Source organism: Achromobacter insuavis, assembly GCF_902859645.1.
In the GTDB taxonomy this organism is placed as follows: domain Bacteria; phylum Pseudomonadota; class Gammaproteobacteria; order Burkholderiales; family Burkholderiaceae_B; genus Achromobacter; species Achromobacter insuavis.
The window spans coordinates 1-48521 of the sequence record NZ_CADIJR010000049.1; the positions used below are offsets into that span (position 1 = coordinate 1).

Below are 48521 nucleotides of genomic sequence, written 5' to 3' on the forward strand. Positions count from 1 at the left end.
GCCCCGCGCCAGCGCCGCATCCAGCACCGTCACGCGCCAGCCTCGCAGCGCCAGGGACTGCGCGATGCCCGCCCCCGCCAGGCCCGCCCCCACCACCAGCGCATGACGGCCCTCCTCGGCCGCCGCGGCCGGCGCGGCGTCGGCGCCGGGCGTGGCGGTGCCCACCGTCATGTGCCATTTGCCGCCATAGCCCGGCGCCCGCCGGACATCGAACCCCGCATCACGCAGGGCCTGGCGCAATTCGCCGGTGCAGGCCCAGGTGGCCACCGTAGCCTGCGGCGCGGCCAGCCGCGCCAGGTCCTTGAGCAAGGCGGCCTGCCACATGCGCGGATTGCGCTCCGGCGCGAAACCATCCAGGAAATACGCGTCGACCCGCGCCGCAAGCCGCGGCGCCAGCGCCTGCGCATCGCCGAAACCGAGCGTCAGCGTCACCGCGCCGCCCTCGAATTCCAGCCGGTGCAGGCCGGGCAGCAAGGCCGGCCACTGCGCCGCCAGTTGCGCCGCCAGCGCGGCCAGGGGCTCGGGCGCATGGCGCGCCAGCAAGGCCTGCAAGTCCGCCCGGCCGAACGGGTGCGCCTCCAGCGACACCACGTGCAGGGTGCGCGAGCGCTGCGGATCATCGCGCCACGCGCGCCACAACGCCAGGAAATTGAGCCCCAGGCCGAAACCGGTCTCGCAGACCGTGAAGGCGCCGCGTCCGCGCCAGCGTTCAGGCAGGCCGTTGCCGCGCAGGAAAACGTGTTCGGCCTGGCCCAGCGCGCCCGACGGCGAGTGGTACACGTCGCCATAGGCCGGGCTATAGAGCCGGCCCTGCGCATCGAATTCAGCGACCGCGGGGGTCAGGGGCACGTAGGACGAAGACATGGAAACGGCGGCGATCGGAAAAGATGGATTATCGGCTGGCGCGGCCGGCTGCGTTGGATGCGCGCCACGGGCGTCCGGGCTTTTGCCGCGCCGCCACGGATTTGACGCATGGCTGGGCTTACACTGGTTTCATGGAAACCTATGACCCGCCCCGCTCGCTCGCCTCGCCCGTAGACCTGTGCGCCGCGCTCGACGCCGCGGTCACGGCAGCCCACGCCGGCGCGGCCATCCTGCAATCCTACGCGCATCATCGCGCCGATCTCGTGATCGATCGCAAGGCGCGCAACGATCTCGTGTCCCAGGCCGACCGCGAGGCCGAGGCCGCGATCATCGAGGAATTGCAGGCGCGCACGCCCCAGTTCGGCATCGTCGCCGAAGAGACCGGCGGTCAGGCGCAAGGCGCCGCCACCTGGTACATCGACCCGCTCGACGGCACCACCAATTTCCTGCACGACATTCCGCATTACGCCGTGTCGATCGCGCTCATCGCGCACGCCGGCACCGCGGTGTCCCCCACCGAACGCCTGGCCCGCGAAACGCCCGTGGCCGGCGTGGTCTACGACCCTTGCCGCGAAGAGCTGTTCACCGCCGTATATGGCCTGGGCGCCTGGCTCAACGGCCGCCGCATCAATTGCTCGCGCACCCGCACGCTGGACGACGCCGTGCTGGCAACCGGCTTTCCCTTCCGCGACTTTTCCTTCGCCAGCCAGTACATGCCGATGCTGCATGACGCCATCAACCGCGCCCGCGGCGTGCGGCGCATGGGCGCGGCCGCGCTGGACCTGGCCTGGACCGCCTGCGGCCGTTACGACGGCTATTGGGAAATGGGACTGGCGCCCTGGGACGTGGCCGCGGGCACGCTGATCGTGCGCGAAGCCGGCGGCGCCTGCAACGACATGCACCAGCAGGACTCCTGGCCCATCGGCGGGCGCGTCGTGGCCGGCAATCCCGACATCGAACGCGCCCTGCACGAGATGATCGCCCCGCACCTGGACCAGCCGGGCTGAGGCCCGGCCGCCCGCGCGACCCGCGCGATCAGGCCGCCTGGCCCTGCGGCGCGGCGGCCTCGGCGTCCGGACGCAATTCGCGCCGCAGGATCTTGCCGACGTTGCTCTTGGGCAGCTCGTCGCGGAATTCGACGAAGCGCGGCCGCTTGTAGCCGGTCAGCTTGTCCTTGCACCACTGCTGCACCTGGGCCTCGGTCAGCGACGCATCCTTCTTCACCACGAACACCTTGACGGCCTCGCCCGAATGCTCGTCCGGCACGCCGATGGCGGCGCATTCGAGCACGCCCGGCATCTGCGCCACGGCCGCCTCGACCTCGTTCGGATAGACCTTGAAGCCGGACACCGTGATCATGTCCTTCTTGCGGTCGACGATGCGGGTGTAGCCCTTGTCGTCCATGATGCCGATATCGCCGGTGCGGAAGAAGCCGTCGGCGGTCATGGCGTGGCGGGTCTCTTCCGGCTTCTGCCAGTAGCCGGCCATGACCTGCGGCCCGCGGATGGCCACTTCGCCGCGCTCGCCCAGCGCCACCTCGTTGCCCGCGTCATCCAGGATCGCGACATCGGTGGACGGCAGCGGCAGGCCGATGGCGCCGGAGTAGGCGTCGGTGTCGGTCGGATTGACCGTGGCCACCGGCGAGGTTTCGGACAGGCCATAGCCCTCGACCAGCGGCCGGCCCGTGACCTTGAGCCAGCGCTCGGCCACCGCCTGCTGCACCGCCATGCCGCCGCCCAGCGTCAGCCGCAAGCCGGAGAAATCCAGCTTGGCGAAATCCTCGTTGTGGACCAGCGCGTTGAACAGCGTATTGACGCCCGGGAACACATTGATGGGCGTCTTGCGCCACGCGCCGATCAGCGATGGCTGGTCGCGCGGATTGATGATCAGCACGTTGCGCATGCCGGCGTGCAGCCCGTACAGGCCGCAGACCGTCATGGCGAACACGTGGTATAGCGGCAGCGCGCTCAGGATCGTGATCTGCTGCCCCGCCAGGTCATGCAGCGCGGGCGAGGCCACCGCTTCCATCTGCATCACGTTGGACGTCAGGTTGCGATGCGTCAGCATGGCGCCCTTGGGCACGCCAGTGGTGCCGCCGGTGTATTGCAGCACCGCCAGGTCGTCCATCGAGATGACCGGCGCCGTGAACGGCAGGCCCGCTCCCCTGGCCAGCACCTTCGGCAGCATCTGCGCGCCGTCGATATGCCACGCCGGCACCAGCTTCTTGATATAGCGCGCCGCCAGGTTCACCAGCGGCGCCTTCAGGCCGCCCAGCAGGTCGCCCGGGCCGGTCACCACGACGTGCTTGAGCTGACCGCGGTCGGTCACGCTCTGCAGCGTGTGGGCGAAATTCTCCAGAATGACGATGACCGCCGCGCCGCTGTCCTGCAACTGTCGCTGCAGTTCATCGGGGGTATAGAGCGGGTTGACGTTGACCACCGCGTGGCCGGCCCGCAGCGTGCCCAGCAGCGCCACCAGGTAGGCCGGCACGTTGGGCATCATCAGCGCGACCCGCGACCCCTTGGGCAGCCCCAGGCTCTGCAGCCAGGCGGCGAACCCGCGGCCATGCGCGTCAAGCTGCGCATAGGTGATGTCGCTGCCCATGGCGGTGCAGGCGATGCGGGTCGCGTACTGCTTGCAGGCCCGGTCCAGCAGGTCGGTGAGCGACGCATAGCCGTCGATGGAGATATCGGCGGGCACCCCTTTCGGGTAATGGGCAAGCCACGGACGGGTCATGGTGTTTGTCTCCATTAAATTGGTTTTTGATTGATGATAACCTTGTTGCGTTCCCAAATTCCGCCTGATTCTTCCCATGAAACTCCTCGATCCCATCGTCGCCTGGCGCGACGATATCTCCCAGATCCGACGCGACATCCACGCGCATCCCGAATTGGCGTTCGAGGAATTCCGCACCGCCGACGTGGTCGCGGCCAAGCTCGAAGAATGGGGCATTGAAATCCATCGCGGCCTCGGCGGCACCGGCGTGGTCGGCATCATCCGCGGCGACCGTCCCGGCGAACGCGCCGTCGGCCTGCGCGCCGACATGGACGCCCTGCCGATGCAGGAAGCCAATACCTTCGCCCACGCCAGCAAGCATGCCGGCAAGATGCACGCCTGTGGCCACGACGGCCACACCGCCATGCTGCTGGCCGCCGCGCGCTACCTGGCGCAGCACCGCGACTTCGCCGGCACGGTCTATGTGATCTTCCAGCCCGCCGAGGAAGGCGGCGGCGGCGCCAAGCGCATGATCGACGACGGCCTGTTCACGCGCTTCCCCATGGAAGCCGTGTTCGGCATGCACAACTGGCCCGGCATGGCGCCCGGCCAGTTCGGCGTGACCGCCGGCCCCATCATGGCCTCCAGCAACGAATTCTCCATCGTGGTCAAGGGCAAGGGCACCCATGCCGGCATGCCCAACCTGGGCATCGACCCGGTGATGGCGGCGGTGCAACTGGCGCAATCGCTGCAGACCATCATCACGCGCAACCGCAATCCGCTCGACGCCGCGGTGCTCAGCATCACGCAGATCCACGCCGGCAGCGCCGACAACGTGGTGCCCAACCACGCCGAACTGCGCGGCACGGTGCGCACCTTCACCCTCGAGGTGCTGGACCTGATCGAACGCCGTATGGAAGAGATCTCGCGCCACACCTGCGCCGCCATGGATTGCGAAGTGGAGTTCACCTTCCAGCGCAACTACCCGCCCACCATCAACCATCCCGAGGAAGCCGCGTTCTGCGCCGACGTGATGCGCGACATCGTCGGCGACGACAAGGTCAACGATCACGTGCAGCCCACCATGGGCGCCGAGGACTTCGCCTTCATGCTGCAGGAACTGCCGGGCTGCTACGTCTGGATCGGCAACGGCGTCGGCGACCACCGCGCGGCCGGCCATGGCCTGGGCCCGTGCATGCTGCACAACGGCAGCTACGACTTCAACGACGACCTGCTGGCGCTGGGCGGCACCTATTGGGTGCAGCTGGCGCTCAAGCGCCTGGCCAAGCCCTGACCTCCCGCTAGAAACCGCCCCCCTGCCCCGTCCGCACCGCCAGGCACATCGCCAGGAAGCGCTGGGCGGCGCGGGCGGCGGCATCCGCGTGCGGCACCAGGATGCTCAGCGTGCGCGTCAGCGGCCGCGGCAACAGCCGCAACGCGGCCAGCGCGCCGTCCTCGTGCCGCATCGACATGGCGGACACGAAACCCACGCCCAGTCCGGCGCGCACCGCCTGCTTCACCCCCTCCACCCCGGCCAGCTCCAGCCCGATCGACGGCGCCAGGCCGGCATCGGCAAACGCCCGCTCGACCAGCCGCCGCACGCCTGACCCCGGTTCCCGCATCACCAGCGCCGACAGCGCCAAGTCGCGCAGCGTCACCGCGCCCTTGCCGGCCAGCGCGTGATCGGCGCGCACGATCGCCACCACCTCGTCCTGCCGCCACGCGTGCACCGCGGTATCGGCGGGCAGGCCCGTCGGCACGTCGCCCTCGATGAAGGCCAGGTCCAGCGCGGGCAGGCGCTCGACGATCTCGCGGGTATTGCCATCGGACAGGTGCAGGCTGACGGCCGGGAACGCCTGGCGGAAATCCGCCACCAGGGCGGGCAGCAGGTAGCTGGCGGGCGTGGTGCTGGCCCCCAGCCGCAGCGCGCCGGTTTCCAGGCCGCGCCAGGACTCCCGCACCGCCTGGGCCTGGCGATACACCTGGCGCAGCTGGCGCGCCTGCTCGGCCAGGCGCTCGCCCGCTTCGGTCAGGGCGATGCCGTGGCCGCTGCGGCGGTACAGCGGTTCGCCGAACCATTCCTGCAAGGCGCGCAGCTGGCCCGACACGGCCGGCTGCGACAGGTGCAGCTGCTGCGCCGCGCGGCTGATGTTGCCGGCATCGGCCACCGTGGCAAAGGTGAGCAATTGATCGGGCGTCATGGATCGTTCCAGGCCGGGGCCGCCACGGCGGCTTGATTATCAGAATTTCCGATATTTCATATCAAAAATGAAAATTTTCCAAATAACGGCTATGAAATTAATATTTCGTCCAGTTATTTAGATATGCACAAAGGCCCGCCATGAGCACCGCCAGCACCACCGTCCCCCAACAGGCCGCCGCCCCCGCCGCGCCAGCCTCCCCGGCCGCCACCGCCACGCCCTGGCGCGACAAGCTCAACGGCGTCCTGTTCGTCGGCCTGATGTCGGCCGCGGTCATGCAGCTGGCGGACCTGCCCGCCATCCGCCAGCTGGGCTTTTCGCCGCTGGTGGTCGGCATCGTCTGTGGCATGCTATACGGCAACTTCCTGCGCGGCACCATGCCGGTCGACTGGGGCGTGGGCGTCAACTTCACCGCGCGCCGCCTGCTGCGCATCGCCGTGGCCTTCTACGGCCTGAACATCAGCATCCAGCAGATCGCCGCCGTCGGCCTGCCGGGCCTGGCGGTCTCGGTGGCGGTGGTGGTGGGCACGCTGCTGATTGGCACCTGGGTCGGCCAGCGTCTGCTCGGGCTGGACCGTGACACCGCCATGCTGACCGCCGCCGGCAGCGCCATCTGTGGCGCCGCCGCCGTGCTGGCCTTCGAACCGACCCTGCGGGCGCAGCCGCACAAGAGCGCCGTGGCGGTCGCCACCGTGGTGCTGTTCGGCACGCTGTCGATGTTCCTGTACCCGGTGCTGTACCACGCCGGCTGGCTGCCGTTCGACACCCAGTCGCTGGGCATCTACATCGGCGGCACCATCCACGAAGTGGCGCAGGTGGTCGGCGCGGCCAGCAACATCGACCCCGCCACCACGGAAGTCGCCACCATCGTCAAGATGACCCGCGTCGCGCTGCTGGTGCCGGTGCTGCTGATCCTCGGCCTGTACCTGCGCAGCGCCGCCAGCCATGCCGGCGGCAACGCCAAGGGCGCCAGGCTGCCGATTCCCTGGTTCGCGGTCGGCTTCCTGGTCCTGGCCATCATCAACTCGCTCAACATCATCCCCGCCGACGTGGTCGCCGCCATCCGCCGCCTGGACGTCTTCGCCCTGACCATGGCCATGACCGCGCTGGGCATCGAGACCCGCTTCGCCAACATCCGCAAGGCCGGTCCGCGGGTGATGGCGCTGGGCCTGATCCTGTACGTCTGGCTGCTGGTCGGCGGCTACGGCATCGTCAAGCTGGCGTCCTGATCCACACCCGCTTCGATAAAGCGTCCCGACGGGGCGCCGGCCCGCGCCGGCGCCCCGTTTTTCCTGCATAATCGGCTGGTTGCCTTGCATTGGAGCCGGCCGCATGACCTCCAGCACCAAAACCCCCTTCACGACTTTGCCCGCCAATCGCGACGCGGTATTGCGCGTCATGCCGATGCCCGCGGACGCCAACATCCACGGGGACGTTTTCGGCGGCTGGATCATGTCCCAGGTCGACATCGCCGGGTCGATTCCCGCCGCCCGCCGCGCGGCCGGCCGGGTCGCCACGGTCGCCGTCAACGCGTTCCAGTTCAAGCAGCCCGTGTTCGTGGGCGACCTGCTCAGCTTCTATACTTCCATCATCAAGACCGGCAAGACCTCCATCACCGTCTCGGTCGAGGTCTACGCGGAACGCCAGCGCCTGGATGCCGAAGTCGTCAAGGTCACCGAAGCCACGCTGACCTACGTCGCCACCGACGAAGCGCGGCGCAGCCGCCCTCTCCCCATTCTTTGAGCCGTATCGCATGACGCAGTCCGCCGCCGCGCAGAAACCGCCCGCGACGCCCCGCCGCCTCGACCCGGAAGACGCGCAGCACGCCCTGGCGGAAGTCCAGGAGCGCCTGCGCCGCCAGCAGCTGGTCGCCGACCTGGTGCATCGCCAGGAAGAAGGCGACGCCAAGGCCAACCTGGTCGAAGACCTGGTGCACCGCCAGCACGAGGCGGAGCTCAAGACCCTGCTGGACGGCCTGCACCCCTCGGACATCGCCTTCATCCTCGAATCGCTGCCCAAGGATGAACGCCAGACGATCTGGAAGCTGGTCAGCCCCGAGCACGACGCCGACGTGCTGCTCGAGGTTGAAGACTGGGTGCGCGAATCGCTGATCGAGGCGATGGACCGCCAGGACCTGGTAGCCGCCACCGGCAACATGGACGCCGACGAACTGGCGGACCTGGCGCCCGACCTGCCGCCGGACGTGGTGGCCGAGGTCCAGAAGGGCCTGACCGAGGAAGAGCGCGCGCAGCTGCTGGAAGCCATGGGCTATCCGGAAGACAGCGTCGGCGCCATCATGGACTTCGAGATGGTCCGGGTGCGCGAGGACGTCACGCTCGAAGTGGTGCTGCGCTACCTGCGCCGCCTGCATGAACTGCCCGACCACACCGACCAGATCTTCGTGGTCGACCGCCAGGACAAGCTGCAGGGCATCCTGCCGCTATCGCGGCTGTTGGTCAGCGAACCTGAAACCGAAGTTCGCGCGGTCATGAACGCCGACTTCCTGACGCTCAACCCGCTGGATTCCGATGCCGACGCCGCCGGCGCGTTCGAACGCTACGACCTGGTGTCCGCCCCCGTGATGGACGACCAGGGCCGCCTGATCGGCCGCGTCACCATCGCCGACGTGGTCGACGTGATGCGCGAAGACTCGCAGGAACAGGCCCTGTCGCGCGCCGGCCTGCAGGAGGAAGACATCTTCGCCCCGGTCAGCACCGCGCTGCGCAACCGCGCCCCCTGGCTGCTGTTCAACCTCTGTACCGCGGCCACGGCGTCGTTCGTGGCCTCGCAATTCGAAGGCACGGTCAGCCAGATCGTGATCCTGGCGTTCCTGATGTCCATCGTCGCCGGCATCGGCGGCAACTCGGGCAACCAGACCATGACGCTGATCATCCGCGCCCTGGCGATGGGCCGGATCACCGGCCGCAACCTGTGGCAGCTGGTCAAGCGCGAACTGTTCGTGACCCTGATGGTGGGGCTGTGCGGCAGCCTGGTGGCGGCCCTGTTCGCCTGGGTGATTTCGCACTCGCTGTCGATCGCCCTGGTGATGATGGCCGCCATGGTCTGCAACATGCTGGTGGGCGCCTCGGTCGGGGTGCTGGTGCCGATGGTGCGGGCCCGCTTCGGCAAGGATCCGGCCATGGGATCCTCGGTCCTGCTGACCTTCGCGACGGACTCCCTGGGGTTTTTCATCTTCCTGGGCCTGGCCACGATTTTCCTGCTGTAGCGCGTCTGCAACGGACCCACGCACGAATGTTTCACGGGATGTCCTGAACGCTTATTTGACAGCGGCATGACAGTCAATATGGCGACTGCTCCGTTACAGTAACGAGGTTGTCATCATTTTCTGTCCCTGCAATGACCGCCAGACTCCGGGCAGCGCTTTTTTGCCTGCTGCTCTCCACTTTCAGCGCCGCCGCGCATGCCTGCGACAACCTGCCGTCGTGGGCCCAATCCGCCTGTCAGCGCCTTGACCAGATCTGGTCCGAAGGCGGCAACGACCTCTATTTCAGCGGCTACGCCTGGCACAACCGCGCCATGTACAGCCGCGAAAAAATCAACAGCTTCAATGAACTGGCCTGGGGCGGCGGCTATGGCCGCAGCATCTACGACGAAGACGGCGACTGGCAGGGCCTGTACGCCATGGCCTTCCTGGATTCCCACAGCAAGGTCGAGCCGATCGCCGGCTATGGCTTCCTGAAGATCGGACGGGTCAGCGAGAATTTCCGGCTGGGCGCCGGCTATACGGTCTTCCTGACCGCGCGCCACGACATCATGAGCTACGTGCCCTTCCCCGGCGTGCTGCCGCTGGTCTCGGCCGGCTACAAGGACACCATGCTGTACGCCACCTACATTCCCGGTTCGCGCGGCGCGGGCAACGTGCTGTTCATGTTCGGCCGCTGGGCCTTCTGACGGCCCGGCGCGACGCCGCGGGACTTTCCCAGGCGCCCGCCGCAGCGCGTTCCAATGGCCCGCCGGCGGGCCGCCCGTTCAGCAGGGCTGCAGGCCCAGCCGGCGCACCAGTTCGCCCAGGCGCCAATCATCGATGCCGTGGGCGCGCAGCGCCTTCTCGGTTTCCACCACGTAATCCAGGCACGGGCCCGAATGCCCGACCGCATTGCGCACCGACGCCAGCAGGCGGTCGTCGCTCAGGTCGGCGGCGTATTCCTGGCAGGCGCGATTCAATAGGAACACCAGCCCGCGCACCGGCGCCTGTTCGGTATGGCAGGCCAGCCAGCGCGGCGTGTAGGCGCCGGTGACCATCTCGCGGCGCCACAGCGCCTCGAACACCGCAGGCACGTCACAGGCGGCAATCTGGAACGCCACGCCGCGGCAGCAGCCGCCGCGATCCAGTCCAAACACCAGCCCGGGATTGTCGGGCGAGCCGCGATGGTCGTGCGACCACAGGCACAGCGAGCGGTGATAGCCGCGCACCGTGGCCAGGCGCCGTTCGCGCCAGGCAAAACCGGGATGCCAGATCAGGGAGCCGTAGGCGAACACCCACAGGTCGTCGGTGCCGTTCCATCCCACCAAAAGCTCTTCCACCGACGCGGGTTGCGCCTTCGCCAATCCGGCACAGCCGGCGGGTACTGCCAACGACATAGGGTCCTCTGATATCCCGGGTTCATTCCCATGGCGGGAATGACGGATATGCTACGCCGCCTGCCGCGCAAAAGAATTGCGAGATGGGCCGCGCGCAACACGCCGAAAGAAATTTGTATTCGCCGGAAGGCGGCGCCAGGGAAAAAAATTGCGCTCCGCCCCAAGGACCGCTTTCACCCCGGCCGGACGGCCGCCGGCAGCCCGGCCGGCCGGTCCGCCTAGAGCGCGTCCAGCGGCAGTTCGGTGGTGCTCTTGATGACTTCCATCGAGAAGCTGGCGCTGACGTCCAGCAGGTCGACCGCGGCGATCAGGCGGCGGTAGAAGCGGTCATAGGCCGCCATGTCCTCGACCACCACCTTGAGCAGGTAGTCGATGTCGCCGGCCATGCGATGGAACTCGACCACATTCGGCAGCGCCATGACCGCGTTGATCAGGCTCTGGGTCCATTTCTCGTTGTGCTGGCTGGTCTTGATCGAGACGAACACGGTCAGGTTCAGCCCCAGCGCGCGCGGGTCCAGCAGGATGGCGTTGCGGGCGATGACGCCATCGTCCTTGAGCTTCTGGATGCGGCGCCAGCAGGGGGTGACGGACAGATTGACCTGCTCGGCGATCTCGGCGACCGAGCAGGTGGCGTCCTTCTGCAGCAACGCCAAGATCTTGATGTCCGTCTGGTCCATGGGGATTCCTCAAGCGATATCGCCGCAATCTTGCCCTGACACCCCGCCCGCGTCCAGCCGCGGAACACCCTAAGCAGCCCCACGGACCGCCCGGGGCGCGGATTCAGTACGTGCCGGGGTAGCCGCCGCCATCGAGCAGGATGTTCTGCGCCGTCATGTAGCCCGCGTGCGCCGAGCAGACATAGGCGCACAGCGCCCCCAGCTCCTCGGGCTGGCCGTAGCGGCCGGCCGGGCTGGCGCGGCCGCGCTCGTCCCACAGCTGTTCGAAGGTCTTGCCGCCTTCCTCCAGCATGCCGCGGATGTGACGCGCCTGCGCGTCGGTGGCGAAGGCGCCCGGCAGCAAGTTGTTGATGGTGACGTTGTGGCGCACGGTCTGGCGCGCCAGGCCGCTGACGAAGCCGATCAGCCCGGCGCGCGCGCCGTTGGACAACCCCAGCTCGGCGTGCGGCGCCTTGACGCTGCGCGAGACGATGTTGACGATGCGCCCGAAGCGCCGCTCGATCATGCCGTCGACCACGCGGCGGATCATGTCGATGGGGCCCAGCATCATGGAATCGAGCGCCGCGATCCAGTCGTCATGGCTCCAGTCGCGGAAATCGCCGGGCATGGGGCCGTCGGCGTTGTTGATCAGGATATCGGGGTGCGGGCACGCGGCCAGCGCGGCGTCGCGCCCCTCGGGCAGCGTCAGGTCGGCCGAGACCCAGCCCACGCCGATGCCCGTGGCGCGCGCGATCTCGGTCGCGGCCTGCTCCAGCGTCTGCGGATTGCGCGCCGCGATGGTCACCGCCACGCCCTCGCGCGCCAATTGCAGGGCACAGGCCCGGCCCATGCCGCGGCTGCCGCCGAATACCAATGCCGTCTTGCCGCTGATCCCCAGATCCATGCCTGACTCTCCAGAGTGGTGCCGTGAAGCGGACCAGTATAGGAGCGGCGGGCCGCCGCGGGGGTGGAAATTTTTTCTAATGTTCGGGCCGGGACGGCCGAATTTGGCAAAGGCATTCCAGCGCAAATCCCTAAGATGAAACCTTGTCATCCAGGGGCCTGCCCATGACCTCCGTCCAACTTGCCACCGCAGACCTGCGCTCGCTGTGCGAATCGGTGCAGGCCGCCCAGATGAACGCGGCCCGCGCCCTGCTGCGCGAGCTGGCCAGCAGCGTCGCCAATGCCGGCGATATGCTGCGCGCCCTGCCCGAAGACCTGCGCGCCGGCCGCGCCGACACCTACACCCGCCACATCGCCTACGCCGATCCGCATGGCGCCTTCACCGTCGCCTACCTGATCTGGCGCCCGGGGCAATTCAGCCCGGTGCATGGTCACAAGACCTGGTGCACCTACCAGGTCCTGCAGGGCGAATTGGCCGAAACCCACTACCGCTGGGACCCGGTCGCCGCCGCGGCCATTGCCTGCGGCGAGGTCAGCCGGCGGCCGGGCGACGTCGTCACCGCCGCCCCGGGCCTGCGCCAGATCCACCGGCTCGGCAATGCCGGCCCCGGCGTCGCGGTGTCCCTGCACATCTATGGCGTGGACCAGGCCGACCTCTGCACCGGCGTCAATCACCTGGTGCCGACGCCCGCCACGCATTGACCGCGGGATGCCAGTCTTCGCAACGGGATCCCCATAAAAAAAGCGGGGCCAATGGCCCCGCCCTGTCTTGCCTGCGCCTCAGCCCATCCACTGGCTGACCGGCGCCGCCGCATCCTGCAGCGGCTGCGCCACCACGTCGATCAGCGCCGGGCCGTCGTGCTCCATGGCCGCCTTGATGGCCGCGTCCAGCTTGGCCGGATCCTCGACCCGCCAGGCCTTCACGCCATAGGCTTCGGCGATGCGGGCGTGGTCGGTGCGATCGAAGTCCACGCTGTAGTAGCGCTTGTCGTAGCCGGCCTTCTGGCTGGCCTTGATCCAGCCATAGACCGAGTTCGAAAACACGATCATCAGCAGCGGCGCCTTGTGGCGCACGATGGTCTCGAGCTCGCCGACGGTGAAGCCGAAGCTGCCGTCGCCCATCACCGAGACGCACTTGGCGTTCGGCCGGCCGACCCAGGCGCCCAGCGCCGCCGACATCGAGAAACCCAATGCGCCATGGGCGCGGTTGGTGATGAAGTGGCGGCCGGGCCGCGACACGTCGTAATAGGCCGAGAAATACGGGCACGGCGTGCCGGGGTCGGCGCACACCACAGCGTCGTCGGGCAACAGGCGATTGAGCGACTGCACCACGCGCTCGGGGCGGATCGGCGCATCCAGGCTGTTCGCCAGCGGCTCCAGCTGCGCGCGTCGCGCGGCCTTGGCGCGGCCGGCCAGCACCGCGCCGTCGGCGGCGTCGGACGGCCGGTGCGCCAGGCGCGCCTGCACCTCGGCGCCAAGCGCCTGCAGGGCCAGCTTGGCATCGCCCACCATGCCGACTTCGGTCAGGTAGTTGGCGCCGATCACCATCGGATCGATGTCGATGTGCAGGATCGGCACGTCGCGGTTCGGGAAGCGCCAGTGCTCGGTCGAGGTCGACCCCGCGCGGCAGCCGACGAACAGCACCACGTCGGCCGCGGCCACCACGTCGCGCGTCGCCATCACGCCGCCGTTCGAGCCCACCACGCCCGCGTTCAGCGGATGCGTGTCGGCCAGGCTGCCCTGGCCGCTGACGGTCACGCAGACCGCCGCCTTCAGGCTCTCGGCCAGTTCCTGCAGCGCGCCGCTGGCGCCGGCGATCACCACGCCGCCGCCGCAGATGATGACCGGCGCGCGCGCGCCGACCAGGCGCTGCGCCGCGCGCGCCACGTCGGCCGGATCCGGCGCGTAGCGCAGCGAGGGGAATTGCGCGTGTTCCGGCTGGGCCCAGACATCGGCGCCATCGACCTGCTGCTTCATCACGTCATACGGGAAGCACAGGTGCGCCGAACCGGGCTTGCCGGTGGTCATGGCGCGGAACGCCGCGCGCACCATGCCGGGAATCTGGTCGGCGCGGTCGATGGTGCGGTTCCATTTGGTCAGCGGCCGGTACAGGGCCTCCTGGTCCAGTTCGGTCAGCGGGTACTTGCCGCGCGAGCCCACCGCCACGTCGGACGTGATGCCCAGCACCGGGATGGACGACTCGTTGGCCTCCACCAGCCCGGGCAGCAGATAGGTCGCGCCGCCGCCGCTCGGCCCTTCGCACACGCCGACCTTGCCGGTCACGCGGGCGTAGGCGTCGGCCATGTAGCCGGCGCTGCGCTCGTCCCGGGTCAGGATGTGCTGCATGCCATGATCGAGCCGGTAGAGCGCGTCGTAGAACGGCAGGCTGGTATCGCCGCACAGGCCGAAAATATGTTTGACGCCGTTGTGTTGCAGCATCCGCACCATTGCTTCGGCGCCGGTCAAGGTATCCATGTCTTCTCCACGCGATGCGCGGACCGGGCGGGACGCGATCGCGCCCCGCCGCGGGCCGCTCAGTTATCCAGGTTGATGTTGCTGCTCTTGATGAACTTGCTCCAGCGGTCGTATTCCGCCTTCACGTAGGCATCCAGCGCCGGGCCGTTCGACGCCACGATCTCGAAGCCCGCCTCTTCCAGCTTCTTCTTGACGTCCGGATCGGCCAGCACGGTGTTGAAGGCCTGCGTCAGCTTCTTCACGGTCGCCTCCGGCGTGCCCTTGGGGGCGAACATGCCGCTCCACGAATAGGCGACGAACCCGGGGAAACCGGACTCGGCCACCGTCGGCACGTTGGGCAGGTCGGGCAGGCGCTTCTCGCCGGCCACCGCCAGCGGCTTGATCTTGCCGGCCTGGATCTGGCCGCGCAGCGCGGCGAAGCTCAGCCAGGTCATGTTGGCCTGACCGCCCACCACCGCCTGGATGGCCGGTCCGCCGCCGCCGTACGGCACGTGCAGCAGCTCCACCTTCGACAGGCGCTTGAGTTCCTCCGGCGCCAGGTGATTGAGCGAACCGACGCCGGTGGAGGCGTAGTTGAACTTGTTGGGCGGCTGCTTGGCCGCGGCCGCCAGGAAGTCCTTCAGGTTGTCGCCCGGCACGCCCGGGTTGGCGCCCAGCACCAGCGGAAAGCGCACGGTCTGGGTGATGGCGACGAAGTCCTTGAAGGTGTCGTAGGGCAGCTTGGGTTTGACCGCCGGATTGATGCCGTGGTTGTCGAAGCTGACCAGCAGCGTGCTGCCGTCGGGCTCGGCCCGCGCCACGAAGGCGGTGGCGATCTGGCTGGCGGCGCCCGGGCGGTTTTCCACCACCACGGCGCGCCCGCCCAGCTCCTTGGACAGCCGCGGCTGCAGGATGCGGGCCAGGATATCGGTGCTGCCGCCCGGCGGATACGGCACCACCAGGATCAGCGGCTTGTCTTCCGCCCGGGCGGGCGCGGCGGCCAATCCGCCCCCCAGCGCGGCAAGCGCGCAAACGGCCGCCAAGGCGCGCCGCATCGTTGTGTAGGTCATGTTTTTTCCCCTGCTGTTGTGGTGTTGGCCGGCGCTACCGTGGCGGGTTCGGCCTGGTCCCGCATGTAAATCGTTGAAAAGCCGGTGCGAATGACATCGGTGATCTGGTCCAGCCGCCGGCCGATGTGGCTGCGCATCATGTCCGGCAAGGCGTCGATGTCGCGCCGCTCCAGCGCCTGGACGATGCGCATGTGCTCGCCCTGGGTATGGCTGCGGCGGCCCTGCTGCATGTCGATCCAGCGCACGAAATGGATGCGGGCATTGACGCTTTCCAGCGCCCGCACGAATTCCTCGTTGCGCGAATAGCGCGCCAGCGTCAGGTGGAATGCCTCGTCCAGCTCCAGCAGGCGGGTCGCGTCGCTGTCCTCGGGCACGTCGCGCGAGCGTTCGACAAACGCGCGCAGCGCCGCCAGCTCCTCGTCGGTGGCGCGCTCGCAGGCGGCGCGCACGATGCCGGCCTCGAGCACCGCGCGGTATTCATAGAGGCTGTGGATCTGCTTGGCGTCCAGCAACCGCGCGATGAAGCCGCGGTTCACCGAACGGGTCAGGAAGCCCTCCACCATCAGCTGGTTGAGCACCTCGCGCAGGGGCGTGCGGCTCACGTTCAGGCGACGGGCCAGCTCGACCTCGTTGATGCGTTCGCCCGGCTTGAACTCGAAACTCACCGCCATCGCCTTGACGGCGTTGTACAGCTCGGCCTGGCCGGCCATGGTGCGGGCTGCGGGTCGGGATGGCGTCATGAGGGTGTCGGCCGCCTGGGCGCTCCGGGTGGGGATGAAGTGCATACTAAAGTGCATACACTTTGCGCCACAACCCGGGTTTGCCCGCAAGACGCGCGACAACAATCCGTCCCCCAAAATTTGGAGGCGGGAAGATCAGACAGGGAAAGGACCCGCGCGGCAACCGCGCGCGGAAGTCAGGATCAGACGCCCGTGTCGAGCGTGTAATGAGCGCCGTCGCGGTTTTCCAGCGTCAGCGTGGACAGCACCGGCGTCACCGCCGTGGCGTCCTCGCGCACGTGGATACGCAGATTGGCCAGCGGCACGTCCCAGCCGCCCGTGGCGGCTTCGGCCGTCACGCCGGCCACCAGCGCCAGCCGTTCGGCCACCTGGCGCGCCTGGGCGGCGCGGGCGTCGATCCGCAGCAGGCCGCGGGCGCCGTTGGGATGCGCCATCAGCTCGGGCGACCAGACGCACTCGGGCGTCAGGTGGCGACAGAAATACATGCGGATGCCGGGCAGCGGTTGCTCGGCGAAACGCACGGTATGGAAACGGGCCTCGACTTCCTGGCCATCCAGCATGGCGGGACGGGACAGTTCCTGCATCGGATTGACGGCGAAGCCCGCCTTGAGCAGGCGCTCGCGCGTGGCCTCGGCGTCATAGGTGCGGAACACCAGCGCCTCGAGCCCGAAGGGCGAATCGGCGATTTCCTTGCGCGCCGGCGGCGCGCCGGGCGGCCAGCCCAGCAGTTCGACGTAGGTGCCTTCGAGCACGATCAGGCGGTTGCACGAACCGAGGTTGTGCACCGCCTTATCGCTCAGGTGGAAACCCTGGCGCTCGAAGTGCGGCGCCAGCGCATCCAGCCGGTCCCGCACCATGACCACGGCGTGGTCGAACTCGGTCTGGCCGACGGCATGCAGCATGGCGTTATCCGCTCAGACCAGCTTGCCGTGGCACTGCTTGTACTTCTTGCCGCTGCCGCACGGGCACGGATCGTTGCGGCCCACCTTGGGCAGCACGTTGCGCACCGGCTGGGCGCCCGTGTCCTCGGCCGACTGGGCCAGGGCCTCGTCGTAGTCGGAGTGGTGATACTGCACGTTCTGCACGTGGGACTGGGCGGCTTCGGCCTCGGCCTGCTCGACCTGTTCGGACGACTGCACGCGCACCGTCATCAGCACGCGCACCACGTCGTCGCGGATGCGGTCCAGCATGCCCGAGAACAGTTCGAAGGCTTCGCGCTTGTATTCCTGCTTGGGGTTCTTCTGCGCATAGCCGCGCAGATGGATGCCCTGACGCAGGTAATCCAGCGCCGACAGGTGTTCGCGCCAGTGCGTGTCGATCGCCTGCAGCATGATCGAACGCTCGAACTGCGACCACGACTCGGTGCCGACCTGGTCGACCTTGCCCTGATAGATGTCGCGGGCCGCCGCGATCACGCGTTCGCGCAGATCCTCGTCGGTCAGGTTGGCTTCCTTCTCGAGCATCTCGGTCAACGGCAGGTGGACCTGCCAGTCGGCCTCCAGCGCCTTTTGCAGGGCGGGGATGTCCCACTGCTCTTCCACCGATTCCGGCGGCACGTAGGTGTTGAACAGGTCGACCACCGCGGCGTCGCGCAGGTTCTCGACCGTGGCGCCGACGCTGGCCGCTTCCAGCACGTCATTGCGCTGCGAGTACAGCACCTTGCGCTGGTCGTTGGCGACGTCGTCGTATTCCAGCAGTTGCTTGCGGATGTCGAAGTTGCGGCCTTCCACCTTGCGCTGCGCGGTCTCGATGGAACGCGTCACCATGCCGGCCTCGATCGGCTCGCCCTCGGGCAGCTTGAGGCGCTCCATGATGGCGCGCACGCGGTCGCCCGCGAAGATGCGCATCAGCGAATCTTCCAGCGACAGGTAGAAGCGCGACGAACCCGGGTCACCCTGGCGGCCGGCACGGCCGCGCAGCTGGTTGTCGATACGGCGCGATTCGTGGCGCTCGGTGCCGATGATGCGCAGGCCGCCAGCGGCCTTCACCTGCTCGTTGAGCGGCTTCCAGTCGGCGCGGACCTTCTCGATGCGCGCGGTCTTTTCGGCTTCGGACAGCGATTCGTCGGCGCGGATCAGGTCGATCTGCTTGTCGACGCTGCCGCCCAGCACGATGTCGGTGCCGCGGCCCGCCATGTTGGTGGCGATGGTGATGTGGCCCGGCTTGCCGGCTTCGGCGACGATCTCGGCTTCACGCGCATGCTGCTTGGCGTTCAGCACTTCGTGCGGCAGCTTGGCCTTTTTCAGCAGGCCCGACAGCAGCTCGGAGTTCTCGATGCTGGTGGTGCCCACCAGCACCGGCTGGCCGCGTTCGTGGCAGTCGCGGATGTCTTCGAGGATGGCGTTGTACTTTTCCGCATCCGTCTTGAAGACCTGGTCGTTCTGGTCCTTGCGGATCATGGGCTTGTTGGTCGGGATGATGACCGTCTCGAGCCCGTAGATTTCCTGGAATTCGTACGCTTCCGTATCGGCCGTGCCGGTCATGCCGGACAGCTTCTCGTACATGCGGAAGTAGTTCTGGAAGGTGATCGACGCCAGCGTCTGGTTCTCGTGCTGGATCTTCACGCCTTCCTTGGCCTCGACCGCCTGGTGCAGGCCATCGGACCAGCGGCGGCCCACCATCAGGCGGCCGGTGAATTCGTCGACGATGATGACTTCGCCATCCTGCACCACGTACTGCTGATCGCGGAAGAACAGCGTATTGGCGCGCAGCGACACCATCAGGTGGTGCATCAGCGCGATGTGGCGCGGGTCGTACAGCGACTCGCCCTCGGGCAGGATGCCCAGGCGCGCCAGGATGCCTTCGGCGTTGACGTGGCCGGCTTCCGACAGGTAGACCTGCTGGCTCTTCTCGTCGACCCAGTAGTCGCCCTCGGGTTCCGGTTCCTGCGGCTTGGGCTCGCTGGCCATGCGGGTCAGCAGCGGCGGCACCGCGTTCATGCGGATGTAGAGCTCGGTGTGGTCTTCGGCCTGGCCGGAGATGATCAGCGGCGTGCGCGCCTCGTCGATCAGGATCGAGTCCACTTCGTCGACGATGGCGTAGAACAGGCCGCGCTGGCGCCGGTCGTCAACACGGTATTCCATGTTGTCGCGCAGGTAGTCGAAACCGAATTCGTTGTTGGTGCCGTAGGTGATGTCGGCGGCGTAGGCGGCCTTCTTTTCCTCGTTCGGCTGCTGCGGCACCACCACGCCCGTGGACAGGCCCAGGAAGTGATACAGGCGCCCCATCCACTCGGCGTCGCGGCGGGCCAGGTAGTCGTTCACCGTGACCACGTGCACGCCCTTGGCGGCGATCGCGTTCAGGTAGACCGGCAGCGTGGCCATCAGCGTCTTGCCTTCACCCGTGCGCATTTCGGCGATCTTGCCGCTGTGCAGGGCAATGCCGCCCAGCAGCTGCGCGTCGAAGTGGCGCATGCCGAATACCCGTTTGCCAGCCTCGCGCACGACGGCGAAGGCTTCGGGCAGCAGGTCGTCGAGCGACGTGCCCTGTGCATGGCGGGAACGGAATTCCGCGGTCTTGGCCGCCAGCTCCGCATCGGAGAGCGCGGAGATCTTGGGCTCCAGCCCATTGATCTGGGTTACCAGCTTGCGATACTGCTTAAGCAGCCGGTCGTTGCGGCTACCTATGAGTTTTTTGAGCAGAGAAACCATGCGTATGTCGGCCGCACGAGCCCCGCCGCGCCCGCATGGGGCCAGGGCGGCGTCGCCCGTGACTTGATTTATTTGGTTGAGCGGGGGTCCGCTGGGAAACGAACCAGTTTAACGCACCTGGCGCGTAATAGCCTGGACCTATGGCCAGGGTGGCACTGTAGCCCGGATCGGGCGTCAGCGCGCGGCGCTGCCGCCGCCGGCTTGCGCCACCGTCGGCGGGGCATTCTGCTGCGGCCCGAGGAACAGCCGCGGATCCAGCGGCTGTCCGGCCAGGCGGACCTCGAAATGCAGGTGCGGCCCGGTGGAACGGCCGGACGAACCGACCCGCGCCACCTGCTGGCCCCGCTCGACCAGCTGCCCCTGCTTGACCATCAGGGACGAGGCATGGGCATAGCGTGTAATCAGACCGTCTCCATGGTCGATCTCGACCATGTTGCCGTAGCCGGGTTGAAACTTGGCTTCCAGCACCACGCCGCCCGAGGCCGCCAGGATCGGCGTGCCCGGCGGCGCGGCGAAGTCCAGCCCCTCATGCATGGCCGAGCGCCCGGTCACCGGGTTGCGGCGCCAGCCGTAGGAAGAGCTGAGATAGGGGTAATCGGTGATCGGCATCGCCGTCGGCATGCGGGCCTGGTCGGCCGAACGCCGGGTCAGCGCCGCGTCCAGCAGCTTGAGGTTGTCGGTCTGCAGGGCCAGCCGTTCCTGGATCTCGTCCAGCTGGCGGCCCAGGGCTTCGGCCGAGGCGGCGCTGGGCGGCGTGCCCTCGGTGAACAGATCGTCCATCACCTGGGTGGCCTCGGGGGCATGTTGGGGGTCGGCCGGAACCGACGTCAGCTGCTTGGCCACTTCGGGATCGGTGTAGGCCACGCCCGCCACCTTGGCCACCCGCTGGCCCAGGCCATCGATGCTGGCCAGCTTGGCCTGCAGCGCGCCCACCTTGGCGGCCAGCAGGTTCATGTTGCCGCGCAGGAAGTCCGCATCGCGTCCCGGCTGTTCGGACAGCGGCCAGCCGACCGTGTGTACGGCGGGCAGGATGGGTGTAATGTAGCGCTGAAGGGCGGCGCCAAAGATGGCGGCCGTCATCAGCGCGCCCCCCAGAAACAACGCCAAGCGCGCGCCTCCCAGGGTGAAATGCCCGTCCTGCCCGTCGCGGGCGTGCATAATCACGATTTTCAAGGTTTGCTTCCTAATTCTCAGAGCCGGGATGAATAGACCCACTTCATACCGTCAACGTTCCAGTTCCAGCCGGCGAGGGGAAAATACCGCCCTGGGATGGCTGGGTCATGACATGCGGGGCGCCGGGGTACTGGCGACCGCCCGCAAGCACTTGCAAATCCAATATGCGGTGGCGGCGATCCTGCCCGCCCCGTTGGGCTCCGTCTGCCAGGTCGGCAAGCTGGAAAACCAGCGCCTTCAACTGGTGGTGCCCAGTGCCGCGCACGCGGCGAAGATGCGTCAATTGGCCCCGCGCATCGCGCAGGCCTTGGCGGACCAAGGCTGGAACCTTAACGAAATTGCGGTGAAGGTACAAGCCGGCCTGCCCAAGCCCGGCGCCCGCAAGCCGCTGCCGCCCAAGGAGGCCCAGCCGCTCGGAACAACCGCGCTGGGCGCCTTCGAGACCCTGCACGACAACCTGCGCCCCGGCCCGCTGGCCGACGCGGTCGCCAAGCTATTGAAGCACCACAAGGGTAGCTGAGATAACCGGACTTGTCCGGACGCCCGCCATCGGGATGGCGCCTTCGGACCGATGTCCGGGTGTGGCGCGCCCCGCGGATTGCACCTGGACGGCGCTGGCGGGCACAAGGATGGCGACCGGCGCCATCCAATGAAAATGGCCGGATGTCAGCCGGGGACTGTCCCCGGCGCACCGGCCATCAGCGACGACAGACCAGCCTCAGGCCAGCTGCCATTCGTGCCGGAACGCCTGCGGCGCTTCGGCTTGCGATTCGTAGGTCACCAGTTCCCAGGCGTCGCGCTGCGCCAGCAGCGCGCGCGCCAGCTGGTTGTTCAGGCCGTGGCCCGACTTGCACGCCACGTAGCGCGCCACAAGCGGCTTGCCCAGCAGATACAGGTCGCCGATGGCGTCCAGGATCTTGTGCTTCACGAATTCGTCGTCGTAGCGCAGGCCGTCGCTGTTCAACACCCGGTATTCGTCCATGACGATGGCGTTGTCCAGGCTGCCGCCGCGGGCCAGGCCCATCGAGCGCAGCGCCTCGACTTCGTTGACGAAGCCGAAGGTGCGGGCGCGCGCGATCTCGCGCACGTACGAATGGGTGGCGAAATCGATTTCGGCGAAATTCGCGGTCGAGTCGATGGCGGGATGGCGGAAGTCGATCGAGAAGGCCAGCGCGTACCCTTCATGGGGTTCGAGCCGGGCCCACTTCTCGTTGCGGCCTTCGCCCTCGCGCACTTCCACCGTCTTCAACACGCGGATGAACTGCTTCGGCGCGTTCTGCTCGACGATGCCCGCCGAGCGCAACAGGTACACGAAGGTTGCCGCACTGCCGTCCATGATGGGGACTTCTTCGGCAGTGAGGTCGATATGCAGGTTGTCAATGCCCAGGCCGGCCAGCGCCGACATGAGATGTTCCACCGTGGACACGCGCACGTTGCCCTGCTGCAGCACCGAGGCCATGCGCGTATCGCCCACGCCGGTGGCCTGCGCGGGCAGGTCGACGACTTCGGGCAGATCGACGCGGTGGAACACGATGCCCGTATTGGGCGCCGCCGGGCGCAGGGTGAGCTCGACCCGCCGTCCGGAGTGGACGCCGACGCCTGTCGTGCGGACGAGATTCTGAATGCTGCGCTGTCGGAACATGAGACTAAGGTATTTTGAGCCAGGAAGCCGGCAAGATGACAAGAGATTGCCGGCGTAACTGACGTATTGTAACTCTGTCCGGTTCTCAACGCCATCAAAGCGTCAGGACCGACCGATAAAACCGTCCCCTATTCAAGCCGTGCAAGGGAAACACGGGCCGCTCCGCCTCCGGCTTGCCTGCGGGGACAGGCAAGCCGGAGATGAGGGAGTGCATGTAGAGCCTGAAACCAGGCTCCAGGTTCAATCCGCCTGCTTACGCAGGAACGCCGGGATGTCGAAATGATCCATGCCCGAGCTTTCCAGCGCGCGCACCTGGGCCGATGCCTGGCTGCGCGGGTTGCGCATGACAGACGGCATGTCCAGATTGCGGTAATCACCCTGACCGGCGGCCGGCATCGTGCCCATGGGCATGTTGTCGGTGCCGGTGCGCAGCACTTCAGCGGTGGTCTGCACCAGTTGCGGACGCGCCTGCGCACGGCCCAGGCCGGTCGCAACCACAGTCACGCGCAGGTTTTCACCCATCGATTCGTCGTAGGCGGTGCCGAAGATCACGGTCGCGTCGTCCGAAGCGTAGCTGCGGATCGTTTCCATGATTTCGCGCGTTTCGCGCATCTTCAGCGAGCGGCTGGCGGTGATGTTGACCAGCACGCCGCGCGCGCCGTTCAGGTCCACGCCTTCCAGCAGCGGGCAGGCAATGGCGTGCTCGGCGGCGACGCGGGCGCGGTCAGCGCCCGAAGCCGATGCCGTGCCCATCATGGCCTGGCCCTGCTCGCCCATGATCGTCTTGACGTCTTCGAAGTCGACGTTGACGTTGCCTTCGACGTTGATGATTTCGGCGATACCCGCGCAAGCGTTGTGCAGGATGTCGTCGGCCGAACGGAAGCAGTCTTCCTGCGTCGCGTCCTCGTCCATCAGTTCATACAGGTTCTCGTTGAGCACCACGATGAGCGAATGCACGTGCTTGGCCAGTTCGGCGATGCCGTCCTCGGCCATCTTCAGGCGCTTGTTGCCTTCGAACGTGAAGGGCTTGGTGACCACGCCCACCGTCAGAATGCCCAGCTCCTTGGCGACTTCGGCCACGACCGGACCTGCGCCCGTGCCGGTGCCGCCGCCCATGCCCGCGGTGATGAAGACCATGTGCGCGCCGTTCAGGGCGGCACGGATCTCTTCACGCGCGGTTTCGGCCGACGCGCGGCCTTGTTCGGGCTTGGCGCCCGCGCCCAGGCCGGTGCGGCCCAGGCGGATCTGCACCGGGGCGTTGGTCGCCGCCAGTGCCTGCGCATCGGTGTTGGCGCAGATGAAATCCACGCCGTGCACGCCGCTGCGAATCATGTGCGCGACGGCATTGCCGCCCGCACCGCCCACACCAACGACCTTGATTACGGTCCCTTTGGTGTTGTTCTCAAGCATCTCAAAGTTCATCATGATGACTCCCTCACAAGTCCGATTTGCAAATCACAAAAATTCCCCAACAACCTATATTTTGTGAATCGCCTCAAAGCCGAAGCCGACTGCTTTGGTCCGCAACGGGTTTGAGACGCCTCCCCTTTCTGGCCCGGCCCGCCCTACCGCTGCGGATCGTGCCAAGGAGCAGGCCCCAACCTGCCCCCCTCTTCAATTCATAAACCATTCCTTCATGCGCGCCAGCAGGCTCTTGAAATTGCCGGTCTGCGCGGCCACCTTGCGGCCACGCACACGCTGCATGCGCGCTTCCTGCAGCAGGCCCATCACGGTCGAGAAGCGCGGATTGCGCATCACGTCGGCCAGGCTGCCTTCGTATTCGGGCACCGCCACGCGCACCGGCTTGAGGAACACGTCCTCGGCCAGTTCGATCATGCCGGGCAATTGCGCCGAGCCGCCGGTCAGCACCACGCCGGACGCCAGCAGGTCCTCGTAGCCGGAGTCGCGCACCACCTGCTGCACCAGCGTGAACAGTTCTTCGACGCGCGGCTCGATCACGGCGCCCAGCGCCTGGCGCTTGACCTGGCGCGGGCCGCGGTCGCCCAGGCCCGGCACTTCCACTGACTCATCCGGGCTGGCCAGCACCTGCTTGGCCACGCCGTAGCGCAGCTTGATTTCCTCGGCATCGGGCGTCGGCGTGCGCAGCATGGCCGCGATGTCGTTGGTGATCTGGTCGCCGGCGATCGGCAGCACGGCGGTGTGGCGGATCGCGCCGCCGGTAAAGATCGCCACGTCGGTGGTGCCGCCGCCGATATCCACCAGCACGACGCCCAGTTCCTTTTCGTCCGCGGTCAGCACGGCCAGGCTCGAGGCCAGCGGCTGCAGGATCAGGTCCTGCACTTCCAGTCCGCAGCGGCGCACGCACTTGACGATGTTCTGCGCGGCGCTGACGGCGCCGGTCACGATGTGCACGCGCACTTCCAGGCGCAGGCCGCTCATGCCGATGGGCTCGCGGATGTCTTCCTGGCCGTCGACGATGAACTCCTGCGTCAGCACGTGCAGCACCTGCTGGTCGGTCGGGATGTTCACCGCCTTGGCGGTCTCGATGACGCGGGCGACGTCGGTGGCGGTGACTTCCTTGTCCTTCACGGCGACCATGCCGCTGGAATTGAAGCTGCGGATATGGCTGCCGGCGATGCCGGTGTAGACGTCGCGGATCTTGCAATCCGCCATCAGCTCGGCTTCTTCAAGCGCGCGCTGAATCGAATTCACAGTGGTCTCGATATTGACGACCACGCCCTTGCGCATGCCGCGCGATTCATGCTGGCCGAGGCCGAGCACTTCGAATCGCCCTTCGGGCAGGATTTCAGCCACCACAGCCACCACCTTGCTGGTGCCGATATCGAGGGCGACGATAAGGTCCTTGATGTCACGGGTCATGGCGTTAGCGTTTCTTGGGAGGTTTCGGTGTGGATTTGGGTTTGTTTGCTGACGGAGGCAACGGGGCCAGCGCCAGGGCGAAACCATTGGGATAGCGCAGGTCGGCCTGCGTGATGGTGCGCCCTTCCAGGCGCCCCGCCACGGCGGGCCAGGCCTGCACGAAACGTTGAATGCGCGCCGCGAACGGCAGCGCGCCGGGCAGGCCGTGCGGATCCGGCGCATCGGCGCCCGGATCGCGGCCCAGGTCCAGCAGCATGCCGTTGGACAGCACCACGCGCCAGGCGTAGCGCGGACTCAGCTCCAGCTGCTTGACATGCATATCGAGCGGCGCGAACCAGCGCGCCAGTTCGGCGTAGCGTTGCACCACCAGCGACTCGGTGCCCTCGGGCCCGGAGAACTGCGGCAACACCGTCTCGTCGTCCACCTCGCCCGTGTTGGCCGTGAACGCCTCGCCCCAGGTGTTGATCATCTGGTTCTCGTTCCACAGCGCCAGCGGCTGCTGCTCCTCGATGCGCACGCGCAGCACATTGGGCCAGATCCGCCGCACGGTGGCATGGCGCACCCACGGCACCGACTCGAAGATCTCGCGCGCGTCGTCCAGGTCCACCGTGAAGAAGTTGCCCTTGAAGCGCCCCGCGATCGCCGCGCGCACCGCGCCCGGCGAGACATAGTGCAGCTCGGTGTCCGGCGTGGACTCCAGCTCGATCGCCGACAGCGTGAAGTACGGACGCTGCGCCACCCACACCACGCCCGCCAGGAGCATGGCGCAGACCGCCAGCACGGCAAGCGTGTTGGCGATCAGGTTGGTCGTGCGAGCGTCGTTCCACACAGAATGTCCGGGTCAAGTATTACGTGCGGCGCTGTGCAACTTGCACGAGGCGTCGGCCAAGATCGCCACGCACAGCTCGGCATAGCTCATGCCGGTGGCGCGGGCCGCCATCGGCACCAGCGAATGGCTGGTCATGCCGGGCGAGGTATTCATTTCAAGCAGCCAGGGGCGGTTGTCGGCGTCCAGCATGAAGTCGGCGCGGCCCCAGCCTTCACAACCCAGCGCGCGATAGGCGCGCACCGCGATGTCGGCGACTTCCTCGGCCACGGCCGGCGGCAGCGCCGCCGGGCAGAAGTACTGCGTGTCGTCGGAGAAGTACTTGTGCTCGTAGTCGTAGTTGCCACCCGGCGCGGCGATCTCGATCACCGGCAGCGCGCGCGCGGTCTTGCCGCCGCCCAGCACCGCCACGGTCAGCTCGCGGCCCTGGATGAACTGTTCGGCCAGCACTTCGGCATCGAACTTGGCGGCCAGGGCGTAGGCGTCCTTCATGTCGGAATAGCCCACCACCTTGGTGATGCCCACGGTCGAACCCTCATGCGGCGGCTTGATGATGAGCGGCAGGCTCAGGCGGTCCGGCACCAAGCGCAGTTCGGTGTCGGCGTCCAGCAATTCGAATTCCGGCGTGGGCAGGCCATGCTGCAGCCAGACGCGCTTGGTCATGGTCTTATCCATGGCCAGCGCCGAAGCCAGCGGGCCGCTGCCGGTGTAGGGAATGCCCAGCAATTCCAGCGCGCCCTGGATCGAGCCGTCTTCGCCGAAGCGGCCGTGCAGCGCGATGAAGACGCGCTCGAAGCCTTCGGCGGCCAGCTCGGCCAGGCTGCGTTCGCCCGTGTCGAACAGGTGCGCGTCGACGCCCGCGCTGAGCAGCGCCTGGTGCACGCCGGCCCCGGACATCAGGGACACTTCGCGTTCGGCGGAACGGCCGCCGTACAACACACCCACCTTGCCGAATTTCGCGCTCATGCCAATTCTCCAACTTGGGCCGGGACCTTGCTGATCGAGCCCGCCCCCATGACGATCACCACGTCGCCGTCGCGAACGAAATCGAGCACCGCCTGCGGCAGGTCGGCCACGTCCTCGACGAACACCGGTTCCACCTTGCCGGCCACGCGCAGGGCGCGCGACAGGGCGCGGCCGTCGGCGGCCACCAGCGGCGGCTCGCCGGCCGAATAGACCTCGGTCAACAGCACCGCGTCGGCCGTGCCCAGCACGCGCACGAAGTCCTCGAAACAGTCGCGGGTGCGCGTGTAGCGGTGCGGCTGGAACGCCAGCACGATGCGGCGGTCGGGCCAGGCGCCGCGGGCGGCGGCCAGCGTGGCGGCCATTTCCACCGGGTGGTGGCCATAGTCGTCGATCACCGTGAAGGTGCCGCCGCCATGCGCGGCCGGCACCGGGAATTCGCCCGTCTGCGTGAAGCGGCGGCCCACGCCCTTGAACGAGGCCAACGCGTCGCAGATGGCGTCATCGGCCACGCCCAGCTCGGTCGCCACGGCGATCGCCGCCAGCGCGTTGCGCACGTTGTGCAGGCCCGGCAGGTTCAGTTCCACCTGCAGCGGCGGCAGCAGCGTGTCGCGGTGGCTGCGCTGCACGTTGAAGCGCATGCGCGTGCCGTCGGCCTGCACTTCGTAGCCGCGCACCATCGCGTCTTCGTTCAGGCCGTAGGAGGTGATGGGGCGCGACACGAACGGCATGATCTCGCGCACGTTGGCGTCGTCGGTGCAGAGCACCGCGCTGCCGTAGAACGGCAGGCGCTGGGTGAATTCGATGAACGCGCTCTTGAGGCGGGCCACGTCGTGGCCGTAGGTATCCATGTGATCCGCGTCGATGTTGGTCACGATGGCCATCACCGGCAGCAGGTTCAGGAACGAGGCGTCGGACTCGTCGGCCTCGACCACGATGTAGTCGCCCTGCCCCAGCCGCGCATTGGCGCCGGCCGAATTCAGGCGCCCGCCGATCACGAAGGTCGGGTCCAGGTCGCCCGCGGCCAGGATGCTGGCCACCAGGCTGGTGGTGGTGGTCTTGCCATGCGTGCCGGCCACCGCGATGCCGCGCTTCAGGCGCATCAGCTCGGCCAGCATGATGGCGCGCGGCACCACCGGAATGCGCGCGGCGCGGGCCGCGATGACTTCGGGGTTGTCGCCCGCCACCGCGGTCGACGTGACGATGGCGCCGGCGCCGGTGACGTTGCTGGCGACGTGGCCGATGGCGATGTTCACGCCCAGGCCGGCTAGGCGGCGCGTCACGGCCGACTCGTTCAGGTCGGAGCCGCTGATGGTGTAGCCCAGGTTGAGCAGCACCTCGGCGATGCCGCTCATGCCGGAACCGCCGATGCCTACGAAATGGATATGCTGGATTCTGTGTTTCATGATGAACGCCCCGCTGCTTGTTCACAGACGTCGGCGATATGCGCCGCCGCATCCGGGTGCGCATGCGCGCGGGCCCGTTCTGCGACGGCTTGCAGTTCTTGACGGGTACGCTGGCCCAGCCAGTCCGCCAGCCACTCGGGGCTGAAGACGTTCTGCGGCTGCAGCCATGCGGCCTGCGCGTCGCTCAGGAAGCGCGCGTTGGCGGTTTGGTGGTCATCGATGGCATGCGGCAGCGGCACGAACAGCGCCGCCACGCCGACGGCGGCCACTTCGGACACCGTCATGGCGCCCGCGCGGCAGACCAGCAGGTCGGCATCGCCCATGGCGCCGGCCATGTCATCGATGAAGGCGCGGCAGTCGGCCGCCACGCCCGCCTGGGCGTAGGCCTGCTGCAGCGCCGGCAGATGTTGTTCGCCCGCCTGGTGCACCACCACCGGACGGCTTTCCTGCGGCAGGCGCGCCAGCGCTTGCGGCACGGCGGTATTGAGCGCCTGGGCGCCCAGGCTGCCGCCCACCACCAGCAGCCGCAGCGGACCGCCACGGCCGGCATAGCGCTGCGCCGGATCGGGCAAGGCGCACAGGTCGGCGCGCACCGGGTTGCCCATGGCTTCGCCCTTGGGCAGCACGCCGGGGAAGCCGCTCAACACGCGGCGCGCCATCCTGGCCAGCCACTTGTTGGCGGTGCCGGCCACCGCGTTCTGCTCATGCACCACCAGCGGCGTGCCGCGCAGCGTCGCGATGACGCCGCCGGGGAAGGCGACATAGCCGCCCATGCCCAGCACCACGTCCGGGCGCACCGACGACAGCCGCGCCCAGGCCTGGGCGAAGGCGCGCACCAGCAGGAACGGCAGCTTCAGCAGCGCCGTCACGCCCTTGCCGCGCACGCCGGCGAAACGCAGCGGCACCAGCTCGATGCCGCGCGGCGGCACCAGCTTGCCTTCCATCTTGTCCGGGTTGCCCAGCCACAGCACGCGCCAGCCACGCTGGCGCAGCACATCGGCCACGGCCAGGCCGGGCATGATGTGGCCGCCGGTGCCGCCGGCCATGATCAGGATGGTGCGCGACGCGGCGGTCATACCCGTCCTCCGCGCATCATGATGCGGCTTTCCACATCCACCCGTATCAGCATGGCCAGGGCGCACAGGTTCATCACCACGCCCGAACCGCCATAGCTCATCAGCGGCAGCGTCAGGCCCTTGGTCGGCAGCAGTCCCAGGCACACGCCCATGTTGATGAAGGCCTGCACCCCGAACCACATCGCCACGCCATGCGCCACCAGGCCCGCGAAGGTGCGTTCCATGGCGATGGCCTGGCGGCCGATGTCGAAGCCGCGATAGACGATGATGGCGAACAGCGTGATCACCAGCATCACGCCGGCGAAACCCAGTTCCTCGCCCACCACCGCCATCAGGAAGTCGGTATGCGCTTCGGGCAGGTAGTGCAATTTCTCGACGCTGGCGCCCAGGCCCACGCCCAGCCATTCGCCGCGGCCCAGGGCGATCAGCGAATGCGACAGCTGGTAGGCGCTGCCGTAGGCGTTGTCTTCGTTCCAGGGATCCAGGTAGGCGAACAGGCGCGCGCGGCGCCACGGCGACAGCCAGATCAGCATCAGGAAGGTGCTGACCAGCACCGCCAGCAGGCTGCTGAAGTACTTGCCGTTGATGCCGCCCAGGAACAGGATGCCGATCGCGATCGCCACGATCACCATGAAGGCGCCCAGGTCGGGCTCGAGCAGCAGCAGCATGCCGACGCCGGCCAGCGCGAACGCCATCGGCAGGAAGCCGCGGGCAAAGGCCTGCATGTGTTCCTGCTTGCGCACCGTGTAATCGGCGGCGTAGAGCAGCGCGGCCAGCTTCATCAATTCGGACGGCTGGAAATTCAGCGGACCCAGCGGGATCCAGCGGTGCGCGCCGTTGACCTCGCGGCCGATGCCCGGAATCAGCACCGCCACCAGCAACACCATCGCGACCACGAACATCGGCACCGCCAGGCGCTGCCAGACGCGGATCGGAATCGCCAGCACGACCGCGCCCGCCACCAGGCCGGCGCTGATGAACAGGCCATGGCGGATCACGAAGTAGTAGCGGCCATAGGAGGCATAGCGCGGGCCGTCGGCCAGCGCGATCGACGCCGAATACACCATCAGCAGGCCGAGCAGCAGCAAGGTCGACGCCGCAATCGCGAGCGGCATGTCGAAATTGCGCATGCGGGTACGGCCGGGCCGTACGGCGTTGACGCTGGCGGTGAGATCGGCGATCAGGCTCATGCCACCTCTCCCCGGTCGCGGGCCAGGTCTTCGACCTCTTCCACGAACACTTGCCCGCGATGCGGGTAATTGCGGAACATGTCCATGCTGGCGCAGGCGGGCGACAACAGCACGGCGTCGCCGGGCTGCGCCAGGTCGGCGGCGCGGCGCACCGCGTCGCGCAGCGAGTCCACGGCGATGCAGTCGACGCCGGTCGCGGCCAGCACGCGGCCGATCTCGGGACCGTCCTGGCCGATCAGCAGCACCGCGCGCGCATGGCGCGACACCCCCGGGATCAGCGGCGAGAAGTCCTGCCCCTTGCCCAGCCCCCCGGCGATCAGCACCACCGGCTGGCCCAGGCCTTCGAGCGCGGCCACGGTGGCGCCAACGTTGGTGCCCTTGCTGTCATTGATGTAGTCGACGCCGCCGATGTTGCGCACGAAGGCGGCGCGATGCGGCTCGCCCGCGTACTCGCGCAGGGTGCGCAGCATGGCGCCCCAACCCAGGTCCAGGCAGCGCGCAAGCTGCAAGGCGGCCAGCGCGTTCAAGGCATTGTGGATGCCGCGGATGCGCAGCGCATCGACCGGCATCAGGCGGCTCATGCGGCCCTTGGCGCGCACCGGCTCCGGCGCATCCTTCTTGCGGCGCACGGGCGCCACGGGTTCGTCGAAATCGACCGGCTCGGCCGCCACCAGCCAGGCCACGCCCTGGCCCAGCTCCAGGCCCATGTCGCCGACCAGCGCCGGCACGTCGCGGCCGAAACTGCGCACGGGCATGGCGTCCAGCGACGGCACCATGTCCACGGTATACGGATCGTCGCGGTTGACGATGGCGATGCGCGCCATCTTCAGCAGGCGCGCCTTGGCGCGGGCGTAGGCGTCCATGCCGCCGTGCCAGTCCAGGTGATCCTGCGTCACGTTGAGCACGACGGCGGCATCAGCCATCAGCGTGTACGAGGTCTCGAGCTGGAAACTCGACAGTTCCAGCACCCACGCCTGCGGCAGGTCGTCGGCGTCCAGCGCCCCCATCAGCGCGGTCAGCGCGGCCGGGCTGATGTTGCCCGCGGCCAGCACCGACAGGCCGCTGGCCTCGAGCAGGTCGCGCGTCAGCGCGGTGACAGTGGTCTTGCCGTTGGTGCCGGTCACCGCCAGCACGCGCGGGCGGTATTCACGGGTCTCGGCCAGCTCGGCCAGCGCCCGCGCAAACAATTCGATCTCGCCGATGACTTCGATGCCGCGGGCCTTGGCCTCGCGCAGCAGATCGCCGGCCGGCGCGCCTTCGGGCGCCAGTCCCGGGCTGATGACGACCTGGTCCACGCCGTCCAGCAGCGCGACATCGAAAGACGTGTCGCAGCCGAGGCGGTATTCCACCTCGGCCTGCGCCAGCGCGTCTTGCAGCGCCGCCAGGCCGCCCGGCTCCGCGCGCGTGTCGGCCACCCGCAGGCGGGCGCCCTGGCGGGCGCTCCAGCGTGCGGCGGCGACACCCGACTCGCCCAATCCGAGGATCAGGACGAGCGGCGCATCGGCGCGGGAGGTTTCCATCGTATTCATCGCAACTTCAGGGTTGAGAGGCCAATCAGCACCAGCATCATGCTGATGATCCAGAAACGCACGACCACCTGGGTTTCCTTCCAGCCGCCCACTTCAAAGTGATGATGCAGCGGCGCCATGCGGAATATGCGTCGACCTGTTCCATAACGTCGCTTGGTGTACTTGAACCACGTCACCTGGATCATCACCGACAGGGTCTCGACCACGAACACGCCGCCCATGATGAACAGCACGATCTCCTGGCGCACGATGACCGCGATGGTGCCCAGCGCGCCGCCCAGCGCCAGCGCGCCGACGTCACCCATGAAGACCTGCGCCGGATACGCGTTGAACCACAAAAATGCCAGCCCCGCGCCGCCGATCGCCGCGCACAGCACCATCAGTTCCGATGCGCCGGGGATGTACGGAAACAGCAGGTACTTCGAATAGTCGACGCGGCCGACCACGTAGGCGAAGATGCCGAGCGCGCTGCCGACCATCACGGTGGGCATGATCGCCAGGCCATCGAGGCCGTCGGTCAGGTTGACGGCGTTGCTGGTGCCGACGATCACGGCCCAGGTCAGCGCCACGAAGCCGAGCACGCCCAGCGGATAGCTGACGGTCTTGAAGAACGGCACGATCAGGTCGGCGCGCGTCGGCAGCGACATCGTGAAGCCGCTTCCCACCCAGGCTTTGAAGAGCGGCCACAGTTCGGTGTTGGCGGGCGCCGACACGGCGAACGCCAGATAGACCGCGGCCACCAGGCCGATGGTCGCCTGCCAGAAGAACTTCTGGCGCGCCGGCATGCCTTCCGGATCGCGATAGACCACCTTGCGGTAATCGTCCATCCAGCCGATCCAGCCAAAGCCGAACGTCACCAGCAGCACCACCCACACGAAACGGTTGGTCCAGTCAGCCCACAACAACGTGCTGATGGCGATGGAAATCAGGATCAGCACGCCGCCCATGGTGGGGGTGCCGGTCTTGACCAGGTGGGTTTCCGGACCGTACGAACGCACGGCCTGGCCGATCTTCATCTCGGTCAGCTTGCGGATCACGCGCGGACCGGCCACCAGGCCGATCAGCAACGCCGTGGCGCACGCCAGCACCGCGCGCAGCGTGATGTACTCGAACACGCCCAGCGCGCGCACATCATCGGAAAGCAGACGGGCGATCTCAAGCAGCATGGTTGTCCCCCTGCCCCTTGGACGCTTGTCCGTCATTGGAAATAAAAGCCGTCACTACCCGCTCCATGCGCATAAAGCGCGATCCCTTTATCAATACGCAGGACGCGCGCAGGCCGCGCAATGCGGCAACGACTTCGTCTACCGATGCGCAGGCGTGCGCGCCCGTGCCGTAGGCGGCAGCGGCCGCCCGGCTGGCATCGCCTAGCGTGATGAGCGCATCGAGGCCAAGCTCGCGCGCGTAATTGCCCACCTCTTCATGCATGGCGGGGCCGTTGTCCCCGACCTCGCCCATGTCGCCCAGTACCAGGACACGCGTGCCGGCCATGCGGGCCAGCACATCGATGGCCACGCGAACCGAGTCGGGGTTGGCATTGTAGGTGTCATCAATGAGCAACGTTCCGTCACTCAATTTCTTGTGCTGCATGCGGCCCGCGACCGGGCTGAAACCGGCCAGCGCCCGCACGGCGACATCGAGCGGCGCGCCCGCGGCGATGGCGCTGGCGATCGCCGCCAGCGCATTGCGCAGGTTGTGCACGCCGGGCACCGGCAGCGTCAGGTCGGCGCTGCCCATCGGCGTCACCACGCGGCAGCGCGTCGAATCGACGTCCGCCAGGATCTGCTCGGCATAGACATCCAGACCGGGCTGCAGGCCAAAACGCAGCGCGCGGCGCGGCGCGGCCAGCTTGTCCCAGATCGCCGCGTAGGGCTCGTCGCCGGGATAGACGGCCACGCCGTCCGCCGGCAGCGCCGCGATGGCGGCGCCGTTTTCCAGCGCCACCGCTTCCACGGTGTGCATGAATTCCTGGTGTTCGCGCTGGGCATTGGTCACCAGCGCCACGCTCGGCGCCGCGATGGCGGCCAGCTGGGCGATCTCGCCCGGATGGTTCATGCCGAGCTCGAACACGGCGGCGCGATGTTCCGGACGCAGGCGCAGCAGCGTCAGCGGCACGCCGATGTCGTTGTTCAGGTTGCCGGCGGTCGCCAGGCGGCCCGCCTCGCCGCGCCAACCCGCCAGCATGGCCGAGATCATTTCCTTGGTGGTGGTCTTGCCGTTGCTGCCGGTCACCGCCACCACAGGCAGCGTGAAGCGGGCGCGCCAGGCCGCGCCGATGCGCATCAGCGCCACGCGGGTATCGCCCAGCACCAGTTGCGGCAGGGTCGAATCCGGCACGGCATGCGCCACCACCGCGGCGCAGGCGCCACGCTCGGCGGCCTGGTCCAGGTAGTTGTGGGCGTCGAAGTTGTCGCCCACCAACGCCACGAACAGCTCGCCGGCGCCGATGCGCCGGGTGTCCGTCGACACGCCCTTGACCAACGGCAGCAGCAGCGCCAGCCGCGCCCACTCACGGTCATCGAACGGCAGTTTCTCGCCGCCGATGTCCTGGTAGGTTTCGTGACCCTTGCCCGCCAGCAGCACCACGTCTTCAGGCGCGCTGGCCCAGACGGTCTGCATGATGGCGCGGGCGCGGTCGACCTGGACGTCGGCGCCAGCCTCGGCCGGAATGCCCGCCAGGATCTGCGCCACGATGGCCTCGGGCGATTCGCTGCGGGGGTTGTCGCTCGACACCACCACGTGATCGGCCAGCTCGGCGGCGATGCGGCCCATTTCCGGACGCTTGCCCGGATCGCGCTCGCCGCCGCAGCCGAACACGCACACCAGGCGGCCGGCGCGCGCCTGCGCCACCGGACGCAGCGCGGTCAGCGCGCGCGCCAGCGCGTCGGGCGTATGGGCATAGTCGACCACCACCAGCGCGCCGCGGCCGGCATTGGCCTGGGTGCTGGCGGCAACGGGTTCCACCGTCTGCAGGCGGCCATCGACCGGATCGGTCGCGGCCAGCTCACGCGCGATCTGCGCGAACGGCAGGCCCAGCTTGTACAGCACGCCCGCCACCAGCAGCAGGTTGGAGACGTTGTGCGCCCCCAGCAGGCGCGTCACGATCTGCGCCTCGCCATGCGGCGACACCAGGGTGAAGATCTGTCCTTGCGCGGTGGCCTGCAGGTCACGCGCGCGCATCGCGGCCGGAATCGCCGGATCCGCGCTTAGGCTGTAGCCCATCACCGACAGGTCGGACGGCAGCGAAGCGATCAGGCGGCGGCCGGCTTCGTCGTCGGCGTTCACCACCGCGGCGCTCAGGCCGGGCCAGCGGAACAGGCGCGCCTTGGCGGCCTCGTAGCGTTCCATGGTGCCGTGATAGTCGAGATGATCGCGGGTCAGGTTGGTGTAGGCGGCCAGCGCCACCCGCACGCCGTCCATGCGGCCCTGCTCGATACCGATCGACGACGCCTCCATCGCCACCGCCTTGGCGCCGGCGTCGCGCATGGCGGCCAGCAGGCGGTGCACGGTCAGCACGTCGGGGGTCGTGAGGCTGCCGCCCAGCGTCTGCCCGTCGGGCAGCACGGCGCCCAGGGTGCCGATGGTGCCGCAGGGCTTGTCGTTGCGGCCCAGCGCGTGGGCGATCCATTGCACCGACGAGGTCTTGCCGTTGGTGCCGGTCACGGCCACCACGGCCAGCGCCGACGACGGCCGGCCGTACCAGGTGTCGCCCAGCTCGCCCAGCAGGGCGCGCAGGCCGGTCACCGGCAACATCGGCGTATCGCCAGCGGCCGCCGCGGCCTCGATGGCCTCGGTCGCGGGCGCTTCGAACAACACCGCGCTGGCGCCCAGCGCCAACGCCTTCTCTATATATAGACGGCCATCGCTGGACAGCCCCGGGCAGGCGACGAACACATCGCCCGGCTCGATCTCGCGGGAGTCCAGCTTCAGGTGCGCGGTCAACGACACGCGCGAATGCAACCACGCCACGGCTTGTTCGACCGTGGCGGCGGGGGATGAGAGGAAGCCTTTGGCGCTCATCTGCCTGGCTCCTTGATACCAGCAACAATTGTCGATTCGAAGGGCGCGTCCGGCCGCACCCCCATCAGCCGCAGACTCCCGCCAACGATATGGGAGAACACGGGCGCGGCGATCGCGCCGCCGTAATAGCCGCCGACCGTGGGCTCGTCGATCGAGACGGCCACCACGATCTTGGGATCGGACACCGGGGCAAAGCCCACGTACGAGCTGCGGTAGCGCTGCATGCTGTACTTGCCGTCGACGATCTTGCGCGCGGTGCCGCTCTTGCCGGCCACGCGGTAGCCCTGGACCTGGGCGGCCTTGGTGCCTTCCGGGCCGGCGGCCGCTTCCAGCATGCCGCGCACCAGCGCGGTGGTCTTGGGCGTATAGATCTTGACGCTGGTCGGATCGCTGTCGCGCTTGACCAGGGTCAGCGACACCATGTCGCCGTTGCGCGCGAACACGGTGTAGGCGCGCGCCACCTGCAGCAGCGACACAGACAGGCCGTAGCCGTAGGCCATGGTGGCCTTCTCGATCAGGCGCCAGCGGTCCCAGGGACGCAGGCGGCCGGGGGCCGCGCCGGGGAATCCCACCTGGGGCGCCTGGCCCAGGCCCAGTTCGGTGAAGCGATCCCACATTTCACGGGATTCCAGCTTCTCGGAGATCATCGTCATGCCGATGTTGCTGGACTTGCGCAGCACGCCGGCCACGTCCAGCGTGCCGTTGCGGCTGACGTCGCTGATCGTGCTGCCCTGGTAGGTGAAGCGGCCGTTGCCGGTCTCGAACAGGGTCGAGGTGGTGATGCGGCCCAGGTCCAGCGCCAGCGCGGCGGTGAACGGCTTCATGATCGAGCCGGGCTCGAACGTGTCGGTGATGGCCTGGTTGCGCAGGTTGGCGCCGTGAAAGGTCTCGCGCTTGTTCGGATCGAAGGTCGGCACGTTGGCCAGCGCCAGGATCTCGCCGGTGTGGACGTCCACGACCACGGCGGTGGCGCCCTTGGCCTGGTGCTTGTCCATGGCGTCCTTCAGTTCCTTGAACACCAGGTACTGCAGGCGGGTATCGATCGACAGGCGCAGATCCCGGCCGTCCACCGGCAGCGTCACGGCCTGCACGTCCTCGATGACGCGGCCGAGCCGGTCCTTGATGACGCGGCGGCTGCCCGGGCGGCCCGACAATTGCTGGTTGAAGGTCAGTTCGACGCCTTCTTGCCCCTGGTCCTCGACGCTGTTGAAACCCACCACGTGGGCCATCACGTCGCCGTCCGGGTAGTAGCGGCGGGTCTCGGGCTGCTGGTGCACGCCCGGCAGGCCGAGCTGCTTGATCTTGTCGGCCACGTCCATCGAGACCTGGCGCTTCAGGTAGACGAAGTTCTTGTCTTCCTCGACCCGGCGGCGCAGGTCGGCGATCGGCGTTTCCAGCAGCTTGGCCAGCGAGTCCAGCTGGCTGGGCGTGACCTGCTTCAGGTCTTCGGGGATGGCCCAGATGGCGCGCGCCGGCACGCTCGAGGCCAGCACCGCGCCATTGCGGTCCATGATCTTGCCGCGCGTGGCGGACAGCGTCAGGGTGCGCTCGTAGCGGCGCTCGCCCTGCTGCTGCAGGAATTCGGTGGACAGCCCCTGCAGGAACAGCGCGCGGCCGGCCAGCACGGTGAAACCGCCGAACAGCAGGATCAGCACCAGGCGCGCACGCCAGGTGGGCAGCTGGCCGCGCAGCACCGGATTGTCGAAGAACGGAACGCGCTTCATTGGGCACCTCCGTTGGCCGACACCGGCGCCTGGTTCAGGTACAGCGTGCGGTCAGGCACGATGGGAATCATCTTCAGGCTGTCGCGCGCGATCACGTCGACACGCGCATTGCGCGCCAGCTCGGCGCGTTCCAGCTGCAGGCGCCGCCAGTTGGTTTCCAGGTCGCGCGCCTGCGCCTGATCGCGACCCAGCTCGACGAAGAGCTGGCGCGACTGATACCGGCTGGTGACCAGGGAAATGGCCGACAGCATCAGCAAAGCCGCAACGATCAGGTTGACGCGACCCATCAGCGGCGCCCTCCCTTGCCGCCGCGGCGGGGCGGCGGCGCCAGATCGCTGCCGGGCAGCGAACCGATCTTCACGAACGCCATGCCGCCCTCGGCGGGCAGGGGCGTGGCGGTGCGTTCGGCGACGCGCAGCACCGCCGAACGGGCGCGCGCGTTGGCCGAGACTTCCTCGTCCTCGGCCAGCACGCGTCCCAGGGAACGCAGGACCGGCTGGGGCATTTCGCTTTCGCGCAGGGGCAGGCGCGCATGCGCGGCGGCCGGACGAGCCGCCGCCGCGATGCACTGCTTGACCATGCGGTCTTCAAGCGAATGAAAGCTGATCACCGCCAACCTCCCCCCTGGGGCGAGCAGGTCTAGAGCTGACGCGAGGGTGCGCGCGAGCTCTTCGAGTTCCCGATTGATGTAAATCCGTAGAGCTTGAAAGGTGCGTGTGGCCGGATGCTGCCCCTTTTCGCGCGTGCGGACGGCGCTGGCGACGCACTCGGCAAGTTCGAGCGTGGTGCGCAGCGGCCTTGTTGCGCGGCGAGCAGCAATCGCCTTTGCAACCTGAAAAGCAAACCGTTCTTCGCCATAATCCGCTATGACCTCCCGCATCTCATCCACACTGGCTTGCGCCAGCCAATCCGCCACCGTGGGTCCACGAGTGGTGTCCATCCGCATGTCGAGCGGGCCGTCCCGCATGAACGAGAAACCGCGCTCGGCATCATCGATCTGAGGCGACGACACGCCCAGATCCAGCATCACGCCATCGACCTTCTCGATGCCGAGCTGCCGCAATTCTTCGGCCATGGTGGCAAAGCCGCCATGCACCACCGTCACCCGGGAGTCCGCCGCCGCCAACGCATTGGCTACCGCGATCGCCTCGGGATCCTTGTCGAACACCACCAGGCGCGCCGCCGGGCCCAGGCGGCCAAGCAGTTCGCGGCTGTGACCGCCGCGACCAAAGGTGCCGTCCACGAAGACGCCGCGTTCCGCACGCGTAGCCGCGGCCGGCTCGTCGCCGGGCTGCGACCGTGCCGCGCCCTTGCCGCCGAAATCGGCCAGCAACAGCGCGTCCACCGTCGGCTCCAGCAGGACGGGCCGATGTTCGAATTCCATAACTCTTTCAGAACGAAAACTGATTCAACACATCCGGCATACCCTTGGCCAGATCCTCAGCCTCGCGGCTGGCCAGGGTAGCGGCATCCCACAGCTCGAAGTGGGCGCCCAGACCGAGCAGCATCACATCGCGCGTCATACCGGAAGCGTTGCGCAGTTCAGGCGCGATCAGGACGCGGCCGGAGCCGTCCAGTTCCACGTCCTGAGCGTTGCCCAGCAACAGCCGCTGCAACGCACGCGCCGTCATGGGAAAGGCGGCAATCTGCTCGCGCTTCTTTTCCCACTCGGGCCGCGGGTACACCAGCAGGCAGCCGTCTGGGTGGCGGGTCAGGGTCAGGCGGCCTTCCGCCTGCGCCATCAGCGCGTCACGATGCCGGGTCGGAATCGAGATCCGTCCCTTGGCATCCAGCGTGAGCGCGCTGCTTCCCTGAAACACCACTTTTACCCCACTTAATTGCACAATTTCCTACTATTTCCCACTCTACGGTATGGCAATGGGGCGGTCAAGCGCGCGGTTGCAATTTTTTCAATCACAACAAGGACTTAGAGCAACTTGTAAATGCGCAAAAAGAAAAACCTCCCAATAAATCAGGAGGTTGCGTCACTATCTAAAAGTGCTTCTTAAGAAGTGGCGGCTAACAATGCCTTTGCATTGTTTTACCCAGCCCGCTTGCCAAGGGTTGACGGGCGTTCCGCGCCAGATGGCGGATGGCCGGGCTTGAAAAAAGCCGGCCGGCGGCCCCGCTCCGATGAGAAATCCAATGCAAGACGGGTCTATAGGCCGGATTCTGTACGCCAGGTTTCCCTGGCGGGCGATCATTCCTCTGCGCGGATCATTGCTGAGCCGCTGTAGCCACCTACCCGCATGCTTGGACGGAGCCGCCCTTCGCGGCCCGAAAGCCACACGCATGCCTATTTGATGTTGCTCCGGGTAGAGGTTGCCGCGTTTCACCCTGCGATGCCGCCGGCCGTTGCCGACCGGCGCGATACGGAGATGGCCGTATCGGTGCGCGACTGGCGCGCCCGCCCCGCAGACTCGTCTCTGTGGCCCTATTCCTCGACCGCGCCCGAAGACGCGACCGGACGGCCGTTAGCCGCTACCCTGCCCTGTGGAGTCCGGACCTTCCTCGATGAACTTGCATCCACCGCGACCGCCCGACCCGCCTTGCGGTGCGTATTCTAGTACAGGTCGCCGCTCCGTCCCCGAACCCCGGCGCGGGTTCCTGCGACAATACCGGTCTGATCCGCTCATCCGCCGCAAGAACGACCTCACTACATGGCTCTCGCAACGCTCATCACCCTGACCGACATCCAGCTGGCCTATGGCCACCATCCGCTGCTGGACCACGCCGACTTCGCCATCCAGGCCGGCGAGCGCATCGGCCTCATCGGCCGCAACGGCGCCGGCAAGTCCTCGCTGCTGCGGCTGCTCGACGGCCGCACCGTGCCCGACGATGGCGACATCGCCCGCACCTCGGGCCTGCGCGTGGCCACGGTCGAACAGGAACCGGAACTGGACGAAAACGCCACCGTCTTCGACGTGGTCTGCAATGTCGACGGCGACCATGAAGACTGGCAACGCCCGTCGCGCGTGCGCGCCGTGCTGGAAAAACTCGGCCTGCCGGCGGACGCCCAGATCGCCGGCCTGTCGGGCGGCACCCGCAAGCGCGTCGCGCTGGCCCGCGCGCTGGTCGAGGAACCCGATCTGCTGCTGCTGGACGAGCCCACCAACCACCTCGACTTCGACGGCATCGCCTGGCTCGAAGAGATGCTGCGCACCTGGAAGGGCGCCGCCGTCATCATCACCCACGATCGCCGCTTCCTGGATTCGGTGGCCACCCGCATCGTCGAACTGGACCGCGGCCGGCTGCTCAGCTTCCCCGGCAATTTCTCGCAATGGCAGGAGCGCAAGGCCCAGTGGCTGGAATCCGAGCGCCTCGAACAGGCTCGCTTCGACAAGCTGCTGGCCCAGGAAGAAGTCTGGATCCGCAAGGGCGTGGAAGCCCGCCGCACCCGCAATGAAGGCCGCGTGCGGCGCCTGGAACGCCTGCGCGTCGAACGCGCCGAGCGCCGCGAGCGCGTCGGCGATGTGTCGCTGGCGCTGGCCGAGGGCCAGCGTTCGGGCAAGATGGTGGCCGAACTGGAACACGTCGGCAAACGCTTTGGCGAGAAGATCGTGGTGGACGACTACTCCACCACCATCCTGCGCGGCGACCGTATCGGCATCATCGGCCCCAACGGCGCCGGCAAGACCACGCTGCTCAAGCTGATCCTGGGCGAAATGCAACCCGACAGCGGCAAGACCCGCATGGGCACCAACGTGTCGGTGGCCTACTTCGACCAGATGCGAGCCCAGCTCGACGAAAACGCGACGCTGGTCGACATCATCAGCCCGGGCAGCGAGTGGGTCGAGATCGGCGGCACCCGCAAGCACGTCATGAGCTATCTCGGCGACTTCCTGTTCTCGCCCGCCCGCGCCGGTTCGCCGGTGCGCAGCCTGTCGGGCGGCGAGCGCGCCCGCCTGCTGCTGGCGCGCCTGTTCGCGCGTCCCGCCAACGTGCTGGTTCTGGACGAACCCACCAACGACCTCGATATCGAAACGCTGGAGCTGCTCGAAGAACTGCTGCAGGAATACTCGGGCACGGTGCTGCTGGTCAGCCACGACCGCGCGTTCCTGAACAACGTCGTCACCCAGACCATCGCCTACGAAGGCAACGGCCACTGGCGCGACTACGTCGGCGGCTACGACGAATGGGTGGCCCAGCGCCCCGCCCCGGCGCCTGCCGCGGCGGCGGAGGAAGACGCGGCCAAGGCGGCGCGCGCCGCCGACGAAGCCGCGGCCCGCGCCAAGGCCGCCAAGCCCAAGCCGGCCCGCGCCGCCAAGATGAATTCGTGGGAACTGCGCGAACTCGAAGGCCTGCCCGAAGCCATCGCGGCGCTCGAAGCGCAGCAGGCCGAACTGGCCGGCAAGCTCGCCGACGGCAGCCTCTATCGCGATGCGCCGGCCGAAGTCGAACGCATCAACAGCGAGCTGTCCAAGCTGGAAAGCGAGCTCGAGGAAAAATTCGCGCGTTGGGAATTGCTCGAGGCGCGCCGCGAAAGCGCCCTCTGACGCGATAGCGGGACCGCCGCGACCGCGGCGGGTCCGTCACCGCGCCCTCGACTTCAGCGCCCTCTATATATAGAGGGCGGCCGCCACCCACCATGTCCACATGGCGGCGGCCGGCATGCTCAGACTGCCGCGCGCCAGGCCAGCGTCTCGCCAGCGGCCAGCGGCACCAGTCCGGTGTCGCCGAACGGCACTTCATCCGGAATCTGATAGCTCTCGCGCACCAGCGTCAGCTTGCCGGTATTGCGCGGCAGGCCGTAGAAGTCCGGACCGTGGAAGCTTGCAAAGCCTTCCAGCTTGTCCAGCTTGCCGACCGCGTCGAACGCGGTCGCGTACAGCTCCATCGCATGCAGCGCGGTATAACAGCCGGCGCAGCCGCAGGCGTGCTCCTTCAGGCCGCGCGCATGCGGCGCGCTGTCCGTGCCGAGGAAGAAACGCGGGCTGCCGCTGGTGGCCGCTTCCACCAACGCCAGCCGGTGGGTTTCGCGCTTGAGGATCGGCAGGCAGTACCAATGCGGCCGCACGCCGCCCTGGAAGATCGCATTGCGGTTGTACAGCAGGTGCTGCGGCGTGATCGTTGCCGCGATCGGCCCCTCGGCATCGCGCACGTATTCAGCGCCTTCCTTGGTGGTGATGTGCTCGAACACCACCTTCAGCGCCGGGAACGCGCGGCGCAGCGGCTTCATCACGCGCTCCACGAAAATCGCTTCGCGGTCGAACACGTCGATCGACGGATCCGTCACTTCGCCGTGCACCAGCAGCGGCATGCCGCATTTCTCCAGCGCTTCCAGCGCCTTGGCGCATTTGCCCAGCAGGTCGGTCACGCCGGCGTCGGAGTTGGTGGTCGCGCCCGCGGGATACAGCTTGACCGCGTAGACCTGGCCCGACTCGTGCGCGCGGAAGATCTCTTCGGCCGAGGTGTTGTCGGTCAGGTACAGCGTCATCAGCGGCGTAAAGGCGTCGGCATCGCCGCCCGCCTTGGTCAGCGCGGCCAGGATGCGGCTGCGATAGGCCAGCGCCTGCTCGGTGGTGGTCACCGGCGGCTTCAGGTTGGGCATGATGATGGCGCGGGCGAATTGCCTGGCCGTGTCGGCCACCACCGCTTCCAGCGCCGCGCCATCGCGCAGGTGCAGGTGCCAATCGTCGGGGCGGGTGATGATCAGTTGATTCGTGTTTTGCGTGGACATGGAGAGCTTCTTAATCTGCCAGCGGCATGCCCCGTTCGGCCAGCGCGCAGAACATCGCGCTGCCCAGGGGGATGACGGCATCGTTGAAATCGAAATGCGAGTTGTGCAGCACGCAGCCGGAATCGGCCCCGCCCTGCCCCAGCCGGAAATAGGCGCCAGGCTTGCTTTGCAGCATGAAGGAGAAATCCTCCGACCCCATCGACGGTACCAGATCACGCACCACGTTTTCCTTGCCGATCATCTCGGTGGCGATGTCGGCGACCAGGTTGGCGTGCTGCGGCGTATTCAGGGTCGCGGGATAGATGCGTTCGTAGGTCAGTTCGGCGGTGCCGCCAAAGGCGCTGGCAATCGCCGTGACCAGTTCGCGCATGCGCGTCTCGACCATCTCCTGCACCGACTTGCGGAACGTGCGCACCGTGCCCACCATCCGGGCCTCGCGCGGAATCACGCTCATCGCGCCGGGATGGCCCGCCTGCAGCGAGCCGATGGACACGACGGCGGAATCCAGCGGATTGACGTTGCGCGACACGATGGTCTGCAGCGCCGTGATGATCTGGCCGGCGATCGTCACCGGGTCGATCGTCTGATAAGGATGCGCGCCGTGGCCGCCGCGGCCGGTGATCAGGATCTCGAAGCGGTCGGCCGCCGCCATCATCGGCCCCGGATTGATGCCGATGGTGCCAGGCTTCAGGCCGGGCCAGTTGTGCAGCGCATAGATGGCGTCACAGGGAAAGGTGTCGAATAACCCATCCTCCATCATGGCTTTGGCGCCGCCGCGCCCTTCCTCGGCCGGCTGGAAGATGAGGACGGCCGTGCCATCGAAATTGCGCGTCTGCGCCAGGTACTTGGCGGCCCCGATCAGCACCGCCGTATGGCCGTCGTGGCCGCAGCCGTGCATCAGGCCCGGCTTGGTCGACTTGTGCCCGAACTCGTTGTCCTCCGTCATCGGCAGCGCATCCATGTCGGCGCGCAGGCCGATCATGCGGCCGCTGTCGCAGCGCTTGCCGCGGATGACGCCCACCACGCCGGTCTTGCCGATACCCCGGTGCACCTCGATTCCCAGCGCCTCCAGCGCGCCGGCAACGATCCCGGACGTCCGGACTTCTTCGAAGCCAAGCTCGGGATGGGCATGCAAGTCGCGCCGCAGCGCCGTCAATTCGTCATGAAACAGCCGAATTGATTCCAAAGGAGAACGTGCGTACATAGGAGGTTACAGAATGACGTGAGAGGGGGGACAGTCGGGATATTTTAGTTGCTACAGAGGATAAATGCCTTTGTCTTTACCGGAGAGACACGTTATGCTCCGGCCGCAGGACAATTTTTCCAACAGCCAGAGAAGGAGCGCCGCATTATGGCCACAACCTCCAAACCCGCGACCGCGCGCAAGCCGAACGCTGCATTCATGAAGCCCCTGACTCCCAGCGCCGAACTGGCTGCTGTGATCGGTTCGGAAGCCGTGCCGCGCACCGAGGTCACCAAGAAGATCTGGGAATACATCAAGAAGCACAACCTGCAAGATGCGAGCAACAAGCGCAACATCAACGCCGATGCCAAGCTGCGCCCGATCTTCGGCAAGGATCAGGTCACGATGTTCGAACTGACCAAGCTGGTCAACGCACATCTGAAGTAAGCAGGCAAAGGGCGTACCCGGTACGTCCCTGCCTCGATACTGTCGCGACGCCCTGGCTTGAACGCCGGGCGGACCCGACTTCCGGCGCTTCCCGCCACCGCAGGCTTTCCGCCTTGCGCAGCCAGTCCCACACCCGCGATGGGCACGGCTCTCCTCCCCCTCCATATCCGTTTGCATGCGAACGCTGTCGCGTCCAATCGCTTGGACAACGTCGTCCCGGTCTTGATCGATCGAGAGATACGCGCCCGTTCTGAATGCGTGTTGCACAGCGAAGGCCCGCGATATCTCGCGGTTCGCAATGTCCGACACGCCATGGCCTCCCCTCATCCCCTTGCGCGGAACGCCCTGTACGGCATCGCATCCGCGATGCCGTCGATCACATTAGTCATTGCCCGCAAAGCCTTGCCCAGCCTGGCTCTTCAGCGTTTCGCCAGCGCCGGCGAGAGGCGCGATTTGCGCGCCTCCTCGAGCAACCAGGCGCGAAATGCCTGTGCGTCCGGCCGCTGTGCGGCCGTGCGCGAAGATACCAGCCAATAGCTATAGTCGTTGGGCAGCACCTGATCGAACAGGCGAACCAGCTTGCCGGCGCGCAGATCATCCGCCGCCAACATCAAGCGCCCCAGCGCCACGCCCGCCCCATCGGCCGCCGCTTGCAGCACCAGCGCGGCATCACTGAATTGCACGCCCTGCGTCAGGTCCAGCGACACCCGCGCCAGTTCGCACCACTGGCGCCATGCCGCGCGTGGCTCGTCGTGCAGCAGCATGACGTTCGCCAGGTCGGCGGGCTCGGACAAGGCCGGCGGGCCTTCCGCCAACCGGGGATGGCACACCGGACTCAGATACTCCCGCGCGATCAAGTCCGACTTCAGTCCCGGCCAACGGCCCAGGCCGGAGCGGATGCCAAGATCGAATTCATCATCGCCCGGCCACAAGCGCGCCGAGCTGGCGACACGGAACTCGATCTCGGGATGACGTTGGCGAAACGCCGGCAGACGCGGCAACAGCCAACGCGAGGCAAAGGAAGGCAGCGCCGTGATCCGCAACGGCCCCTCGCGATGCTCACGCGCCTGCTCCGTGGCGGCCGCCATGCGGTCAAATGCGAGCGATAGCTCATCCAGATAAGCCTGCCCCTTGTGCGTCAATGCCAGCGCATGACCACGCCGGACGAACAGCTCCCGGCCCAGCCATTGTTCCAGCGCCCGCACCTGGTGGCTGATGGCCGCCTGCGTTACGCACAGCTCGGCCGCCGCGCGCGTGAAACTCAGGTGACGCGCAGCGGCTTCAAAGGCGCGCAAGGCGCCGAGCGGAGGCAAGCGTCGCATGAACTCGATTAGCCTGAGTTATCGAAGGCATGAGAATAGATCGTTTTGCCAGCCTCGGTAAGCCCCGTTTAATGGCGGCTTCGCCGGTGCTCAGCCCAATACGCGCGCCGGTCCACGGCCAGCCAAGGAGCGGCAATGACGGGATGGGAAGTCTGGATGGCGTTTGTCGGGTATGCGGTGCCCATGATCATCAGCCCCGGGCCGGGCAATACGCTGCTGGCCACCGCGGGTGGCCGCTACGGCTTGCGGGGGTCCGTGCCCTTCTGGGTCGGATTCGAAGCCGCGAACCTGGCGCTGTGCGCGCTTTACGGCCTGGGCCTGGGCGGCGCCCTGCATGAGCATCCGCAGATCCACGTCGTGCTGAAGTGGATGGGCGTCCTCTACCTGCTTTATCTGGCCTGGGGCTTCTTTCGTGCATCGGCCAGACCCGCAAGCCAGGCCGCCGACACCCGGCCGCTCGGCTTCGTCGACGGCTTCATCTGCGTGATCCTGAATCCGAAAATCCACTCGATGATCGCGGTCATGTTCGCCCAGTTCCTCATGCCCGGCGTCAGCCTGTCGCTGCAGGTCGGGCGGCTCAGCGCAGCATTCGTGATCCTGGGCCTGTTCTGCCATTTTCCCTGGATCTACGGTGGCAAGGTCATCCTGGGACGCTTCAATTCGCCGCAGGCGCTGCGCATCCAGGCCAGGGTATTCGGCAGCGCCATGTTGCTGGTCGCGCTGTACGTCGTATTGAACGGATAAAAAAAGGCCGGCATCAGCCGGCCTTTTTTGCTCGAGAACCTGGAATCAGGCGTAGGAGGTCGGCGCAACGCCGTCCAGCAGGGCCAGCCAGCCCTTGATCAGGCGGTACAAGCCCCACACCACCGTCGCGACCACGCCGATCCAGCCAATATAGATGATCAGCGCCAGGCAGCTGATGGCCAGCCACAGCAACGCCCACCAGAAGGTGCGCAGCAGCCAGTCGAAATGGGCGGCATAGACGGTGCCGGCGACGTCCGAACGCTTCAGGTACATCAGCACGACGGCCGCCAGCGTGGCGATGCCCAGGAAACCACTGGTCAGAAAGCCCAGGGCGAACAAACCATAGGCCACATGGGTCAGCGTGCGCAGGTCTAATGCCGTACCGGGCGCGGGGGTCTGGGTATCACTCACGATTACGCTCCAACAATTGACTCGGTCAATCTTACCGCACAAACCCAGCCGGCCCACGAGCGTTGTTATTTGGGCACATTCAATGCTGGCGCGGGTTGCAGGCTTGCTCAAGGTGATTTTGACAGGCCGTTTTCAGCGTTCGGAAGATCACGGCGTCGATGATTACGCCGTCGTGGCGGCGTCTTGAAAACCGCTGCGAAGGCGGCAATGCGGCGTCTTGAAAACGCTGTGAAAGTGGCAATGGACGGTCAGCGGCCGCCTTGCAAAGGCTTCAAATGCGTTGATGGAAGGCCACACGGAAGATCAACCCCACCAGCAAAAACCCCCGTGCGGCGTCAGCCGCACGGGGGTTTCTTTTTGGGGTTTTCCGCGCGCACAAAAGACAAAACCCCACAGGCGAGAGCCTATGGGGTTTTGCGGAATAAAAGCCTGACGATGACCTACTTTCACAGACGTCCGTCCACTATCATCGGCGCAAAGGCGTTTCAC

At 67.3% G+C, this 48521-nt stretch carries 44 protein-coding genes and 1 other RNA gene; 12 read left to right on the plus strand and 33 right to left on the minus strand.

From position 1 onward, the window contains the following. Window positions 1–864, minus strand: an 864-nt coding sequence (gene mnmC2 / locus H0523_RS21540) for a tRNA (5-methylaminomethyl-2-thiouridine)(34)-methyltransferase MnmC2 (protein ID WP_180180141.1), incomplete at its 3' end; no start/stop codon positions are given. A gap of 131 nt (window positions 865–995) precedes the next feature. Here mnmC2 and H0523_RS21545 point away from each other — a divergent pair. Further along, window positions 996–1871 (plus strand): inositol monophosphatase family protein, encoded by an 876-nt coding sequence (locus H0523_RS21545; RefSeq protein WP_054433521.1) that lies wholly within the window; start codon window positions 996–998, stop codon window positions 1869–1871. Between the two features lie 28 nt (window positions 1872–1899). Here H0523_RS21545 and H0523_RS21550 read toward each other — a convergent pair whose 3' ends face one another. Continuing rightward, window positions 1900–3600, minus strand: coding sequence for an AMP-binding protein (locus tag H0523_RS21550; RefSeq protein ID WP_054433520.1), 1701 nt, complete (start codon window positions 3598–3600; stop codon window positions 1900–1902). Between the two features lie 76 nt (window positions 3601–3676). Between H0523_RS21550 and H0523_RS21555 the strand changes: the two genes are divergently transcribed. Further along, window positions 3677–4873: a M20 aminoacylase family protein gene (locus tag H0523_RS21555; RefSeq protein WP_054433519.1), complete on the plus strand. Its 1197-nt coding sequence runs from the start codon at window positions 3677–3679 to the stop codon at window positions 4871–4873. A gap of 7 nt (window positions 4874–4880) precedes the next feature. Here the strand turns inward: H0523_RS21555 and H0523_RS21560 are convergent, their stop codons facing one another. After that, the gene (locus H0523_RS21560; RefSeq protein ID WP_054433518.1) at window positions 4881–5780 is read right to left on the minus strand and encodes a LysR family transcriptional regulator; all 900 of its coding nucleotides are present in this window, start codon (window positions 5778–5780) and stop codon (window positions 4881–4883) included. A 140-nt stretch (window positions 5781–5920) separates the two neighbouring features. On the opposite strand from H0523_RS21560, the gene H0523_RS21565 reads away from it, so the two are divergent. The 4 genes from H0523_RS21565 (at window position 5921) to pagP (ending at window position 9692) form a co-directional block, all read left to right on the plus strand. Next, the gene (locus H0523_RS21565) at window positions 5921–7009 is read left to right on the plus strand and encodes a YeiH family protein (RefSeq protein ID WP_054433517.1); all 1089 of its coding nucleotides are present in this window, start codon (window positions 5921–5923) and stop codon (window positions 7007–7009) included. Window positions 7010–7112: 103 nt separating this feature from the next. Beyond that, window positions 7113–7523: an acyl-CoA thioesterase gene (locus tag H0523_RS21570; RefSeq protein ID WP_006392972.1), complete on the plus strand. Its 411-nt coding sequence runs from the start codon at window positions 7113–7115 to the stop codon at window positions 7521–7523. 10 nt (window positions 7524–7533) lie between these two features. After that, complete coding sequence (mgtE, locus tag H0523_RS21575; protein ID WP_054433516.1) at window positions 7534–9006, plus strand: magnesium transporter; 1473 nt, start codon at window positions 7534–7536, stop codon at window positions 9004–9006. 131 nt (window positions 9007–9137) lie between these two features. After that, a complete protein-coding gene (gene pagP / locus H0523_RS21580) occupies window positions 9138–9692 on the plus strand; it encodes a lipid IV(A) palmitoyltransferase PagP (protein WP_054433515.1) in 555 nt (184 codons plus the stop codon). 78 nt (window positions 9693–9770) lie between these two features. Here pagP and H0523_RS21585 read toward each other — a convergent pair whose 3' ends face one another. From H0523_RS21585 to H0523_RS21595, 3 genes are all read right to left on the minus strand, one after another. Next, on the minus strand, window positions 9771–10382 hold the full coding sequence (locus tag H0523_RS21585) for a gamma-glutamylcyclotransferase (protein ID WP_054433514.1): 612 nt from the start codon (window positions 10380–10382) through the stop codon (window positions 9771–9773). Between the two features lie 218 nt (window positions 10383–10600). Continuing rightward, entirely contained in the window at window positions 10601–11059 is a 459-nt protein-coding gene (locus tag H0523_RS21590; protein ID WP_006388798.1) for an Lrp/AsnC family transcriptional regulator, read from the minus strand. Between the two features lie 103 nt (window positions 11060–11162). Continuing rightward, window positions 11163–11942, minus strand: coding sequence for an SDR family oxidoreductase (locus H0523_RS21595; protein ID WP_054433513.1), 780 nt, complete (start codon window positions 11940–11942; stop codon window positions 11163–11165). Between the two features lie 164 nt (window positions 11943–12106). On the opposite strand from H0523_RS21595, the gene H0523_RS21600 reads away from it, so the two are divergent. Next, window positions 12107–12643, plus strand: a complete 537-nt coding sequence (locus H0523_RS21600) for a cysteine dioxygenase family protein (RefSeq protein WP_054433512.1) — start codon at window positions 12107–12109, stop codon at window positions 12641–12643. Between the two features lie 78 nt (window positions 12644–12721). Here the strand turns inward: H0523_RS21600 and H0523_RS21605 are convergent, their stop codons facing one another. The 6 genes from H0523_RS21605 to H0523_RS21630 all read right to left on the minus strand — a co-directional run bounded on the left by H0523_RS21605 (window position 12722) and on the right by H0523_RS21630 (window position 21013). After that, window positions 12722–14416 (minus strand): thiamine pyrophosphate-binding protein, encoded by a 1695-nt coding sequence (locus tag H0523_RS21605; RefSeq protein WP_054433511.1) that lies wholly within the window; start codon window positions 14414–14416, stop codon window positions 12722–12724. Between the two features lie 59 nt (window positions 14417–14475). Further along, window positions 14476–15465, minus strand: coding sequence for a tripartite tricarboxylate transporter substrate binding protein (locus H0523_RS21610; protein ID WP_054433510.1), 990 nt, complete (start codon window positions 15463–15465; stop codon window positions 14476–14478). After that, entirely contained in the window at window positions 15462–16205 is a 744-nt protein-coding gene (locus H0523_RS21615) for a GntR family transcriptional regulator (RefSeq protein ID WP_054433575.1), read from the minus strand. The genes H0523_RS21610 and H0523_RS21615 overlap by 4 nt, the downstream gene beginning before the upstream one ends. 182 nt (window positions 16206–16387) lie before the next feature. After that, window positions 16388–17107 carry a VOC family protein gene (locus tag H0523_RS21620; RefSeq protein WP_054433509.1) on the minus strand — a complete coding sequence of 240 codons (720 nt, stop codon included), beginning with the start codon at window positions 17105–17107 and terminating at the stop codon, window positions 16388–16390. Window positions 17108–17119: 12 nt separating this feature from the next. Beyond that, a complete protein-coding gene (gene secA, locus H0523_RS21625) occupies window positions 17120–19855 on the minus strand; it encodes a preprotein translocase subunit SecA (protein ID WP_054433508.1) in 2736 nt (911 codons plus the stop codon). A 174-nt stretch (window positions 19856–20029) separates the two neighbouring features. Further along, window positions 20030–21013 (minus strand): M23 family metallopeptidase, encoded by a 984-nt coding sequence (locus H0523_RS21630; protein ID WP_054433507.1) that lies wholly within the window; start codon window positions 21011–21013, stop codon window positions 20030–20032. 127 nt (window positions 21014–21140) lie between these two features. Between H0523_RS21630 and H0523_RS21635 the strand changes: the two genes are divergently transcribed. Further along, a complete protein-coding gene (locus H0523_RS21635; RefSeq protein ID WP_006392960.1) occupies window positions 21141–21548 on the plus strand; it encodes a flagellar hook-length control protein FliK in 408 nt (135 codons plus the stop codon). A 198-nt stretch (window positions 21549–21746) separates the two neighbouring features. Here the strand turns inward: H0523_RS21635 and lpxC are convergent, their stop codons facing one another. After that, entirely contained in the window at window positions 21747–22670 is a 924-nt protein-coding gene (gene lpxC, locus H0523_RS21640) for a UDP-3-O-acyl-N-acetylglucosamine deacetylase (protein ID WP_054433506.1), read from the minus strand. 240 nt (window positions 22671–22910) lie between these two features. Continuing rightward, window positions 22911–24080 carry a cell division protein FtsZ gene (gene ftsZ / locus H0523_RS21645; RefSeq protein WP_225856733.1) on the minus strand — a complete coding sequence of 390 codons (1170 nt, stop codon included), beginning with the start codon at window positions 24078–24080 and terminating at the stop codon, window positions 22911–22913. Between ftsZ and H0523_RS32330 the strand changes: the two genes are divergently transcribed. After that, window positions 23982–24206 (plus strand): hypothetical protein, encoded by a 225-nt coding sequence (locus tag H0523_RS32330; protein WP_225856768.1) that lies wholly within the window; start codon window positions 23982–23984, stop codon window positions 24204–24206. The two genes, ftsZ and H0523_RS32330, sit on opposite strands and share 99 nt — an antisense overlap. Before the next feature lie 78 nt (window positions 24207–24284). Here the strand turns inward: H0523_RS32330 and ftsA are convergent, their stop codons facing one another. The 14 genes from ftsA to rnpB all read right to left on the minus strand — a co-directional run bounded on the left by ftsA (window position 24285) and on the right by rnpB (window position 40796). Further along, window positions 24285–25511, minus strand: a complete 1227-nt coding sequence (gene ftsA / locus H0523_RS21650; protein ID WP_006217473.1) for a cell division protein FtsA — start codon at window positions 25509–25511, stop codon at window positions 24285–24287. Window positions 25512–25515: 4 nt separating this feature from the next. Next, window positions 25516–26340, minus strand: a complete 825-nt coding sequence (locus H0523_RS21655) for a cell division protein FtsQ/DivIB (RefSeq protein WP_054433505.1) — start codon at window positions 26338–26340, stop codon at window positions 25516–25518. Window positions 26341–26352: 12 nt separating this feature from the next. After that, entirely contained in the window at window positions 26353–27303 is a 951-nt protein-coding gene (locus H0523_RS21660) for a D-alanine--D-alanine ligase (RefSeq protein ID WP_054433504.1), read from the minus strand. Beyond that, window positions 27300–28706, minus strand: coding sequence for a UDP-N-acetylmuramate--L-alanine ligase (gene murC / locus H0523_RS21665; protein WP_054433503.1), 1407 nt, complete (start codon window positions 28704–28706; stop codon window positions 27300–27302). The genes H0523_RS21660 and murC overlap by 4 nt, the downstream gene beginning before the upstream one ends. Continuing rightward, entirely contained in the window at window positions 28703–29782 is a 1080-nt protein-coding gene (gene murG / locus H0523_RS21670; RefSeq protein WP_054433502.1) for an undecaprenyldiphospho-muramoylpentapeptide beta-N-acetylglucosaminyltransferase, read from the minus strand. The genes murC and murG overlap by 4 nt, the downstream gene beginning before the upstream one ends. Continuing rightward, window positions 29779–30972: a putative lipid II flippase FtsW gene (gene ftsW, locus H0523_RS21675; protein WP_049071387.1), complete on the minus strand. Its 1194-nt coding sequence runs from the start codon at window positions 30970–30972 to the stop codon at window positions 29779–29781. The genes murG and ftsW overlap by 4 nt, the downstream gene beginning before the upstream one ends. Then, on the minus strand, window positions 30969–32501 hold the full coding sequence (gene murD / locus H0523_RS21680; protein ID WP_054433501.1) for a UDP-N-acetylmuramoyl-L-alanine--D-glutamate ligase: 1533 nt from the start codon (window positions 32499–32501) through the stop codon (window positions 30969–30971). The genes ftsW and murD overlap by 4 nt, the downstream gene beginning before the upstream one ends. Continuing rightward, window positions 32498–33667: a phospho-N-acetylmuramoyl-pentapeptide-transferase gene (gene mraY, locus H0523_RS21685; RefSeq protein WP_006392951.1), complete on the minus strand. Its 1170-nt coding sequence runs from the start codon at window positions 33665–33667 to the stop codon at window positions 32498–32500. The genes murD and mraY overlap by 4 nt, the downstream gene beginning before the upstream one ends. Continuing rightward, entirely contained in the window at window positions 33657–36521 is a 2865-nt protein-coding gene (gene murF / locus H0523_RS21690; RefSeq protein ID WP_054433500.1) for a bifunctional UDP-N-acetylmuramoyl-L-alanyl-D-glutamate--2,6-diaminopimelate ligase MurE/UDP-N-acetylmuramoyl-tripeptide--D-alanyl-D-alanine ligase MurF, read from the minus strand. Before murF ends, mraY begins: the two co-directional genes overlap by 11 nt. Next, entirely contained in the window at window positions 36518–38245 is a 1728-nt protein-coding gene (locus H0523_RS21695) for a peptidoglycan D,D-transpeptidase FtsI family protein (protein ID WP_054433499.1), read from the minus strand. Before H0523_RS21695 ends, murF begins: the two co-directional genes overlap by 4 nt. Beyond that, window positions 38242–38532 (minus strand): cell division protein FtsL, encoded by a 291-nt coding sequence (gene ftsL, locus H0523_RS21700; RefSeq protein ID WP_054433498.1) that lies wholly within the window; start codon window positions 38530–38532, stop codon window positions 38242–38244. The genes H0523_RS21695 and ftsL overlap by 4 nt, the downstream gene beginning before the upstream one ends. Further along, a complete protein-coding gene (gene rsmH / locus H0523_RS21705) occupies window positions 38532–39629 on the minus strand; it encodes a 16S rRNA (cytosine(1402)-N(4))-methyltransferase RsmH (protein WP_054433497.1) in 1098 nt (365 codons plus the stop codon). Before rsmH ends, ftsL begins: the two co-directional genes overlap by 1 nt. 7 nt (window positions 39630–39636) lie before the next feature. Continuing rightward, on the minus strand, window positions 39637–40065 hold the full coding sequence (mraZ, locus tag H0523_RS21710; RefSeq protein WP_006392946.1) for a division/cell wall cluster transcriptional repressor MraZ: 429 nt from the start codon (window positions 40063–40065) through the stop codon (window positions 39637–39639). Window positions 40066–40390: 325 nt separating this feature from the next. Further along, window positions 40391–40796, minus strand: an RNA gene (rnpB, locus tag H0523_RS21715) — RNase P RNA component class A. 109 nt (window positions 40797–40905) lie between these two features. Between rnpB and H0523_RS21720 the strand changes: the two genes are divergently transcribed. Beyond that, window positions 40906–42741 (plus strand): ATP-binding cassette domain-containing protein, encoded by a 1836-nt coding sequence (locus H0523_RS21720; protein ID WP_054433496.1) that lies wholly within the window; start codon window positions 40906–40908, stop codon window positions 42739–42741. A gap of 119 nt (window positions 42742–42860) precedes the next feature. Here H0523_RS21720 and pyrC read toward each other — a convergent pair whose 3' ends face one another. Both pyrC and H0523_RS21730 read right to left on the minus strand, forming a co-directional pair. After that, the gene (gene pyrC / locus H0523_RS21725) at window positions 42861–43940 is read right to left on the minus strand and encodes a dihydroorotase (protein WP_156333546.1); all 1080 of its coding nucleotides are present in this window, start codon (window positions 43938–43940) and stop codon (window positions 42861–42863) included. Beyond that, entirely contained in the window at window positions 43936–45129 is a 1194-nt protein-coding gene (locus tag H0523_RS21730) for a M20 aminoacylase family protein (protein WP_054433494.1), read from the minus strand. Before H0523_RS21730 ends, pyrC begins: the two co-directional genes overlap by 5 nt. Window positions 45130–45276: 147 nt before the next feature. On the opposite strand from H0523_RS21730, the gene H0523_RS21735 reads away from it, so the two are divergent. Then, complete coding sequence (locus tag H0523_RS21735; protein ID WP_006217453.1) at window positions 45277–45555, plus strand: SWIB/MDM2 domain-containing protein; 279 nt, start codon at window positions 45277–45279, stop codon at window positions 45553–45555. 419 nt (window positions 45556–45974) lie between these two features. Here H0523_RS21735 and gcvA read toward each other — a convergent pair whose 3' ends face one another. Continuing rightward, a complete protein-coding gene (gene gcvA / locus H0523_RS21740; RefSeq protein ID WP_054433493.1) occupies window positions 45975–46877 on the minus strand; it encodes a transcriptional regulator GcvA in 903 nt (300 codons plus the stop codon). Window positions 46878–47012: 135 nt separating this feature from the next. Here gcvA and H0523_RS21745 point away from each other — a divergent pair, with 135 nt between their 5' ends. Beyond that, window positions 47013–47621 carry a LysE family translocator gene (locus H0523_RS21745; protein ID WP_054433492.1) on the plus strand — a complete coding sequence of 203 codons (609 nt, stop codon included), beginning with the start codon at window positions 47013–47015 and terminating at the stop codon, window positions 47619–47621. A 45-nt stretch (window positions 47622–47666) separates the two neighbouring features. On the opposite strand, the gene H0523_RS21750 is transcribed toward H0523_RS21745, so the two are convergent. Both H0523_RS21750 and H0523_RS32135 read right to left on the minus strand, forming a co-directional pair. Continuing rightward, window positions 47667–48032 carry a DUF4870 family protein gene (locus H0523_RS21750; RefSeq protein WP_035359985.1) on the minus strand — a complete coding sequence of 122 codons (366 nt, stop codon included), beginning with the start codon at window positions 48030–48032 and terminating at the stop codon, window positions 47667–47669. A 303-nt stretch (window positions 48033–48335) separates the two neighbouring features. Then, window positions 48336–48521 (minus strand): hypothetical protein (locus H0523_RS32135; RefSeq protein ID WP_218950881.1); only part of this gene is annotated, 186 nt, incomplete at its 5' end.

Coding starts and splice junctions, on each gene's coding strand:
- murG (WP_054433502.1), bottom strand. CDS start 29,782: ATGACCGCCGCGTCGCGCACCATCCTGATCATGGCCGGCGGCACCGGC.
- H0523_RS21745 (WP_054433492.1), top strand. CDS start 47,013: ATGACGGGATGGGAAGTCTGGATGGCGTTTGTCGGGTATGCGGTGCCC.
- H0523_RS21660 (WP_054433504.1), bottom strand. CDS start 27,303: ATGAGCGCGAAATTCGGCAAGGTGGGTGTGTTGTACGGCGGCCGTTCC.
- H0523_RS21595 (WP_054433513.1), bottom strand. CDS start 11,942: ATGGATCTGGGGATCAGCGGCAAGACGGCATTGGTATTCGGCGGCAGC.
- murF (WP_054433500.1), bottom strand. CDS start 36,521: ATGAGCGCCAAAGGCTTCCTCTCATCCCCCGCCGCCACGGTCGAACAA.
- H0523_RS21545 (WP_054433521.1), top strand. CDS start 996: ATGGAAACCTATGACCCGCCCCGCTCGCTCGCCTCGCCCGTAGACCTG.
- murC (WP_054433503.1), bottom strand. CDS start 28,706: ATGAAACACAGAATCCAGCATATCCATTTCGTAGGCATCGGCGGTTCC.
- rsmH (WP_054433497.1), bottom strand. CDS start 39,629: ATGGAATTCGAACATCGGCCCGTCCTGCTGGAGCCGACGGTGGACGCG.
- H0523_RS21600 (WP_054433512.1), top strand. CDS start 12,107: ATGACCTCCGTCCAACTTGCCACCGCAGACCTGCGCTCGCTGTGCGAA.
- H0523_RS21615 (WP_054433575.1), bottom strand. CDS start 16,205: ATGACGCCATCCCGACCCGCAGCCCGCACCATGGCCGGCCAGGCCGAG.
- secA (WP_054433508.1), bottom strand. CDS start 19,855: ATGGTTTCTCTGCTCAAAAAACTCATAGGTAGCCGCAACGACCGGCTG.
- lpxC (WP_054433506.1), bottom strand. CDS start 22,670: ATGTTCCGACAGCGCAGCATTCAGAATCTCGTCCGCACGACAGGCGTC.
- H0523_RS21585 (WP_054433514.1), bottom strand. CDS start 10,382: ATGTCGTTGGCAGTACCCGCCGGCTGTGCCGGATTGGCGAAGGCGCAA.
- pagP (WP_054433515.1), top strand. CDS start 9,138: ATGACCGCCAGACTCCGGGCAGCGCTTTTTTGCCTGCTGCTCTCCACT.
- H0523_RS21560 (WP_054433518.1), bottom strand. CDS start 5,780: ATGACGCCCGATCAATTGCTCACCTTTGCCACGGTGGCCGATGCCGGC.
- ftsL (WP_054433498.1), bottom strand. CDS start 38,532: ATGGGTCGCGTCAACCTGATCGTTGCGGCTTTGCTGATGCTGTCGGCC.
- H0523_RS21565 (WP_054433517.1), top strand. CDS start 5,921: ATGAGCACCGCCAGCACCACCGTCCCCCAACAGGCCGCCGCCCCCGCC.
- H0523_RS21610 (WP_054433510.1), bottom strand. CDS start 15,465: ATGACCTACACAACGATGCGGCGCGCCTTGGCGGCCGTTTGCGCGCTT.
- H0523_RS21720 (WP_054433496.1), top strand. CDS start 40,906: ATGGCTCTCGCAACGCTCATCACCCTGACCGACATCCAGCTGGCCTAT.
- H0523_RS21550 (WP_054433520.1), bottom strand. CDS start 3,600: ATGACCCGTCCGTGGCTTGCCCATTACCCGAAAGGGGTGCCCGCCGAT.
- ftsA (WP_006217473.1), bottom strand. CDS start 25,511: ATGACCCGTGACATCAAGGACCTTATCGTCGCCCTCGATATCGGCACC.
- mraY (WP_006392951.1), bottom strand. CDS start 33,667: ATGCTGCTTGAGATCGCCCGTCTGCTTTCCGATGATGTGCGCGCGCTG.
- H0523_RS21695 (WP_054433499.1), bottom strand. CDS start 38,245: ATGAAGCGCGTTCCGTTCTTCGACAATCCGGTGCTGCGCGGCCAGCTG.
- H0523_RS21635 (WP_006392960.1), top strand. CDS start 21,141: ATGCGGGGCGCCGGGGTACTGGCGACCGCCCGCAAGCACTTGCAAATC.
- mgtE (WP_054433516.1), top strand. CDS start 7,534: ATGACGCAGTCCGCCGCCGCGCAGAAACCGCCCGCGACGCCCCGCCGC.
- H0523_RS21730 (WP_054433494.1), bottom strand. CDS start 45,129: ATGTACGCACGTTCTCCTTTGGAATCAATTCGGCTGTTTCATGACGAA.
- ftsW (WP_049071387.1), bottom strand. CDS start 30,972: ATGAGCCTGATCGCCGATCTCACCGCCAGCGTCAACGCCGTACGGCCC.
- H0523_RS21620 (WP_054433509.1), bottom strand. CDS start 17,107: ATGCTGCATGCCGTCGGCCAGACCGAGTTCGACCACGCCGTGGTCATG.
- H0523_RS21605 (WP_054433511.1), bottom strand. CDS start 14,416: ATGGATACCTTGACCGGCGCCGAAGCAATGGTGCGGATGCTGCAACAC.
- H0523_RS21630 (WP_054433507.1), bottom strand. CDS start 21,013: ATGCACGCCCGCGACGGGCAGGACGGGCATTTCACCCTGGGAGGCGCG.
- murD (WP_054433501.1), bottom strand. CDS start 32,501: ATGAATACGATGGAAACCTCCCGCGCCGATGCGCCGCTCGTCCTGATC.
- H0523_RS21555 (WP_054433519.1), top strand. CDS start 3,677: ATGAAACTCCTCGATCCCATCGTCGCCTGGCGCGACGATATCTCCCAG.
- H0523_RS21570 (WP_006392972.1), top strand. CDS start 7,113: ATGACCTCCAGCACCAAAACCCCCTTCACGACTTTGCCCGCCAATCGC.
- H0523_RS21590 (WP_006388798.1), bottom strand. CDS start 11,059: ATGGACCAGACGGACATCAAGATCTTGGCGTTGCTGCAGAAGGACGCC.
- ftsZ (WP_225856733.1), bottom strand. CDS start 24,080: ATGCTTGAGAACAACACCAAAGGGACCGTAATCAAGGTCGTTGGTGTG.
- H0523_RS21735 (WP_006217453.1), top strand. CDS start 45,277: ATGGCCACAACCTCCAAACCCGCGACCGCGCGCAAGCCGAACGCTGCA.
- gcvA (WP_054433493.1), bottom strand. CDS start 46,877: ATGCGACGCTTGCCTCCGCTCGGCGCCTTGCGCGCCTTTGAAGCCGCT.